At 37.4% G+C, this 57671-nt stretch carries 60 protein-coding genes and 1 other RNA gene (1 of these 61 running past the window's edge); 15 read left to right on the top strand and 46 right to left on the bottom strand.

The genetic code is table 11. The features are described 5' to 3' along the window. Nucleotides 1-526: 526 nt before the first annotated feature. Both FC32_RS02595 and FC32_RS02600 read right to left on the bottom strand, forming a co-directional pair. Nucleotides 527-919 carry a CvfD/Ygs/GSP13 family RNA-binding post-transcriptional regulator gene (locus tag FC32_RS02595; RefSeq protein WP_035460076.1) on the bottom strand — a complete coding sequence of 131 codons (393 nt, stop codon included), beginning with the start codon at nucleotides 917-919 and terminating at the stop codon, nucleotides 527-529. 12 nt (nucleotides 920-931) lie between these two features. Beyond that, the gene (locus tag FC32_RS02600; protein WP_025087650.1) at nucleotides 932-1504 is read right to left on the bottom strand and encodes a peptidylprolyl isomerase; all 573 of its coding nucleotides are present in this window, start codon (nucleotides 1502-1504) and stop codon (nucleotides 932-934) included. A 290-nt stretch (nucleotides 1505-1794) separates the two neighbouring features. Here FC32_RS02600 and FC32_RS02605 point away from each other — a divergent pair, with 290 nt between their 5' ends. Both FC32_RS02605 and FC32_RS02610 read left to right on the top strand, forming a co-directional pair. After that, on the top strand, nucleotides 1795-2799 hold the full coding sequence (locus FC32_RS02605; RefSeq protein ID WP_025087649.1) for an NAD(P)/FAD-dependent oxidoreductase: 1005 nt from the start codon (nucleotides 1795-1797) through the stop codon (nucleotides 2797-2799). A 155-nt stretch (nucleotides 2800-2954) separates the two neighbouring features. Beyond that, the gene (locus FC32_RS02610; RefSeq protein ID WP_025087648.1) at nucleotides 2955-3596 is read left to right on the top strand and encodes a VTT domain-containing protein; all 642 of its coding nucleotides are present in this window, start codon (nucleotides 2955-2957) and stop codon (nucleotides 3594-3596) included. A gap of 50 nt (nucleotides 3597-3646) precedes the next feature. On the opposite strand, the gene FC32_RS02615 is transcribed toward FC32_RS02610, so the two are convergent. The 16 genes from FC32_RS02615 to ccpA form a co-directional block, all read right to left on the bottom strand. After that, nucleotides 3647-4279 (bottom strand): TIGR01906 family membrane protein, encoded by a 633-nt coding sequence (locus FC32_RS02615; protein ID WP_025087647.1) that lies wholly within the window; start codon nucleotides 4277-4279, stop codon nucleotides 3647-3649. Further along, nucleotides 4279-5049: a TIGR01457 family HAD-type hydrolase gene (locus FC32_RS02620; protein WP_025087646.1), complete on the bottom strand. Its 771-nt coding sequence runs from the start codon at nucleotides 5047-5049 to the stop codon at nucleotides 4279-4281. Before FC32_RS02620 ends, FC32_RS02615 begins: the two co-directional genes overlap by 1 nt. A 13-nt stretch (nucleotides 5050-5062) precedes the next feature. Then, a complete protein-coding gene (locus tag FC32_RS02625; RefSeq protein ID WP_056957248.1) occupies nucleotides 5063-5644 on the bottom strand; it encodes a YutD family protein in 582 nt (193 codons plus the stop codon). Between the two features lie 238 nt (nucleotides 5645-5882). Further along, complete coding sequence (locus tag FC32_RS02630; protein WP_025087645.1) at nucleotides 5883-7256, bottom strand: amino acid permease; 1374 nt, start codon at nucleotides 7254-7256, stop codon at nucleotides 5883-5885. A 155-nt stretch (nucleotides 7257-7411) separates the two neighbouring features. Next, nucleotides 7412-8416 (bottom strand): class I SAM-dependent methyltransferase, encoded by a 1005-nt coding sequence (locus FC32_RS02635; RefSeq protein WP_025087644.1) that lies wholly within the window; start codon nucleotides 8414-8416, stop codon nucleotides 7412-7414. Between the two features lie 115 nt (nucleotides 8417-8531). Continuing rightward, nucleotides 8532-8822, bottom strand: coding sequence for a hypothetical protein (locus tag FC32_RS02640; protein ID WP_025087643.1), 291 nt, complete (start codon nucleotides 8820-8822; stop codon nucleotides 8532-8534). Nucleotides 8823-8828: 6 nt separating this feature from the next. Further along, nucleotides 8829-9254: a competence type IV pilus minor pilin ComGF gene (locus FC32_RS02645; RefSeq protein WP_025087642.1), complete on the bottom strand. Its 426-nt coding sequence runs from the start codon at nucleotides 9252-9254 to the stop codon at nucleotides 8829-8831. A 10-nt stretch (nucleotides 9255-9264) separates the two neighbouring features. Then, nucleotides 9265-9534: a hypothetical protein gene (locus tag FC32_RS02650; protein WP_025087641.1), complete on the bottom strand. Its 270-nt coding sequence runs from the start codon at nucleotides 9532-9534 to the stop codon at nucleotides 9265-9267. After that, complete coding sequence (locus FC32_RS02655; RefSeq protein WP_025087640.1) at nucleotides 9527-9955, bottom strand: hypothetical protein; 429 nt, start codon at nucleotides 9953-9955, stop codon at nucleotides 9527-9529. The genes FC32_RS02650 and FC32_RS02655 overlap by 8 nt, the downstream gene beginning before the upstream one ends. Nucleotides 9956-9959: 4 nt before the next feature. Further along, nucleotides 9960-10256: a competence type IV pilus major pilin ComGC gene (locus FC32_RS02660; protein WP_025087639.1), complete on the bottom strand. Its 297-nt coding sequence runs from the start codon at nucleotides 10254-10256 to the stop codon at nucleotides 9960-9962. Further along, nucleotides 10253-11314 (bottom strand): type II secretion system F family protein, encoded by a 1062-nt coding sequence (locus FC32_RS02665; protein ID WP_025087638.1) that lies wholly within the window; start codon nucleotides 11312-11314, stop codon nucleotides 10253-10255. The genes FC32_RS02660 and FC32_RS02665 overlap by 4 nt, the downstream gene beginning before the upstream one ends. Beyond that, complete coding sequence (comGA, locus tag FC32_RS02670; protein ID WP_025087637.1) at nucleotides 11250-12218, bottom strand: competence type IV pilus ATPase ComGA; 969 nt, start codon at nucleotides 12216-12218, stop codon at nucleotides 11250-11252. The genes FC32_RS02665 and comGA overlap by 65 nt, the downstream gene beginning before the upstream one ends. A gap of 104 nt (nucleotides 12219-12322) precedes the next feature. After that, nucleotides 12323-13249, bottom strand: coding sequence for a ribokinase (gene rbsK / locus FC32_RS02675; protein WP_056957250.1), 927 nt, complete (start codon nucleotides 13247-13249; stop codon nucleotides 12323-12325). 187 nt (nucleotides 13250-13436) lie between these two features. Continuing rightward, nucleotides 13437-14168 carry a YebC/PmpR family DNA-binding transcriptional regulator gene (locus tag FC32_RS02680; RefSeq protein WP_004051694.1) on the bottom strand — a complete coding sequence of 244 codons (732 nt, stop codon included), beginning with the start codon at nucleotides 14166-14168 and terminating at the stop codon, nucleotides 13437-13439. A 112-nt stretch (nucleotides 14169-14280) separates the two neighbouring features. Beyond that, nucleotides 14281-14799: a VanZ family protein gene (locus FC32_RS02685; RefSeq protein WP_025087636.1), complete on the bottom strand. Its 519-nt coding sequence runs from the start codon at nucleotides 14797-14799 to the stop codon at nucleotides 14281-14283. 97 nt (nucleotides 14800-14896) lie between these two features. Then, nucleotides 14897-15904 (bottom strand): catabolite control protein A, encoded by a 1008-nt coding sequence (gene ccpA / locus FC32_RS02690; RefSeq protein ID WP_025087635.1) that lies wholly within the window; start codon nucleotides 15902-15904, stop codon nucleotides 14897-14899. A gap of 213 nt (nucleotides 15905-16117) precedes the next feature. On the opposite strand from ccpA, the gene FC32_RS02695 reads away from it, so the two are divergent. Further along, nucleotides 16118-17221 carry a M24 family metallopeptidase gene (locus FC32_RS02695; protein WP_025087634.1) on the top strand — a complete coding sequence of 368 codons (1104 nt, stop codon included), beginning with the start codon at nucleotides 16118-16120 and terminating at the stop codon, nucleotides 17219-17221. An 83-nt stretch (nucleotides 17222-17304) separates the two neighbouring features. On the opposite strand, the gene FC32_RS02700 is transcribed toward FC32_RS02695, so the two are convergent. Further along, nucleotides 17305-17778, bottom strand: a complete 474-nt coding sequence (locus tag FC32_RS02700; protein WP_025087633.1) for a hypothetical protein — start codon at nucleotides 17776-17778, stop codon at nucleotides 17305-17307. Between the two features lie 27 nt (nucleotides 17779-17805). Further along, entirely contained in the window at nucleotides 17806-18219 is a 414-nt protein-coding gene (locus FC32_RS02705) for a DUF948 domain-containing protein (protein WP_025087632.1), read from the bottom strand. 152 nt (nucleotides 18220-18371) lie between these two features. On the opposite strand from FC32_RS02705, the gene FC32_RS02710 reads away from it, so the two are divergent. Further along, entirely contained in the window at nucleotides 18372-19298 is a 927-nt protein-coding gene (locus FC32_RS02710; protein WP_025087631.1) for a mechanosensitive ion channel family protein, read from the top strand. Nucleotides 19299-19347: 49 nt separating this feature from the next. Here the strand turns inward: FC32_RS02710 and cbpB are convergent, their stop codons facing one another. Then, nucleotides 19348-19815, bottom strand: a complete 468-nt coding sequence (gene cbpB, locus FC32_RS02715) for a cyclic-di-AMP-binding protein CbpB (protein WP_025087630.1) — start codon at nucleotides 19813-19815, stop codon at nucleotides 19348-19350. Nucleotides 19816-20136: 321 nt separating this feature from the next. Here cbpB and FC32_RS02720 point away from each other — a divergent pair, with 321 nt between their 5' ends. Together FC32_RS02720 and FC32_RS02725 are read left to right on the top strand one after the other, a co-directional pair. Beyond that, nucleotides 20137-20874 (top strand): MIP/aquaporin family protein, encoded by a 738-nt coding sequence (locus FC32_RS02720; RefSeq protein WP_056957251.1) that lies wholly within the window; start codon nucleotides 20137-20139, stop codon nucleotides 20872-20874. A 74-nt stretch (nucleotides 20875-20948) separates the two neighbouring features. Then, on the top strand, nucleotides 20949-21656 hold the full coding sequence (locus FC32_RS02725) for a CPBP family intramembrane glutamic endopeptidase (protein WP_025087629.1): 708 nt from the start codon (nucleotides 20949-20951) through the stop codon (nucleotides 21654-21656). A gap of 50 nt (nucleotides 21657-21706) precedes the next feature. On the opposite strand, the gene FC32_RS02730 is transcribed toward FC32_RS02725, so the two are convergent. Then, on the bottom strand, nucleotides 21707-23059 hold the full coding sequence (locus FC32_RS02730; RefSeq protein ID WP_025087628.1) for a glucose-6-phosphate isomerase: 1353 nt from the start codon (nucleotides 23057-23059) through the stop codon (nucleotides 21707-21709). Between the two features lie 169 nt (nucleotides 23060-23228). Further along, nucleotides 23229-24089 (bottom strand): GRP family sugar transporter, encoded by an 861-nt coding sequence (locus tag FC32_RS02735; protein ID WP_025087627.1) that lies wholly within the window; start codon nucleotides 24087-24089, stop codon nucleotides 23229-23231. Between the two features lie 383 nt (nucleotides 24090-24472). On the opposite strand from FC32_RS02735, the gene FC32_RS02740 reads away from it, so the two are divergent. Continuing rightward, on the top strand, nucleotides 24473-26677 hold the full coding sequence (locus FC32_RS02740) for an LTA synthase family protein (protein WP_025087626.1): 2205 nt from the start codon (nucleotides 24473-24475) through the stop codon (nucleotides 26675-26677). Nucleotides 26678-26869: 192 nt separating this feature from the next. On the opposite strand, the gene ssrA is transcribed toward FC32_RS02740, so the two are convergent. After that, nucleotides 26870-27236: a transfer-messenger RNA gene (ssrA, locus tag FC32_RS10370) on the bottom strand. Between the two features lie 384 nt (nucleotides 27237-27620). Between ssrA and trpX the strand changes: the two genes are divergently transcribed. Genes trpX through FC32_RS02755 form a run of 3 tightly spaced genes read left to right on the top strand, consistent with a single transcriptional unit; the run spans nucleotide 27621 to nucleotide 30255 of the window. After that, complete coding sequence (gene trpX / locus FC32_RS02745) at nucleotides 27621-28610, top strand: tryptophan ABC transporter substrate-binding protein (RefSeq protein WP_025087625.1); 990 nt, start codon at nucleotides 27621-27623, stop codon at nucleotides 28608-28610. Next, nucleotides 28607-29503, top strand: a complete 897-nt coding sequence (locus tag FC32_RS02750) for an ABC transporter permease (RefSeq protein ID WP_025087624.1) — start codon at nucleotides 28607-28609, stop codon at nucleotides 29501-29503. The genes trpX and FC32_RS02750 overlap by 4 nt, the downstream gene beginning before the upstream one ends. Then, nucleotides 29500-30255, top strand: coding sequence for an ABC transporter ATP-binding protein (locus FC32_RS02755; RefSeq protein WP_025087623.1), 756 nt, complete (start codon nucleotides 29500-29502; stop codon nucleotides 30253-30255). Before FC32_RS02750 ends, FC32_RS02755 begins: the two co-directional genes overlap by 4 nt. A gap of 135 nt (nucleotides 30256-30390) precedes the next feature. On the opposite strand, the gene FC32_RS02760 is transcribed toward FC32_RS02755, so the two are convergent. Both FC32_RS02760 and trhA read right to left on the bottom strand, forming a co-directional pair. Beyond that, the gene (locus tag FC32_RS02760; RefSeq protein WP_025087622.1) at nucleotides 30391-30735 is read right to left on the bottom strand and encodes an ArsR/SmtB family transcription factor; all 345 of its coding nucleotides are present in this window, start codon (nucleotides 30733-30735) and stop codon (nucleotides 30391-30393) included. Between the two features lie 125 nt (nucleotides 30736-30860). Then, on the bottom strand, nucleotides 30861-31487 hold the full coding sequence (trhA, locus tag FC32_RS02765; RefSeq protein ID WP_025087621.1) for a PAQR family membrane homeostasis protein TrhA: 627 nt from the start codon (nucleotides 31485-31487) through the stop codon (nucleotides 30861-30863). A gap of 219 nt (nucleotides 31488-31706) precedes the next feature. Between trhA and FC32_RS02770 the strand changes: the two genes are divergently transcribed. After that, nucleotides 31707-32225 carry a DUF1836 domain-containing protein gene (locus FC32_RS02770; RefSeq protein ID WP_025087620.1) on the top strand — a complete coding sequence of 173 codons (519 nt, stop codon included), beginning with the start codon at nucleotides 31707-31709 and terminating at the stop codon, nucleotides 32223-32225. Nucleotides 32226-32262: 37 nt separating this feature from the next. On the opposite strand, the gene FC32_RS02775 is transcribed toward FC32_RS02770, so the two are convergent. The 14 genes from FC32_RS02775 to FC32_RS02840 form a co-directional block, all read right to left on the bottom strand. Next, nucleotides 32263-33129, bottom strand: a complete 867-nt coding sequence (locus FC32_RS02775; protein ID WP_025087619.1) for a class II fructose-bisphosphate aldolase — start codon at nucleotides 33127-33129, stop codon at nucleotides 32263-32265. A 276-nt stretch (nucleotides 33130-33405) separates the two neighbouring features. Beyond that, nucleotides 33406-34071, bottom strand: coding sequence for a phosphate signaling complex protein PhoU (phoU, locus tag FC32_RS02780; RefSeq protein ID WP_025087618.1), 666 nt, complete (start codon nucleotides 34069-34071; stop codon nucleotides 33406-33408). A 29-nt stretch (nucleotides 34072-34100) separates the two neighbouring features. Then, nucleotides 34101-34862 (bottom strand): phosphate ABC transporter ATP-binding protein PstB, encoded by a 762-nt coding sequence (gene pstB / locus FC32_RS02785; RefSeq protein ID WP_025087617.1) that lies wholly within the window; start codon nucleotides 34860-34862, stop codon nucleotides 34101-34103. 15 nt (nucleotides 34863-34877) lie between these two features. Beyond that, nucleotides 34878-35687 (bottom strand): phosphate ABC transporter ATP-binding protein PstB, encoded by an 810-nt coding sequence (gene pstB, locus FC32_RS02790; RefSeq protein ID WP_025087616.1) that lies wholly within the window; start codon nucleotides 35685-35687, stop codon nucleotides 34878-34880. Between the two features lie 16 nt (nucleotides 35688-35703). Then, complete coding sequence (gene pstA, locus FC32_RS02795; protein ID WP_025087615.1) at nucleotides 35704-36591, bottom strand: phosphate ABC transporter permease PstA; 888 nt, start codon at nucleotides 36589-36591, stop codon at nucleotides 35704-35706. A 3-nt stretch (nucleotides 36592-36594) separates the two neighbouring features. Further along, the gene (gene pstC / locus FC32_RS02800) at nucleotides 36595-37512 is read right to left on the bottom strand and encodes a phosphate ABC transporter permease subunit PstC (RefSeq protein ID WP_025087614.1); all 918 of its coding nucleotides are present in this window, start codon (nucleotides 37510-37512) and stop codon (nucleotides 36595-36597) included. Continuing rightward, nucleotides 37499-38395: a phosphate ABC transporter substrate-binding protein PstS family protein gene (locus FC32_RS02805; RefSeq protein ID WP_025087613.1), complete on the bottom strand. Its 897-nt coding sequence runs from the start codon at nucleotides 38393-38395 to the stop codon at nucleotides 37499-37501. Before FC32_RS02805 ends, pstC begins: the two co-directional genes overlap by 14 nt. A 225-nt stretch (nucleotides 38396-38620) precedes the next feature. Beyond that, nucleotides 38621-40438, bottom strand: a complete 1818-nt coding sequence (locus tag FC32_RS02810; RefSeq protein WP_025087612.1) for a glycoside hydrolase family 13 protein — start codon at nucleotides 40436-40438, stop codon at nucleotides 38621-38623. Continuing rightward, on the bottom strand, nucleotides 40422-42854 hold the full coding sequence (locus FC32_RS02815) for a glycogen/starch/alpha-glucan phosphorylase (RefSeq protein ID WP_025087611.1): 2433 nt from the start codon (nucleotides 42852-42854) through the stop codon (nucleotides 40422-40424). Before FC32_RS02815 ends, FC32_RS02810 begins: the two co-directional genes overlap by 17 nt. A 37-nt stretch (nucleotides 42855-42891) precedes the next feature. Next, nucleotides 42892-44325, bottom strand: coding sequence for a glycogen synthase GlgA (glgA, locus tag FC32_RS02820; RefSeq protein ID WP_025087610.1), 1434 nt, complete (start codon nucleotides 44323-44325; stop codon nucleotides 42892-42894). Beyond that, entirely contained in the window at nucleotides 44325-45476 is a 1152-nt protein-coding gene (gene glgD, locus FC32_RS02825; protein ID WP_025087609.1) for a glucose-1-phosphate adenylyltransferase subunit GlgD, read from the bottom strand. The genes glgA and glgD overlap by 1 nt, the downstream gene beginning before the upstream one ends. After that, complete coding sequence (locus FC32_RS02830) at nucleotides 45466-46608, bottom strand: glucose-1-phosphate adenylyltransferase (RefSeq protein ID WP_025087608.1); 1143 nt, start codon at nucleotides 46606-46608, stop codon at nucleotides 45466-45468. Before FC32_RS02830 ends, glgD begins: the two co-directional genes overlap by 11 nt. A 16-nt stretch (nucleotides 46609-46624) precedes the next feature. Beyond that, nucleotides 46625-48610, bottom strand: coding sequence for a 1,4-alpha-glucan branching protein GlgB (gene glgB / locus FC32_RS02835; RefSeq protein ID WP_025087607.1), 1986 nt, complete (start codon nucleotides 48608-48610; stop codon nucleotides 46625-46627). 336 nt (nucleotides 48611-48946) lie between these two features. After that, a complete protein-coding gene (locus FC32_RS02840) occupies nucleotides 48947-49255 on the bottom strand; it encodes a hypothetical protein (RefSeq protein WP_025088002.1) in 309 nt (102 codons plus the stop codon). A 450-nt stretch (nucleotides 49256-49705) separates the two neighbouring features. Here FC32_RS02840 and FC32_RS10500 point away from each other — a divergent pair, with 450 nt between their 5' ends. Further along, complete coding sequence (locus tag FC32_RS10500) at nucleotides 49706-49963, top strand: hypothetical protein (RefSeq protein WP_155891511.1); 258 nt, start codon at nucleotides 49706-49708, stop codon at nucleotides 49961-49963. 56 nt (nucleotides 49964-50019) lie between these two features. Here the strand turns inward: FC32_RS10500 and glmM are convergent, their stop codons facing one another. Genes glmM through cdaA form a run of 3 tightly spaced genes read right to left on the bottom strand, consistent with a single transcriptional unit; the run spans nucleotide 50020 to nucleotide 53453 of the window. Next, nucleotides 50020-51381 (bottom strand): phosphoglucosamine mutase, encoded by a 1362-nt coding sequence (gene glmM, locus FC32_RS02845; RefSeq protein WP_025088001.1) that lies wholly within the window; start codon nucleotides 51379-51381, stop codon nucleotides 50020-50022. 57 nt (nucleotides 51382-51438) lie between these two features. Then, on the bottom strand, nucleotides 51439-52611 hold the full coding sequence (locus FC32_RS02850) for a CdaR family protein (RefSeq protein WP_025088000.1): 1173 nt from the start codon (nucleotides 52609-52611) through the stop codon (nucleotides 51439-51441). Then, nucleotides 52608-53453 carry a diadenylate cyclase CdaA gene (gene cdaA / locus FC32_RS02855; protein ID WP_025087999.1) on the bottom strand — a complete coding sequence of 282 codons (846 nt, stop codon included), beginning with the start codon at nucleotides 53451-53453 and terminating at the stop codon, nucleotides 52608-52610. Before cdaA ends, FC32_RS02850 begins: the two co-directional genes overlap by 4 nt. A gap of 215 nt (nucleotides 53454-53668) precedes the next feature. Between cdaA and FC32_RS02860 the strand changes: the two genes are divergently transcribed. Continuing rightward, nucleotides 53669-54349 (top strand): DUF1361 domain-containing protein, encoded by a 681-nt coding sequence (locus FC32_RS02860; RefSeq protein WP_025087998.1) that lies wholly within the window; start codon nucleotides 53669-53671, stop codon nucleotides 54347-54349. A 102-nt stretch (nucleotides 54350-54451) separates the two neighbouring features. Here FC32_RS02860 and murB read toward each other — a convergent pair whose 3' ends face one another. Beyond that, nucleotides 54452-55360, bottom strand: a complete 909-nt coding sequence (gene murB, locus FC32_RS02865) for a UDP-N-acetylmuramate dehydrogenase (RefSeq protein ID WP_035460284.1) — start codon at nucleotides 55358-55360, stop codon at nucleotides 54452-54454. A gap of 111 nt (nucleotides 55361-55471) precedes the next feature. On the opposite strand from murB, the gene FC32_RS02870 reads away from it, so the two are divergent. Together FC32_RS02870 and FC32_RS02875 are read left to right on the top strand one after the other, a co-directional pair. Continuing rightward, nucleotides 55472-56233: an exodeoxyribonuclease III gene (locus FC32_RS02870; protein ID WP_025087996.1), complete on the top strand. Its 762-nt coding sequence runs from the start codon at nucleotides 55472-55474 to the stop codon at nucleotides 56231-56233. Nucleotides 56234-56257: 24 nt separating this feature from the next. Beyond that, nucleotides 56258-56797, top strand: coding sequence for a 3'-5' exonuclease (locus FC32_RS02875; RefSeq protein ID WP_025087995.1), 540 nt, complete (start codon nucleotides 56258-56260; stop codon nucleotides 56795-56797). Nucleotides 56798-56839: 42 nt separating this feature from the next. On the opposite strand, the gene tsaE is transcribed toward FC32_RS02875, so the two are convergent. Together tsaE and pta are read right to left on the bottom strand one after the other, a co-directional pair. Further along, nucleotides 56840-57304 (bottom strand): tRNA (adenosine(37)-N6)-threonylcarbamoyltransferase complex ATPase subunit type 1 TsaE, encoded by a 465-nt coding sequence (tsaE, locus tag FC32_RS02880; RefSeq protein ID WP_025087994.1) that lies wholly within the window; start codon nucleotides 57302-57304, stop codon nucleotides 56840-56842. Between the two features lies 1 nt (nucleotide 57305). Continuing rightward, on the bottom strand, nucleotides 57306-57671 hold the final stretch of the coding sequence (pta, locus tag FC32_RS02885) for a phosphate acetyltransferase (protein WP_025087993.1). It continues 615 nt past the right edge of the window; 366 of the gene's 981 nt are visible here — the last part of the coding sequence; its start codon lies beyond the right edge, outside the window; the stop codon is at nucleotides 57306-57308.

Consider the following 57671-nt stretch of genomic DNA (forward strand, 5'->3'; position numbering starts at 1 on the left):
GCACATTTGCTTATCGAAACTTTGTTCAGTTTTCAAAGATCTACTTGTTAATCATTATCGCAATCAACACAATTATTATATCATATTCCATCTTTCTTTGTCAAGAACTTTTTGAAATATTTTTTATCAATCAATTAACACGACTTAATTATCTTATCAAAATCATCATTTCCTGTCAATAGGAAAATAATTTTTTTGTTATACTGTAACAAGTCAGCTTAAATATAATATCATGTATCTCAATTCAATGTCAACACATTTTTTATATTATATTTTTAAGTAACTGTCCTGCATCAGCAACTTTTATAGTATAGCAATAATCAACACCTAACGTCAACAATTTTTTCGAAATTCTTTCATTTATTATTATCTTAGCTAAATCATGTTCATAATTACATATTAATAACTTAAAATTATTTGAGATAATCGTCCATCTCAAATAACATAAAATGGCAAAACACTACTTTATATAATAAAAAACTTCATCAAGAAAGGTATCCTTCTCAATGAAGTTTTTATCAGCAGATCATTTACCTTCAGCAATATCTTCCAATGCTTCATTTACCCAATGATCTAAATTCTTTGCAATTGGCGTAAATCCCTCATAAACATGGCGATTAGTCCAATATTTTTTATGATGATAGCGTGTATGTTTTGGTTGTGAAAAATCAAAAGGCTTTTCTAAACAGCGCACAGAAAGAGAGATCTTTTTAGTATATTCATCAATATCAATGATCATCACCCTAACTTTTTGCCCTACCTTTAAATACTTTTGAATATCATCAACAAATCCATGATGGCATTCAGATATATGAATCAAACCTTGAGTATTTTCATCTAATTCAACAAAAGCACCATAAGGCTGGATTCCGGTAACCTTACCTTCTAGCACCATCCCTATCCGGTATTCAATCTCCATTTTAAATTACCTCTAAATCAATTCAACGCTCTGAATGATCACATCTTCTAGTGGTTTATCGCCCCAATCTGTTTTTGCTTTAGCGATTTTATCGACCACTTCCATCCCAGATACTACTTGACCAAAAACAGTATGACGCCCATCTAACCATGGCGTTCCACCCTTTTTATAAGCAGTCACGATTTCTTCGGGATAATCAGTAAGTTGTTTCAAAATCCGTTTAGGCATATTTTTATTTTCTACGATAAAGAATTGGCTACCATTTGTATTTGGACCTGCATTAGCCATCGAAACTGCACCACGTAAATTATATAATTCTGAAGAAAACTCATCTTCAAAAGTTTTTTCCCAAATACTTTGACCTCCCATACCTGTTCCGGTTGGATCGCCTGTTTGGATCATAAAATCTGAAATCACTCTGTGAAAAATCACGCCATCATAATATCCTTTTTTAGCTAAGGATACAAAATTTTCAACTGCTTTGGGTGCCTGTTCAGGAAATAGCGCGATCGCAATATCACCTAAACTTGTTTTTATTATTGCATTTGGTTTTAAGTTTGCTGCATCCAACTGCAAGTAATCCATAAAATTTCCTCCTCATAAAATATCTTATTCATACAATATGATACTCGAACTAAAAATTTATTACCAATTTTATTTTACACTCTTAATGTGATATTGTAAGTTTAGTTGCTAGATTTTACTCACAGTCTACAATTATGTATGCAATTAAATTCGAGTTTATATATAGTTACCATAGTACAACTGTTAAATGTGGAATATGGTCATTATATTCACTTAGCTCTTTTAATTGTTTAAATAAATTACGAAAGGAAAACTATATTTTTCCACATTGATATAGTTTCTTTAACGAGATGCACACAAAAGATTATTACGATATTACGATCATCGGTGGCGGTCCAGTTGGAATGTTTGCTGCCACCTATGCACGTATGCGCTTAGCTAAGACCCAAATCATTGAAAGCCTTGATCAACTCGGAGGACAAGTCCAAGCACTCTTCCCGAGTAAAAAAATTTATGATATCCCCGCTTTTCCAGCGGTAACAGGCTCCGAATTAGTTCAACAATTGGAAAAACAACTTGAACACTTTTCACCAGACGTCTTTTTAGGCGAGACAGTCGAGGGCTTTACTAAAGTTGAGGATGGCTTTGAGATCAAAACATCCAAACGTACAACTTATTCAAAGACCATCATTATCGCCACTGGTGCTGGTGCTTTTGAACCCCGAAAATTAAAATTAGCAAATGCGTCTGACTTTGAAGGTTCTAATCTACACTATTTAGTTACCGATATCGAAAAATTTCGCGGAAAAGATCTTGCGATTGCTGGTGGGGGCGATTCAGCGATCGACTGGGCTTTAGAATTAGCGCCAATTGCCAATTCTATCCATTTGATCCATCGCCGCGATAAATTCCGTGCGCTTGAAGCTAACATAGCTGCTCTTAAACAAACCGATGTTATTTTCCAAACTCCATACTTAATTTCAGAATTGGCTGACAACCAAGGTAAACTCAAATTAACCCTAAATAAAGTTAGATCAGACGAAACTAAAGAACTGACTGTTGACCATCTTTTAGTCAACTACGGTTTTTCTTCTAGCTCAAAAGCAATGGAAGCTTGGCAACTCACTTTAGAGAATAGAGGAATCAAAACAAACATCGCTTTGGAAACTTCCACTCCTGGAATTTACGCAATCGGCGATATCGCCCAACATGAAGGTAAGCTTGATTTAATGGCAACAGGATTTGGAGAAGCACCAACAGCGGTCAATAATGCATTACTGTATATTTACCCCGACAAGCGTCAACCGGCACACAGTACGCAACTCATCAAAAAATTCGAAGAAGCACAAAATTAATTTAAAATACATTTACCTTAATTTGTAGTATATTGTTTATTGGAAGTTGAAAGTCTGTTGCAGAAAACTTCCAAGGGTTGCTTTATAGATCCAACCAGTAAAAAGAAAGGAACACGTTCAGGTACTTTCTGATTCTGACTTGAACGATCAATAATATGTCACACTTAATTGATTTTATTTTGCATATTGATACTCATCTGATCCAAATCGTTAATAACTTTGGCGACTGGACGTATCTGATCTTATTTTCGATCATCTTTATCGAAACTGGCGCTGTTATTATGCCGTTTCTTCCCGGTGATTCACTCCTCTTCGCAGCTAGCGCTATGGCTGCAAACCCTAAATACAGCTTAGACATTTGGATTTTTGTCGTCATCTTTTGGCTAGCCGCTGTTTTAGGGGACTCACTTAACTTTTTTATTGGACATAAACTCGGAAAACGATTAACACATAATTCCTTTTTTGGACGTTTCATTAAAGAATCTGATTTAAAACGTACAGAAGAGTTTTTCACTAAACATGGTGGCGTTGCGATCTCATTAGCACGTTTCATGCCGATCATTCGTACCCTTTCCCCGTTTGTTTACGGTAGTAGTGGTGGTAATTTCAAAACATTTATCCGCTACTGCTTGATCGGAGCAACTGCCTGGGTAGCACTTTGCTGTGGTGCAGGATATTTCTTCGGTAATTTCCCAGTAGTTAAAGAACACTTCTCCTTGATCATTATTGGGATCATTGCTGTTTCCTTAATTCCGGCGATCATTGGTGCATTAAAATCTAAACTTTCTAAAAAATAATAATTTCTAACAAAAAAGGATGATCTTAGCTTACAAGATCATCCTTTTTATTAATTATTTTTTGCTTGTCTTTTTCCTAACCAAAAGATAGCCCCTAAACTTCCTGCAAATAGGCTCAAAAACAGCCCAAAACATGCTAGGAAATACGTACTAGGTAATGCGTTGATCACTGGATCTAAGTTTGGGTCAAAAATCCAGTTATTATTGTTAAATAGAATTCTATGAAAATACACAAAAAACCGCTGAAAGTCAAGCAACATGAAACACCCTAAACAAAATAAAACTACCGCTATCCCGTAAATTTTATTTTGGAGTTTCCAAAATTCTCTTCTGCGCCACAGCTTTAAAAAGTAACTTATCGCAGGAAAAGCCGTAACTAGCAATACTAGATAATTCACTAAGAAAAGACACTTTACATCTTCAAAATGTCGCATCCCGTTATATGAAACCGGAATGCTCATCTTTAGATCTGTGACCCAAGGGTAGTTTAGATACGCTAATAATTTTAAATAATCCGTCTTAAGTTGTAGCGTAGTTACCCCTACACTTTGCGCCAAATCGTAATGTTTCACAAAATACCAATAAAGTGGGTGAAAATTGATCGTTACGGTAATACATAGGGTCACAATAAAGAAAAAGAGACATAACTGCACTAAAAGTACTTTACATCGCTGAAATAACATTAGATATTCCATTCGTCTAATGAATCTAACTGGATCGTTGGTTGGATCGCTTCTTTTTTAACTTGTTCTTTTGTAGAAACTCCCGTATATACCAACATCGTATCGATTCCAGAATTGATTCCTGCCTTAATATCTGTCATGTAGTTATCGCCCACCATTACAACTTGGTCTTTGGCTACTCCTAAACGTTTCAAAGCTTTTTCCATAATAATTTTTTCTGGTTTACCAATAAATTCCGGCTTTTGTTGCGTTGCACATTCAACTAACGCGATCAAAGACCCAGCCCCTGGAACTAGCCCACGTTCATTAGGCAAGTTAGTATCAGCATTTGTGCCAATAAATTTAGAACCATTTCTGATTGCTAACGTTGCTAATTCAAACTTATGATAGGTCACATCGTAGTCTAAACCGACCACAACATAATCAGGATCTTGTTCTACAAAAGTAAAACCACGATCAAGAATTGCTTGCTTTAAGCCTAACTCGCCAATAACATAAGCAGTTTTCTTTGTTTCATCTAATTCTGAAATATAATCTGCCGTAGCCATGGCAGTAGTATAAACGTTAGCAGTTGTGACATGAATGTCAAAATTCTTTGCCAAATTTTCAACTACTTGCTCTGGTGCTTTAGTACTGTTATTAGTAACAAATAAAAATGGAATTTTTGCTGCTTGTAAACGTTCAATAAATCTTTTAGCAGCTGGGATTTTTTCTTTCCCACGGTAAATCGTACCGTCTAGATCGATCATATAACCAGCATATTTTTTCATAAAAAAACTCCTCTTACTTGTTAGTTTGGCGGATCGTAAAGTGACGTTTCCGCTTTTTAACTTGTTTTGTTGCATACTCTTTATGCTTTTGTTGTTTTTTATTTATATCATATACTCTTTGAGATGTATATGGTTTATTTGTTTTGGGACGCCTTTTATTAATATTTTTTCGATTGTTTGTTTTTTTATTTTTTTGATTATTCACGCTTTCTGGTGGTGTCTGAACGTCTAAATTTCTAAGTACAAAATAGGCACAACCAAAATTACAATATTCATATAAATAATCTTGCAACCGTTCAATATTTTGAGCTGGTGTTCCCTTCGTAGAATTTTTGGCATAAAAACCCCGTAACCTTAATTGATCATAGCCCCAGTCGCCTACGATATAATCATATTTTGTTAAAATATCACTGAACCGTTCTTTCAATTTTTCAACGTTAAAACCGTTACGATAATTTTCTTCGATAACATAAGGATGACTATCGATCAAAATCCGCGTAGGACTCTGAACAATGATCTCACTTGCAAATGCGCGAATGGTTTCAGCTTTTTTAGCTAACTGGGCTTCACGCCGTTCTTTTTTCTCACTATTCAACTAAATCACTGCTATATAATATGGAAACTATCTTAATGATTACATAATACAAAAGAGCTATAGCTTTTCCTTTCTAAAAATATTATCCATCCTATTCAAGGTAAGAATCATCCATATTCTTCTTTCGTATAAAACTTTTTTAGTACTTATCACTAATATAGTATAGCGGAATTTACTCTGAATGGTAAATCCTAATAATAAAAAGGCCCTGATAAATAATCAAAGCCTTTTTAATAAGTTAATTTTCTACTTGTTTTTTCTTACGCATTCGATTAACAAAAAATAACGCAATAAACCACACCAATGCCGCTAATAATGCAAGTAAAGTTGACTTTTCAAAGCACATGATCACACAAACAAAGACTAAGAAAATCAACACAGCATAATCTGAAGCTGGGTAAAGTGGCATTTTAAAGGTTGAGGTATTTTTTTGTTTCTTTTGTTTAAGTTCTTTACGATATTTCAAATGTGCTAACACGATTGCTCCCCAGATAAATAAGAAACAAGTCGTTGCAACACTAGAAATGAATGTAAATAAAGACGTATTTGGAATCACCAAATTAGCTACGACCGTTAAGGCAATGATCGCCGTTGAAAACTTGATCGCATTGGCAGGAACTTGATGACGTGACAAAGTACTCATTTTTTTAGCAAACTTACCTTTTTCTTTATAAGTCAGGGAAAAGACCATTCTACCAGTATTAAAGATCGAACTGTTACATGCCGAAGCTGCAGCGGTCAAAACCACAAAATTAATGATCCCGGCAGCTGCTGGAATACCAATACTTTCAAATACTTGAACAAATGGACTTTGTGAAGCATTGAAAGCTTTCCATGAATAGATACACATCAATGCAAGTAATGAGCCTACATAAAAAATAATTATCCGTAAGGGAATTTCATTGATTGCTTTAGGGATTACTGTCTTTGGATCTTCTGTTTCTGAGGCCGTTACCCCGATCATTTCGATCCCAATAAAGCCAAATGTTACCATTTGAAAAGACATCAAAAAGCCTGTCAGACCTTTAGGAAATAATCCACCATAGTTCACTAGATTTCCAACCGATGCTTGACCACTTGGAGTTTTATAGCCAACAGCTACTAAGATGATCCCCACAATGATCAGTGCAATGATCGCCACAACTTTGATCAAAGCAAACCAAAATTCAGTTTCACCAAATAAAGCAACTGTAATCAAGTTTAAACCTAACAGAATGGCTAAAATGATAAATCCTGGGATCCATTCGGGAATATGTGGAAACCAGTAATGAATATACATCCCACTAGCAGTCACATCAGCCATGGCAATTGTGATCCAACAGATCCAATACGTCCAACCAGTTACAAAGCCGACGTCTTTACCTAAATATTTAGCGATAAAGTCAATAAAAGAATGACTATTCAAATCAGAAAGAAGCAATTCACCCATTGCTCGCATCAGCAAAAAGCAGATCACTCCAGTTATTAAATAAGCTAATACAATCGAAGGGCCCGCCAATTGGATCGATTTTCCTGCCCCTAAAAATAGGCCAGTCCCAATTGTTCCACCTAGCGCAATCAGTTGCACATGTCTACTTTTTAATCCACGGGCATATTGCTCTTCTTTTTCCATCAAAAAACTCCTTTTACATTTATATAGTTTAGTTTAGCTTAATATTTAAGTTAAGTAAAATTCAACTATTTCATTTTTAGATGAATTTAATTCATTTAAAACAAAATAATAAGGTCATTGATACCTTATTTTGCACCAATGACCTTATTTTATTATCAACTAAAATTTTGTGCTTTCCATGCATCAATTTCGGCTAAAAACTTCACAAATTCAGCACGATCTTTCATTAGCGGAAATTCCCCTAATAAAATTGGTTTAGCTTGCTTAGCTGTTGCACCTTGCTTTTGGATGATCAAAATAGATTTTTGTGAGTTTTCACTAACAAATAGCTTTTGTGGTAAATTAAGCAATCCTTGCAGATAACCATATTTTTGAATTACTTCCAACAATTTTTTAGCTTCAGGTGCTTCAAACAATCCTTTTGGTACCACAAACATGCCCCAACCACCATCATTTAATTGATGTAAAGCCTGTTCGATCAAAAGATAGTGTACATATGAATGCCCTTGCTTAGCGGTAGTTTCAAAAGCACTAGCTCGTTCATCAAGAGGATAATAGCCGATTGGAAGATCCCCCACTACAACATCTACTTGTGGAACTTGTAAATCAATGATCGCATCTTGATGCACCAATTTAGTATCACTTTCCATTAATTGTGATGAAATACTTGCTAGAGAGATCAAAGTATCATCATTATCGATTCCATATAAAGCTAAATCATCCCAACCTTTGTTTTCTAAAGTTCCTAAAATAGCAGAAAGTAAATTACCCGTTCCGACTGTAAGGTCTAATAGTTTGATTCCTGGTTTATAAGTTACTAATTTTTCAATTAAGTAAGCTAATAAAAAGCCGATCGTATCTGGCGTCATTTGATGATTAGCCTGAATTTTTTCTTTTTTATACACTTGGAGCAAGGAAAGTTGCAATAATGCTCTTCTTTCTTCTTTTGAAAGTGAGGCTAAATCAATTTGTTGATATAATTTAGTTAATTTTTGGATTGTTTCTTCATCTGGCAGTCCATCTTCAACGTGAACATTTCCATTATCCAACATATTATCAAACGTTTCGATCAAAGCATCCAACGAACTACATTTTACATTTGCTTGCAGGATTTCAATCGCTTCGTTTATTAATTGAAACTTCTCTTCTATTTTTGACACTGCTACTCTTCACACCCTAAACGACTTATTTTGAAACTTTAATAAAAATAGTTCCAATTACCCGTTTCATTATCGCACATCTCATCATAATTTCAAGTCGTTAGCAAAGCTATCTTTATTTAGGAACCTGTGTAGCTGTGAAAGAAAATTGCTGTCCACTAGTCAGTTTGACTTGAAAATGACCTTGCTTTAAAGTACATATCCCTAGATTAAAATGTAGTGTCTGATTTTCAGTAATACTAAGTTTTTGTGAAATAACAACCAAACTAAGTGCTTGATAACGTGCTGTTTGTAAGCGATAAGCAGCGATATGTTGTTGATAAAACATCAATTGACCATAAAAGAAAAGCGTTGCCACGGCTAAAAATAATAATGCTGAACTCAATAAAGTCGCACGTAATTTCAAAAAAATTCACCTTTTTTCTTTCCACAATGGGAGCAAAAAATCCAGCTCATATTTTTTATGGTGCAGTGTACATGATAAATGAAGCTTATTGCCTATATTGCTGAGTTCAAAATCGTCTACACCATAAAGCAATATCATGTAACCATTATTTTCTACAGTCGTCATAATAACTTCAGACTTTTTGGCAGCATAATACAACCGGTAATGCTTTTTACTGACTAAACTATATAATTCAGGTGTCAGTTCACTTTTGGGTGATGAAACAAGTTCAAACTGCATCCGATCAGCCTGTAAAAAACTTACTAGTCGCTCTAATTCAAAGCGATCGTCAGAACTATTAGCGTGTACTTGTTGACTAATGATCTGAGTGGTCCCAACAATGATAGTCATCCCTAAACTCAAAATAACTAGTGCTACTACCGCTTCAACCAATGAAAAACTCTTATTTTTCTGAGATAAATAGTTGAACTTTTTTCCCATCATATGCAGTGACACTGATCCCTTCTTTGCGAATTTTGTCGGATGATAAAGTTTGCGCACTTTGCTCACTTTTATTTAATAAAGCTTGTGCAGCTAATAATTGATGATAAGCCGTATTTTCTAATTTGCTAAATTCATTTGTACTTATACAAACTAGCGTGACCACTAGCAATAAAACACTCATCCCTAATAAACTATCAAGCAACATAAACCCCTTAAGTTTATTATTCATTTTTTACTTCCAAACGATATTGCATACCATATCCCAGTTGAACATGCATATCGTAAACCTTTCCCAAAGTTGATGAAAATTCTTCAGTATCAGGACGCATCGAACCAGTCTTTTGAATTATATAAGTTGACACCCCACTGGCATGATGCAAAGTCTTGGGATAAGTTAAGATCGTCTTGTGGTCTGCAGAATCAGAAAAAATAATTTTATCATCTTCAACATAAATTATTGCAACGGTGTTATTTTGAATACAGCGGTAAAAAGTTGCAAACCACAACTGACGTAAATCTCTAAAAAACATTTGCTCATTTAAATTCGCCAAAGCTCGTTTACCAGGTCCAATACCTAATGAAAAAAACAGTCCACTTATGAATAAGACTATTACCATTTCACTCAACGTAAATGCTTTTGCTCTACACATAAGCTCAACCTTGATCGCCAACTTTTAAGTGATGCTTATCGATTTCTTTAACTTGTTTGTCCGTTAAATAGCCAGCTTTTTCTAAATCAGCCGGTTGGACACTATTCATTTCAACCCCTTTTTCATCGGCATAAAGTTGTGCTTGGGTATTTAACTCCGATTGCAACGCATGCGTATTCACGGTTTCCGCGTTAGTACGTTGCTTGGACACATTAGGGATCACAACTAAGATCAATAAACTGATAATAAACAAAACGACTGCCATTTCTACTAAAGTAAAACCAGATACCTTATGTTTCATGTATACATTCCCCCTAAACTCGAATAAATAGGCAAAAGTAAGGCTAAATATGTTCCAATTATGATAGCTGCTATCAACAAAAAAAGTAGTGGTTGAACCCATGACAACAAAACGTCCATTTGTTGCAATAAACGTAAATATGCTAATTTAGAATACGACAGCAAATCATCCCCAATTTCAAGTTGTGTTTTTCCTTTTTCAAAAAACAACCCTAGCTCAGTTGGGAAAAAGTGATAATTTTTAATAAGTTCAGCTAAATTTCGGCCACTTACTAAATATTTTTCTAACTCTATCCCTAATTGATGTAATAAAGTATTAGGAGAGAAACTTTGTAACAATTCACAAATTTGTTGAAATTCTAACCCACTGCGCAATAGAAGCCCTAAATTAAAGGTCAGATAATAACGCAGATATTGCCGATAAATTTTACCAAGCACCGGTAGCCCACTATACCAACTATGCCGTCCCAATAAAGATTGCTTTTTCCACCAATATCCTATCTTGAGTACGTAAAAAAACATAACTATGCTAAATATTGCCCCAATATACCAGGCATAATTTTCAATTTGGCGATACGACACCGTTGCTCGCTGAGAATTAAAACGAACTAATTCTGGCGCAAGCCAAATTTTTATGCCACTCAAAATAAAGGCTAACATTCCTAAAATAAGAAGTGGATAAATCAACAAAGCGTGTAACTTCGCTTTTTGTTGCAACCGTTTAGTCAGATACTGGCCTAGTTGCTGGACAGTTTGGAGCAAATTTCCGTGTTTTTCTGCAATATAAAGCTGACAATAAAGTGCCTCTGAAATGTTTTCTTTCAGTGAAGCACTAAAACTTCCACCTGTGTTTAGATATTCCACGACCCCTGTTAGATTTATTGCCATAAAACTTTGTAAACTCTGCAAGGCCTGCTTGAGTGAAAATCCCGCTCCTAATAAATCAGCTAATAAGCTGAAGAAAAGAGCTTCTTGTTTTAAAGTCCAACGTTTTTTAGCCTTTAAGAAAGTGTTGGAATGTTTGTGCGGTAATTTGGCGTGCATGAAGACATTTTTCAAGCTCTTCCCTCCATTTATTTGTCATCTGCTGTAAGTCACTTGTTACTACTTTTTCAAATAATTTTTCACCTGATAAAATATCAAATAAAACGCCACGTTCGCCATTTATTAACGGCAACAGGCGCTGATACGACACCAATTGTAAGACCTGTTGTAATTCTAATTTATTGACCCCTAGATTTAATAAGCGTTCAACAACCGCATAAACTCCAGGCGCATGAACTGTACTCAATACTAAATGACCACTCAAAGCCGCTGTGATTGCAGCCTTAGCCGTCGCTAGGTCACGGATTTCCCCAATAATAAAGATATCTGGATGATGCCGTAAAGCAGCTTTAAGTAAAGTTGTATAGTCCATCCCCACTTTATCATTAACCTGAATCTGTAAAAATTCTGGTTCTTGGATCTCAATGGGATCTTCAATGCACATGACTTGTTTTTTAGCCAAAGATTTAACCAATTGATACATCGCACTTGTTTTACCTGAACCCATCGGACCTGAAAATAAAATCAAGCCCTTATTTTGACAAGCTGTTTGAAAAATCGACTGTTGCTCTTTGACTAAATAGTTTATTTTATTTTCCATTAATGGATAAATCAGCCGAATAACTAATGACTCGCGCCCTAAAAAGTCCCCCACCGTGGAAAAACGCAAATAAACTTTTTGTTGGTACATCCAAGCCCCCAATTGTGGCCTCCGGTGTTCACTAAGTGCCATATCTGCCTTAAATTTAAAAAAGGTGATAATTTTTTGCGCTTCCTCCACACTAAGTTCGCCTTGTTCGACATATTGATCAATAATGAAAAATTTCACGCGATAAAGTGTTCCAAATGGTAAAAGTAAAATATCCATCGCGTGAACTTGCAACGCATTTTCCAATAATTGCTCAGCTATCTGCATCATCTTTTCCCCCTTTCACAATATAAATACGCAAAAAAGAGAATTTTTTTTGAAACAAATAAAAAAAGTTGTGAGCATCAGTCACAACTTCTAATTCTGGTATTTAATTAAAAATCAGCGCCACCTAAAGCGTTATTCACTTCATCAACTTCAGGAATCGAAGGGATCGCACCCAACTTTTGTACGGCTAATGCTGAAGCCATGCTAGCATAAACGATTGCTTCCTCAATATTTGAAAGATCATGGTGTAATTGTGAACTAAGAGCACCTAAAAATGTATCACCGGCAGCAGTTGTATCGATTGCATTGACTTTAAATGCACTAATAAACCCTTCAGCTGTCGTTGTCTTATAGTAAGCACCCTTACTCCCTAGCGTAATGATCGTATTTTTTACCCCTAATTGTGCTAATTTTTCAGCTGCAGTACTCCACGAATCTTCACCTGTGATCTTGATCTCGGTCAATAATTCCGTTTCTGTTTCGTTTAAAACGATCAGATCGACATTTTTTAATAATTCTTCTGGAACACGTTTTGCTGGTGCAGGATTCAAAATAGTCACAACATCATTTTCCTTAGCATATTTAAAAGCCGTGATCGCTGTTTCGAGCGGAGTTTCAAATTGCGTGATCAAAAAATCTGCTTCACTGATCTTATCTTTAGCTTGTTCAATATCATCATTAGTGATCGCTTGATTTGCTCCACCCAACACTAAGATACTATTTTCGCCACTTTCTTGTAGTAAAATGAAGGCTTGGCCAGTTTCTTGTGCTGCAAGTGTAACACTTGAGGTATCAATATTAGCCTCTGTAAGATATTTTTTCATCAAACGACCTTGCTCATCTTCACCAACTTTACCAATAAAAGCCGTGATCGCACCCGAGCGTGCTGCAGCGATCGCTTGATTTGCTCCTTTACCTCCACCAGCAATTTGCTTAGCCGACATAGTCATTGTTTCACCGGGCAACGGCAGACGCTTGATCTGCATGATATTATCAACATTCAAGCTGCCTAAAACTGTTACTCTATTGACCATAATTTTCCTCCATCATTATTTCTATAAAGCTCGTATTTATTACATATTTCAAAACATATCAGCATGTTTTGAAATATAGTCAAAATTCACTATTCATTATAGCATATCACACAGTAAATAAGAGCCCTTTACTAGATTTACCGCAAAAATAAAAGAGCCACCGTAGTAGCTCCTTTATTTTTAATTATTAATCTTCATCGGGAAATTCTGCTGAAGTGAAGACTTCGGAAACATCATCTTCATCTTCTAAACGATCGATCAAACGTTGTAATTGTTCGACCTTATCTTCTGGAACTGGTACCGTGTTTTGTGGAACCATCGTGATTTCAGCAGAGTCAAGATCGTACTTAGCTTGTAAAGCATCACGTACATCTTCAAAGATCTTTGGTTCAGTGTAGATTTCAAAAACTTCATCTGAAGTTTGGAGATCTTCAGCCCCAGCTTCGATCACATCTTCAAACATTTGATCTTCATCTACATCAAGATCTTCGCGTACGATCGCAATATAACCTTTACGATCAAACATAAAGCTAACCGAACCAGTTTCACCCAAATTACCACCATTACGGTTAAAATCAGTCCGTACAGCAGAAGCAGTCCGGTTACGGTTATCTGTCAAAGCATGAACTAAAATAGCCACACCAGCTGGTCCGTATCCTTCATAAGTAATTTCTTCGTAGTTTGCACCATTCGCACCAGTTGCTTTATCAAGAGCACGTTTGATGTTATCTTTTGGCATATTAGCTGCACGAGCTTTTTCCATTACAAGGCGCAATTGTGGGTTGGCGTCTGGGTCAGGACCGCCACTCTTTGCAGCCATGTATAGGTCTCGCGAGATTTTTTGGAAAATTTTTCCACGTTTTGCATCTTGAGCATTTTTACGCCCTTGGATGTTATGCCATTTAGAATGTCCTGACATTTCTAATACCTCTTTCCGAAAAGTAAAATTTAGCAATAAGCCGTGTATATTTTAACAAAAAATTTACTATCCTTGCAACCCTCAACTCACGCTTACGCCAAACAAACTTGCTTTATTTTTTGGTGCGAGTTTTTTGGAAAATATAATAACAGCTGACAGCTAACAAAATCCCGCATAACGCACCTATCGAATCCAAAATCACATCTTGGATCAAAGGTGTTCTGTCACCCGTTAACATTTGGTGAAATTCATCAAATGCAGCATAGCCACCCGCTAAGATCAAACTACTCAAAATGACGATCCACATTCTTTTTACGTAAGTGGCTAAACCTAAACTTAAAAAGGCACCTAAAAAGAAATAAGTAAAGAAGTGAGCTGCTTTTCGAATGAAAAACTCGATAAATTTATAATATCCCACACTCTCAATACTAATAACCTTACCACCATATGAAAATGAAATCGGTAATAGTTCAGTTTCATATGGTTTATTAGTTAGATATTTTTGTAAAAAAGGTACCGATGTTTGTTGTGAATATGTCATTGAAGAACTGACAAATAGTATTATGACGATCAATAAACTGATCATCAAAAAGAAATTCGCCCAAGTAAAAAGTCGCTTTGTTTTCTTCATCATTGCCCCTCATCTCATCGCCAACATAAATAATAATAGCCTCTACCCCTTCTCTAATAGAGCGGTAAAGGCTACATCATCATTTTAACGATTTTTATTATTTGGTTGAGCCACGTTTAATATAGCCGTATGGTAACTCGATCGTCTTTTGATCTGATGAAGTATCTTCACGATTCATCATCTTAGTCAAAAAGCGCATTGACACAGCGCCAATATCATATAAAGGTTGTGTGATCGAGGAAAGTTGTGGACGCACGATCTCAGTTAATTTAGAGTTATTACTTGTGATAATTTCAAATTCTTCAGGGATTTTGATACCAGCATCTTTAGCCCCATTCAAAACACCACAAGCTAATTCATCATCCCCAACAAAAGCAGCTGTTGCTTTAGCAGAAGCGAGTGCTGGCCATAATACTTCACCCGCACGATAGCTATAATCAGTTTCAAAAACTAGATCTTGATCAAATTCGATACCATTTTTAGCTAAAACATTCTTGTATCCTTTAAGACGATATTCACCGTTGATTGGATCACTTAATGGTCCAGAAATAAAGGCGATCCGCTTATTGCCATGATTGATCAAATCAGTTACTGCTTCTTCAACTGCCGCAGTGTAATCAACGTGCACACTTTCAACTTCATTTTTGGCATCAACAGAACCAGCCAATACGATCGGTGTTTTAGCACGCGCAAATTGTGCCCGAAGTTCATCTGTCATGTTATTACCCATGAAAATGATCCCGTCGACTTGTTTAGCCAACAAAGTATTTAACACTTGTGCTTCTTTTTGGGCATTGCCATCTGAATTTGCCAAGATAATGTTATATTTGTACATTGACGCAACATCATCAATACCGCGTGCTAAAGATGCAAAATATACGTTAGTAACATCAGGAATGATAACACCAACTGTGGTTGTTTTCTTGCTTGCTAAACCACGAGCGACCGCGTTAGGACGATAATCTAAGCGATCGATCACCTCTAAAACTTTTTTACGTGTTGCTGGTTTCACATTCGGATTGCCATTAACAACACGTGAAACGGTTGCCATCGAAACGGCTGCTTCACGGGCAACATCATAAATTGTAATTGTTTGTTTTTCCATGGTATTATCCTTTCAAAAATTAATTTTCACTCTCGTTTTCATTGTAACCACCTTTAATTTATCAAAGTTTCTTACTAAATGCAAGCGGTTCAAGAATTTTATCATCTTCTTTTTCACACTTTTTCATTATCCAACTTAAGTACTTAAACTGCTCAAGATCACTACTTATGGTATAATAAATTCGTTTAATCAAATTACAAAGGAAGCGATTTTATGTCACATCTTCAAAAAGTTCAAAACTGGTTGGCTGAAAACCAATTGGACGTTGCTTACATTAGTGACTGGAAGAGCATTCAATACTTTACTGGTTTTGGAAGCGATCCAATCGAACGTACACTTGCACTGTTTATTTTTAAAGATAAAGACCCATTTATTTTTGCTCCAGCATTAGAAGTTGAAGCGGTTAAAAAAGCTGGCTGGAACTACCCAGTTTATGGCTATTTAGACCATGAAGACCCTTATGCATTGATCAAGGATCACATTACGCAATTAGGCGTTGATCCACAAAAATGGGCATTAGAAAAAAATAATCTCTCAGTGGAAAGATACGAAGCATTGCGTAAATTCTTCCCAAACGCAACTTTCACAGGCAATGTCTCACCTTTGATCGAACAAGAACGTCTTTTCAAGACCGAAGAAGAACTCGCCTTACTTCGTGAAGCAGGCAAATGGGCTGATGTTGCTTTTGAAGCTGGCTTCAAGGCTTTATCAACTAAAGTGACTGAACAAGATGTTGCGGCTGAGATCGAATATGAAATGAAGAAAAATGGCATTTTGCATATGAGTTTTGATACGATCGTGCAAAGTGGCTCCAATGCCGCAGATCCTCACGGTGCACCTAAAGCTGATCTCATTCAAGCTAATAAACTCTGTCTCTTTGATTTAGGGGTCGAATATCAAGGCTATATGTCAGATGCTTCACGGACTGTAGCATTTGGTGAAGTTGATGCTAAAACAAAAGAAATCTATGATGTCTGCTTAGAGGCACAGCTTGCCACCCAAGACGCTGCTAAGCCAGGGATTCGTGCTGCTGAATTAGATAAGATCGCACGCGATATCATTACCAAAGCAGGTTATGGTAAATATTTCATCCACCGTTTAGGCCACGGGATCGGGCAAAGCGACCATGAATTTCCATCAATTATGGAAGGAAATGAGCTCATCTTACAACCTGGTATGTGCTTCTCAATTGAACCAGGAATCTACATTCCAGGAGTTGCTGGCGTGCGGATCGAAGACTGTGTTTACTTAACCGAAAACGGTAATCAGTCTTTCACCCACACACCAAAAGAATTACGCACATTACCACTTGATTAACCCAGGAAATATTTCTTAAATTAGTGCTTAAACTAAAAAGAGCCTAGTCAATTTTTTGACTAAGCTCTTTTTGTTGTTTTCAATTATTTATTGCGTGGATAGAAAGTTTCTGTTGGTTTTTCATATGTTTGTTCTTTTTGGTCTTTTGCTTCACCAAAAGCTGAGCGACCATCGATCACAATATCATCGTTCCAATCTTCAGGAGTTTCTTCGTCCACTAAGTCATCGAATTTATCTTTTGTTGTTTCAAGGCGTTCCTTTAAATCACTTGTAGCTTGCTTTAATGAATCCAAAGCATCTTGGACCGCTTGCTCATTTTTTAATTCATCGGCACGTGTCATGATTTTATCTTTCAAATCATCAATGCCATTTTCTTCTAAAAATTGTTGCAAATAATCATTGTACTTTAAAGCTTTTTCGCGCCCATTTAATACAGCTTCGTCAACTTTCATTGCTAACTTATCTTTTTGTTCTGAAGTTAATTTTTTTGAAGCTGCATAAGCCACACCTGCACCTGCTACAACAGCTCCTAAACTAAACAACAATTTCTTACCCATAGTAAATCCACTCCTCACTAGTTAAGATTACTTAGATTTTGTTTTTCGGCGATCCCATAAGCCAATCGCCATTTTGCCAAAACGAAAAGCCATACTTGCCTTAGCAGCATTTTCGGTCGAATGCACAACTTTTTCAGCCATCGAACGACTTGCTTCGTTTAAATCTGATACGCTTTCGCTGAGCTCAGCCGCCGTTCTAAATAGTGGATCTAATTCGCTTGCTTTGTGGTTGATATCGTCTAGTAAAACATTAGTCTTATTCAATAATTCATCCACATTGCCAGCAATGCTATCAGCATCTTTTGTCAAAGTTTTGATACTTGTATTCATTTCTTTGACTGTTGTTACTAAATTCTTTAAAACAGCACAAATAAATACCACTAAGATCAAAAATGCTAACGCTGCGATCAATCCGGCAATTTGCCCAAACGTTATTGTCATCTTCTTCCCCTCCATCAAGTTTTACTGCTTTTAGAATATCATTAGATCAAAAAAACTTCAATTATTACGTCATTGTTATTGTTAAAATTTCACTTCACAGATACTTTTAGAATCTGCTATGATAAATATAAACTAATTAAAGGAATGATTTTATGGCAATATATCGGTTAGCTTCAACTGCATCTTCTGATTCGTCGATTTCGACCGATGTATCCAAGCAAGTAGTCAAACAAACTGGAATCCTTGACAACTACATCAAAAATATCGATTGGGACGGCATTATCACTAAGATCATTACGACCGGAATATCACTTTTCTTGATCTCAGTTCTCTTTTTGCTGATCCATTCAGCCGGCAAAAAGCTCATTACCCGTAGTTTTGCCTCAGCCAAACGTAAAGAATCAACTTACTCGATTGGTCGCTTAGGAACGATCTACACTTTGACACAAAATATTTTCCATTACTGTGTCTTGTTCTTTTATTTTTATGCGATCCTTTCCATCTTGGGGATCCCAGTTAGCACCTTACTTGCCAGTGCTGGGATCGTCAGTGTTGCATTAGGTTTAGGTGCACAAGGGTTTGTGACCGATATTGTAACGGGCTTTTTCATTTTACTGGAACAACAATTTGTTGTGGGCGATACCGTAAAAATCAATACGATCACTGGAACGGTACATGCCGTTGGATTAAGAACAACTCAAATATTAAGCGATGATGGTACTTTGAACTTTATTCCTAATCGGAGTATCACTGTTGTTAGTAATATGTCACGCAACAATATGCAAGCAGTGGTCGACATTCGGCTTGATCCTCGAAAAGATACGAATGAAATGCGCAAAATTATCGCTGAAGTCAACAAAAAATTGGTTCCTAAATTACCTGATATCACTAACGGACCTAAAATCTTGGGAATTGTTGACCTTGGAAATGGTAATTTAGTTTTTAGAGTGAGTGCCTATACTAATCATGGCGCACAAGCTCAGACCCAACGAATCCTATTGGATCACTATCTTCAGGCTTTAAAAGCTGCTGGCTTTAACATCCCAATTTCACCACTTAATCTAGGTTCAACTGCTTGAGCTCATAAAAAAACAAGACCACCGGAAATTTTTCGGTGGTCTTTGTTTTTTATTCTCTTTCAGTTAACTGATAATCTTTTTCTAAATCATGTGCCAAGTAATTAATGGCTTTCATAATTTCGCGTCTAGTCACGATCCCGGTAAAAATACCGTGTTCATCAGTAACCGCTAGAAACGTTTGATCAACTAACTCATGCAAAACTTCTTCCATATCATATGGTGGTTGGATCGTGGCAACATCAGTCTGCATAACATCTTTAACTTGTAATTCTTTTAAATTTTTCGTTTCGATTCCAGTCAACCCCAACATCGTATCGGTGATCATTGCTAACGACAATAAGCCTTTAAAATGTTGCTCGTTATCAAGCACAGGAATCTTAGCGTATTTTACTTTAGTAAGTACTAGAAATGCATGGTCCAAAGTATTTGTTTCTTGCACATTAGCAACTATTTCCGCTGGAATCAAAAATTTATCTTTTCGTTGATTAAGCATTTGCTCAACTGCTTTTGATATCATTGTCCTCTTTGTCCAAAAATTTATTATTTTCACCTAAGTTTACTTATTCTTGTGCAACCTAAGCAAAGTTTATCTGCATCTATTATACCACTTCAGCGTCCTTAACAACATGGTTACAACTTATGCTTACTGTACTTACTTACCTAATTTTTCACGATATTTATTTTGTTGTTTTTAAGTACATTTCACAATTAAAAACTTTTAATAATTAAGGACCGAACTTACTCGGAAAATATTGTTAAACCCTATTGACACTAGCAACTTCAATGCTTATAGTTATATGAGTGTGTTATTTATTATATATATTTTTAGGAGGAAAAAATGGATTTTGCATTACACTCTCGTTTGGCAGCTGAATTCTTCGGTACAGCATTAATGATCATCCTTGGTAATGGTTCGGTTGCAAACGTTGAATTAAACGGAACAAAGGGTCATCATAGTGGTTGGATCATTATTTCTATTGGTTATGGTTTTGCCGTTATGATCCCAGCCTTGATGTTTGGTAGCATCTCTGGTAACCACATCAATCCGGCATTTACTTTAGGTCTTGCCTTGGCTGGAGATTTCCCATGGAGTGAAGTTTTACCTTACATAAGCGTTCAATTATTAGGTGCGATCGTCGGTCAATTAGTCGTAGTTGCATGTTTCAAACCTCACTACGATATGACAACTGATCCAGAAGCTGTTTTAGCTACATTTTCTACGATCGATGCTACTAAAAGTCGTTCGAATGGTTTCATCAACGAATTTTTTGGAACATTCACGTTAGTATTTAGTGCATTAGCTATTACACATTCACCTATTTTTGGTCATGGAAACCAAGGTGCCGGTTTTATCGGTATCGGTCTTTTGGTAATGGTTATTGTTACCTCATTTGGTGGTCCTACTGGTCCTGCGCTTAACCCCGCACGTGACTTTGGACCACGTCTAGTTCACGCCTTGATGCCACTTAAGCACAAAGGTTCTTCTCAATGGAACTATGCTTGGATTCCAGTTGTAGCACCATTTGCTGCTGGTGCATGCGCAACACTTTTATACAAAGCTATTTTCGGCTTATAATACTATTGTTAAGGTTTGACGTCCTGACGTCGGCCTTTTTTATTTACTTAAGTTTCTCAAAAGGGGGAAAATCCATGAAACGTAGCTTAACGCTTAGTCTTACTTACTTGTGGCGCATTCTAAAATTTCTTTTACTCCTAGTGTTGATCTTGCTGCCACAATTTTCATTATTACTACCAAAATATTTGCCCACAAACTTCTCACATCCCAATTTAGCAATGTGGGGCTTTTTTCTCACCAGTTATGCGTTAGTGCTCTTTTGTTTAATTTGGCAATATACAAAATTTGCTCCCCAAGCTAGGCACTTAAAGAAATTTACTCATCAAGATGTCATTATGATCGCAACTAGTTTTTTTGCACTATACGGCTTAAAGTACGTCTATATGTTGCTGCTTCCAACTAGCTCGGCAACGCAAAATGACGCAGCTATCAGCAAAATGTTTTCACTCTCCGTTTCCGTCGCCTTTATGATGGCCTTTATGACTGCGATCATGGCACCGATCTGTGAAGAACTGCTTTTTCGTGGGATCTTTATGAGTTACTTCTTTAAAAATTACGCTTGGTGCGCGATATTTTTTAGTGGACTTGTTTTTGGCTTGATCCATGTCCACGCAGGTGATAATTATTTAGTCCCACTTTTATATTGCTCCATTGGTTGGATCTTAGCTTATAGTTACCGTAAAACAAATAACATTTTAGTAAGTATCACGATCCATTTCTTAAACAATCTTTTACCTGCAATCGCATTACTAATTTCAAGTCTTTCACAGTTAATGAAATAGCATAAAAAAATAGGCTAGTTCTTGCAACTAGCCTATTTTTTGCACTTTTATTATTTATCTAAGCGTGCATTTAATTCTTTTGTTAATTCTTCAAAACCTGGGCGACCAAGTAAAGCAAACATGTTCTTCTTGTATGCTTCAACACCTGGTTGGTTGAATGGGTTGATGCCATTTAAGTAACCAGAAATACCTACTGCAATTTCAAAGAAATAGATCATGTAACCTAATGTATAAGCACTTTGATCTGGAATATCAACGATCATGTTAGGTACGCCACCATCAGTGTGGGCTAAAACAACACCTTCCATGGCACGATCGTTAACATAGTTCATCGTCTTACCTTCAAGATATGCTAAACCATCCAAATCTTCTTCTTCCTTAGGAATAACAGTATCATGTGTTGGTTTATTCACGTGAATAATCGTTTCCATCAAGTTACGACGACCTTCTTGGATGTATTGACCTAAGGAGTGTAAGTCAGTTGTAAAGTTAGCTGAAGATGGGTAGATACCTTTTTGATCTTTACCTTCAGATTCACCCATCAATTGCTTCCACCATTCTGAGAAGTATTGCAAAGTAGGTTCATAGTTTGCAAGAATTTCAGTTGTGTAGCCTTTACGATATAAAATATTGCGTAAAGCTGCATATTGGTAAGCTTCGTTTTTAGCTAAATCTTTGTCTGTATATTCAGCACGAGCATCAGCAGCACCTTGCATCAAAGCATCAATATCAGCCCCAGAAACAGCAATTGGTAATAAACCAACTGGTGTCAAGACTGAGAAACGACCCCCAACATCATCAGGGATAACAAATGTTTCGTAACCTTCAGCATCAGCTTCCGTCTTCAATGCACCACGTTCGCGGTCAGTTGTAGCGTAAATCCGCTTCTTAGCGCCTTCTTCACCATATTTTTCAACTAATTTTTCTTTGAAGATTCGGAAAGCAATTGATGGTTCCGTTGTTGTACCAGATTTAGAAATAACATTCACAGAGAAGTCACGATCCCCGATAAGTTCAACTAAATCATGCACATAAGAGCCAGAAATTGAATTACCAGCAAAGAAAATTTGTGGTGTTTTGCGTTCTTCTGCTGGAAGCAAGTTGTAGAAAGTATTTTGTAAGAATTCAATTGCGGCACGTGCACCTAAGTACGAACCACCAATACCGATCACAACTAAGATCTCAGAATCTTCTTGGATTTTCTTAGCTGCCTTTTTGATACGATCAAATTCTTCTTTATCATAATCAACTGGTAAATCGAGCCAACCACGGAAATCAGCTCCAGCACCTGTACCTTGACGAAGTTGATCATCTGCTGCATTTACCATCGCTTGCATTTCATTTAATTCATTTTCATGAACAAAATCTTTCAAGTTGGAACTATCAAATTTAATATGTGCCATTACTACACGCTCTCCTTTTACTTTTATCTACTGCACTAATTATACTATATAATACAGATTTTTAAAGTCAAAATGTAACATAAATTAAGATTTACCCTTAAAAACACTTAATAATCAGAGAAAAATCTTAATTTAAAAGGAGTTACCCAGCGATAACTCCCTTTAAAAATTATTTTAATAAACCTAGCATTACACCACCGACGATAACCAATAAAGAACCGATCGTGATGTAAACCATTTCGCGTTTTGTCTTGTGTTCGCCCAATAATAAGATCGAGCCAAATGTCGAAATAACGATACCAGTTTGTGAAAGTGAAAAACTGATCGCTAAACCGATCGCAGCCGTTGCTTGGAACATGCACAAGTTACCAGTACCCCAAACTAAACCAGTAATGATATTTTTAAATGTTCCCTTCTTAAAGGCATCTTTACCTAATGCAAAGACAGAAGCACCTGCTACCATCCCGATTGCTTGTGGTAAAACCATTGCTTGTGCATTCACATTTAATAAGTTAACAACTACGGTATAGCCTAAATAACCAATTGTTGACAAGGTAAGTGCGGTCGTCCCACGCTTCCAGTCTTCACTTTGTTCGCCAACAACTGCTGATTTATCACGTAAAGCTGTTAGACCTGAACCAACTACTAAAATAACTAAGGCAATTGTCCCTAATGTCAATTGACGTCCGGTCGTCCATTCGTGGAATAAGATCACCCCAGCTAAAGCGTTAGTAACCAATTGTGCCCCAGTAGAGATCGGCACAGCCTTTGAAATACCAACGGCTTTCATTGCATGGAATTGTTGGTTTTGACCCAAACTCCAAAACAAACCTGATAAAATACCAGCGATCCATAGTTTCATATTATTATGTGCTAAAAAGTTAGCTGGTGAAACTAAGGTTGTAATGATAGCAAATAATAACGCACCCCAGGTCATCCCGAGTGTTTGTTGATTGGCACTACCACCAAGCTTACCACTAATTAATCCAACACTACCCCATGCAAGCACAGGGACTAGAGCAATCCACATACTTAATTACCTCATTTCTGATCAATTCTTTTAATTTTTCTTATGCAAGTTAATATTTTATCAGTTTTGTGCAAACCATTACAAGAACAAATTTAGATTAAATATTATAATTTGGTTGTTTACAAAGGATTTTCATGAGTTTTTTCACCAATACATAATTAAAAATAGTGATTTAGCCTATTATTACGCACTCACAATTTAACTCATTTAAAATAAACCATAATTAAATTTCTAATATTTGAAAAAGTTTTCAGAGTTATTTTCTTTGCTCCGAGACCTTAATATTTACTAAAATCTCTAGGAAAAATTGACGCTTGGGATTGAACTGGTTTAGAATTAAGTGATATGTGAATTAATTTGATTTGAAAGGACGGTTTACGCCCGTGAACTGGACAAAGTTACGAGATTTTATCAACACGCGCTGGGGCTTTTTTGCCCTAGTTGCGTTTCTATTTTGGTTGAAAACTATCATCGTCTATTTGATAGATTTTAACCTTGGAGTTAGTGGGATCTATCAATATTTTGTCTTATTGATCAACCCGATCGCAACTACGCTTTTGCTTTTTAGCATTGCTCTTTACATACGTAGAACAATTCCAGCTTATTTGTGTTTATTACTACTCTATATTGCTAATACCGCGCTCTTATTTACGAGTGTGATCTATTATCGTGAATTCACTGATTTTATGACTATGAACGTTATTTTAGGTTATTCCTCGGTATCTCAAGGCTTAAGTGGAAGTTCTTTTTCGCTCTTAAAACCCCAAGATATTTTAATGGTAGCCGATATCGTTATTGTCTTATTGTTACTTTTAACACGGCAGATAAAATTAGATAAACGTGCTATTCCTAAAAAACAAGCTGTTGCTATGACATCATTTTCTTTGATGTTTTTGCTATTAAATATCACACTAGGTGAAATCGATCGTCCCCAACTATTGACGCGGACCTTTGACCGAAATTATTTAGTCAAATATCTTGGGATCGATACTTTCACCGTTTATGACGGCTTAAAAACCGCTAAAACTAGCCAAACTCGTTCCAAAGCAACGGGTTCTGATTTAAACAAGATCATTGAATTTACGCAAAAAAATTATGCTGCACCTAATAGCAAAATGTTTGGGATCGCTAAAAATAAAAATGTTATCGTGATCCACTTAGAAAGTTTCCAACAATTTTTGATTGATTTTAAATTGAACGGTCAAGAAGTTACTCCCTTTTTAAACAGCTTATATCATGGTAAAGAAACATATTCGTTTTCTAATTTCTTCAACCAAGTAGGTCAAGGGAAAACTTCTGATGCGGAAACAATGCTAGAAACTGGTACTTTTGGACTTTCTCAAGGATCTTTATTCTCAACTTTAGGGACTGATAATACTTTTGAAGCAATGCCCGCGATCCTAGGCCAAAGTTTGAATTATTCTTCCGCCGTTTTCCACGGTAACTCAGCTTCATTTTGGAACCGGGATAAAGTTTATAAAAACTTTGGTTATCAGTATTTCTTCGATGCTAGCTACTATAATCAAGATTCAAACAATTTGACCGAATATGGCTTAAAGGATAAATTACTTTTCCATGACTCGGTAAAATACTTAGAAAAATTACAACAACCGTTTTATGCTAAGTTTATTACTGTTTCAAATCACTTCCCGTTCACGCTTGATGAACAAAATAAATCTTTTGAAGCTGCTAATACAGGTGATAGTTCCGTCGATAATTACTTTGTCACGGCTCATTATCTCGATCAAGCCGTTAAAGAATTCTTTGACTACTTAAAAGCTTCGGGGCTTTATGAAAATTCTGTGATCGTTTTATATGGTGATCACTATGGTATCTCAAATTCCCGAAATCTCAAACTCGCTTCGTTATTAGGTAAATCTTCATCTACTTGGAGCGATTATGATAATGTACAAATGCAACGGGTGCCATTTATGATCCATATTCCAGGTCAAGAAAATGGTGGGATCTCAGATACTTACGGTGGTGAGATCGATGTTATGCCAACCTTACTTCACCTATTAGGAATTGATTCTAAGAAATATCTCCTTTTTGGCTCTGATCTGTTCTCTAAAGATCATAACCAGACCGTAGCATTTAGAAACGAAAACTTTATCACGCCAAATTATACCGTGGTCGGTAGTACGATCTATGAAAATAGTACGGGAAATGTCGTAACGCACCCTTCTAAGAAAGTAAAAGCCGAGATCAAAAAAGCACGTGAACATGTGACCCAATCGCTTTCGCTTTCGGATTCGCTTAATAACAAAAACCTCTTGAGGTTCTATGTTCCAAGTGATTTCACCCCGGTCGATCCGCGTGAGTTCAACTATAAAAATGAAGTTGAGCAACTAAATAAGATCCAAGCTAAATTGAAGAACCGCTCAACTAGTCTGTGGTCACAAAATGGTGGCAAAACAACGGTCGATAAATACCAATCTGATGCCCCTGAATTAACTGGAACTGATTCATCGTCAAGCAGTAGTTCTTCAACTGACGAATCGACCACCGAAGATTCAGCTGCGCAAACTTCAACCAGTGAGACCACGACCGAAGAGACAACTTCTTCTAGTGCGACAACAACTGAATAAAAATACTAAAAGCTTATGCCTAACACTAGCTAAATGTTAAGCATAAGCTTTTTTGGTGTCATTAATTTACAATTTTAGTGCAAAAATAAAAAAACTTTACTGTGATCAAACCTTGATCACAGTAAAGTTTTTCACTCTTGTGGGCTATTTGGGGGACTAAAACGGCTGAACCCCTTGATAAATAAGCCCCTAATATGGAGATGGCGGGGATCGAACCCGCGTCCAAGCATATCGTAACTCAAGTATCTACGCTCATAGTTATACTATTTGAACTTCATTATTGATTCCGCCGTATAACAGGGCTAACATCAATAACTAGCCTAAAAGTCTCTTCTTAAAATTTCAGGCTAAAACTTTAAGCGTAGTCTGCTAATATAGGACCCGTAACCGGCACACAGACGATACCGCACGGATCTACGCAATGCTGACTAGGCAGCTAAAGCGTAAGAATTGTTATTATTTTTTGCAGTTATAATTTAAACTGAGCGTTTTATAGTAGTCGCAACCTACTAAGCGCAACTCAAGCCCGACCTATACCTGTCGAATCCTAAACATCCCCAAGTTGACTACGGGTTAATTTTAGCACACCTATTTTAGAAAAGCAAAATGCAATTTTTCTAATTGACAACTCATTTTTGCTATAGTAAAATTCAACTATACTAAAACGGAAAGGAAGAGAACCATGAGTAATACATTATTGCAACTTACAATCACTCGTTGGCAAAGCTAGCACTGGGTTGCTTCTGTATCACAGATGCGACCGTACGAAACGTTCGTATCTGTGCTGGTTCTCTTTATATAACTCGCATGGATAACTTAAATTCTAAGCTTTCACCATGCGGGAACTATTTCTAAAGCACTTCCTGCAATTCGTAGGGAGTGCTTTTTTAGTGGAACCACTACTAGACACGAACAAAAAAATTATTAAAAAGGAGTTTATCTTATGAAACGCTTGATCAGCACTATTATTATTTTATTTGCTTTTCTAGTCTTTGCTTTTTTTCATTCGACGTCAAGCTCTAAAAAATCGTCGATCCCAACAGTAGGTATCCTACAACTCACTTCTCACCCTGCTTTAGATGAAATTCATCGCGGAATTATTGCTGGGTTAAAAGAAAATGGCTACGTTAATGGCAAGACAGTTAAAATTGATTTTCAAAATGCTCAAAATGATCAAAGTAATCTAAAGTCGATGAGTCAAAAATTTAAAGACGAAAATGCTGCGGTCATGATCGGGATCGCTACTGCTGCTGCCCAATCCTTAGCAAATGTGACAAGTACGACCCCGATCGTCATGGGCGCGATCAGTGACCCAGTCGGTGCCGGCTTAGTAAAAAGTCTCTCACATCCCGGCGGAAATATAACCGGGGTTATGCACAAAGAACCGATCGATCGCCAAGTCAAATTGATCAAACAGCTCATGCCAAATGTGACAACAATTGGTGTACTTCACACTTCTAGCGACGATTCTTCTGCTAGCGAAGTCAAAGAATTTACTAAACTAGCTAAAAAAGCTGGTATCACTGTCAAAGATTATACTGTTACTTCAACTAACGATATTGCACAAGTTTCAGCTACAATGGCAAGCGCCGTCCAAGCGATCTATATTCCAAACGATAATACAGTCGCCTCTGGTTTCCAAACGGTTTTAAAGAATGCTAACCAATATAATATTCCGATCTTCCCTTCAACTTCAGAAATGACACAACAAGGGGGACTTGCCACAGTTAGTGTTAGTCAATATGAATTAGGAAAAATGACTGGTCAAATGGCGGCTGAGATCTTAAATGGTAAGTCACCAGCAACAATGGCCGTTAGATATCCAAAAAACGGTACTATTTACTTGAACCAAAAACAAGCTAAAAAATTGGGCATTACGATCCCAAGCTCACTACTTAAAGAAGCTACTAAAAAAGGAGTTGTTATCAAATGAATCTAATCGTTTCTGCTATCGGTCAAGGTTTACTCTGGGGTCTTTTAGGTCTTGGCCTTTTTCTCACCTTTAGAATCCTAAAATTTCCTGATATGACGGTTGAAGGTACATTTCCTTTTGGTGCTTGTGTCTGCGTTGCCCTGATCACTAATGGTGTTTCGCCGATTTTAGCGACGGTAATGTCCTTTGTTGCTGGGCTTTTGACCGGTCTGACTACTGGTCTGCTTTATACCAAAGGAAAAATTCCGATCTTACTGGCTGGGATCTTAGTCATGACAGGGATCTATTCGATCAATTTACACGTTTTAGGTAAAGCTACGGTCGGGTTATTAAATGAAAAAACATTACTCACTTCTTCATTTATGAAATCTTTACCAACAAACTTTCCTTCCGTAGTTTTAGGTTTGATCTTAGTCAGCGTGATCATCTTTTTCTTGGCACTTTTCTTAAATACTGATCTAGGTCAAGCCTATATTGCTACGGGGGACAATCCTTTAATGGCTCGTGCATTAGGGATCAATACCGATAACATGGAAATTTTAGGCTTAATGATCTCTAACGGATTGATTGGCCTTTGTGGTGGCTTGATCGCACAAAATGACGGTTATGCTGATGTCAACATGGGGGTCGGAACGATCGTTATCGGACTAGCAGCGATCATTATTGGCGAGGTTGCGTACGGTGAATTAAGTTTAACTGCCCGTTTGGTTGCGGTTATCTTAGGTAGTATCTTCTATCGTTTTGTCTTATTGATCGTTTTGAAACTTGGCTTTAGCTCAAACGACTTTAAGCTACTTGCATCCTTGATCTTAGCTTTATGTCTCATGCTACCACTATTAGAACGGAAATTTAGTCTTGCAAAAATTTTAAAGAAAGGAGTTCAAAAGCCATGAAACCTGCCCTTGAACTGAAAAATATCACCACACTAGTTAATCCAGGGACTAGTGAAGAAAAACAAATTCTTAAAAATCTTTCGCTAACGCTCGAAGCTGGAGATTTCGTCACTTTGCTAGGTACCAATGGTGCTGGTAAGTCCACTTTACTAAATGTGATCAATGGCTCACTAAAACCAACAATGGGAAAAGTTATCTTAGGCGACAAAGACTTAACTAATCTTTCAGAAGTAAAACGCGCAACTTATATTTCCCAGGTTTTTCAAGATCCAAAAGTTGGTACCGCACCACGAATGACCGTAGCGGAAAATCTTTTATTAGCTTTAAAACGTGGCCAAAAACGCAGACTACGCTTACGCAATCTTCGGTCACATTTAGCCGAATTTGAAGAGCTGACCGCGCAATTGCCCAATAATCTTTCCGAAAGATTGCATACATTTACTGGTAATCTTTCTGGGGGCCAACGTCAAACCTTAAGCTTTTTAATGGCAACGATCACTAAACCTGATATCTTACTGTTAGATGAACATACCGCCGCCTTAGATCCCAACACCAGTAGTCAACTATTAAAATTGACCAATGATGTGGTAACTAAAGAAAACTTAACTTGTCTCATGATCACACACCGTTTACAAGATGCTTTACGATATGGCAATCGGGTCATTATCTTAAACGAAGGACAAGTAGTCCTTGATACCCGTGATAAGGAACATTTGACGGAAGAAAAGATTCTAACTTATTTTGCCAATTAAATTACTGCAAATAACAATAAACGCCAAAGAAACTAATGATTTCTTTGGCGTTTATTTGCTTTTAATATAAAAAACTTTCTTCAAACGTTTGCATTGATGGGCTGATTGTGCAAACATCTAAAAAAATTTCTATAATTAATTTTCTTCAGGATTAAGTTTTAACAACAAATTATGAATAACCACTTCTAGACGTTTTAAAGGTTCGTCCAAGGTTACACGATAAAAGCTTTGTAGTCCTTCTTTTTTAAAGGACACTAAACCAGCTTCCCGTAAAATTTTAAGGTGATGCGATACAGCAGGTTGGGTTATGGCCATCATTTGGGTAATTTCAGTGACAGTCATTCCTTCTTGTAATCGCTCACTCAATAACAAAATGATTTTCTGACGATTACGGTCAGCTAACGCATTCATCGTTTCAAATTCGTTAGTAAAATCTTCTAATGCACCTTTTTGCTCTATGGTCAATGGAACCGTCGGCATAGGTATCACTCTCCTTTCTTTTTGAAACACTCCCTCCAAAATAAGCGTACCATTTAATTGTGCCAAACGCAACCGCTTACACTTAAAAAAGTAAAAATATTTTACACTACTTACTTTTAATTATTTTATAAATAAAAATAAATTGAACAAAACATTAAGCCTGATCCTAAAATAACGACTAGATGCCAGTAAACATGCGCATAACTCATCTTCAAACTATAAATTACGGCTCCAAGGGTAAAAGCTACACCACCAGCCAGTAACAACAATAACCCGGGTAATCCTAAAGCCACAAAAAGTGGTTTAAAGCAAAAGACACACAACCATCCTGCTAAAACGCAAATTATCGTTTCGACGATTTGGTAGCGTGGTTTAGCAAAATTATGGTATAAAACACCAAAAAGCATTAACGCAGCGATCGCTAACCATAGATACCAACCATACCGTCCCTTGATTCCAATCAAACAATAGGGCATGTACGTTCCTGCGATCAACAAATAAATACTCGAATGATCAAAGGCCTGAAACAGGCGGCGCACTCTGGTAAAGTAAAAACAGTGAAATAACGTTGAAGCTAGATACAGCATAACTAACGAACTACCATAGATCGAATAAGCAACTAAATCTACCGTATTTTGACTTGCGACTCCTTTTAAGATTAGTAAAATCAATAACAAAATGCTTAAAGCGATCCCTAATCCATGAGTGATCGCACTCCAAATTTCATTAATTACTTGTTTTCTTCGCTCCATGTTTCTCACCTCTTAATTAAATATCTAGTCTAAGTTTACACTTTAAATAACACTAAGTCAATGTAATCTAGGTTTGGAGTCTAGATGATTATTATTAAGCTTCAAGCCAACAAGTATCTCAAGTGCTTTTGCATCTTTTAAGGGCAAAGAGTATAATGGGAACGCATAAGTTGATATCCCCTAAACACCAACTAATATTTTTTAACAAAGGTAAAATATATGGAAAAAATTAATATCAAAAAACAATTAGATCGTTTTGCTAGCAAATCCCTACCACTATGGGAAGAATTTCCTGATCTTGAATTATACATGGATCAACTTGTTAGCCTAGGGAATCGCTACTTAAATGGTCTACTTGAAACCAAAATAACCGCTTCTATGGTCAATAGCTATGTTAAAAAGGGCTTAATGTCACGACCACAAAAAAAGAAATATAATGCACAGCATTTAGCCGAACTGCTAGTGATCAGTCTCCTTAAATCGGTTTATTCCTTGGATACGGTAAAAAGTTATAATGCTGAATTACTTCATGAATTTTCGCCCAAAGAATCCTACAATGGTTTTGCGAACTTATTTAACGAAACACTCAAAAGTATCGCGAACTCTCAACTTCCCCCTACGCCTAATACGCGCTCACTAAATACTTTGACTAAATACCTTATTATCAATGCAGTTATCTACAAACTGCTCGGCGAAAACTTATTGGACTATTCGCTAACGCAAACAAAAAAGCTCTAGGAAAAATTCTCCTAGAGCTCTTTTACTAATCTTTAGATTATTTAGCTTCTGGTGTACCGATCCAGTCGATGATTTCTTCAACTGTATCTGTGATAGCTTGTGTACCAGGTGCAAGAAGTTTACGAGGATCGTAACCTTTACCTTGTTGATCCTTGCCTTCTTCGATGTATTTGCGTGTTGCTTCAGCAAATGCGATTTGGCATTCTGTGTTGATGTTAAGCTTGGAAACACCCATTGAGATAGCTTTAACAACTTGTTCTTGAGGGATACCAGAACCACCGTGCAATACTAATGGCATATCTGGCATAGCGTCTGCTAATTCCTTCAAACGGTCAAAGTTAAGACCCTTCCAGTTTTCTGGGTATTGACCGTGGATGTTACCGATACCGCAAGCTAAGTAGTCAACGCCAAGTGCAGCAATTTGTTTTGCTTCTTCAACGTCAGCTAATTCACCGGCACCAACAACACCGTCTTCTTCACCACCGATAGAACCAACTTCAGCTTCAACAGAAATACCTTTAGCATGTGCTAATTCAACGATTTCTTTTGTCTTAGCCAAGTTTTCTTCGAATGGTAAGTCATGGCCATCAAACATAACAGATGAGAAACCTGCTTCGATACATTCCTTAGCAGCTTCGTAGTTACCATGGTCTAAGTGCATAACAACTGGAACAGTGATGTTCATTGCTTCCATTTCGCTTGCAACTAAGTCACGAACTAATTTGTAACCACCCATGTACTTAGCAGCACCCATTGATACTTGGATCAATACAGGTACGTTCTTTTCTTGAGCGCCCTTAAGAATAGCACGTGTCCATTCCAAGTTATTTGTGTTAAAAGCACCTACTGCATAATGGCCCTTGCGAGCTGCAGAAAAAATTTCACTACCGTTTACGAATGACATAAAACAGCCTCCTAAAGATTTTACAGTAAAATTACTCACATTTGAGTACACTTACATTCTAACACATTTACTTAATAAAGCGTACTCTTTTTCTGATTTCATTTAAATATCCTTATTCTAGCTCTGCCAAATTGCCACCATGATTAAACTAAAAAAACCACTACATTAACTAATGTAGTGGCATTCCCTAAACATCCTGACCAGTTAAGTATAACAAGTTAGCTAAAAAAAGCAACAAAAATTTGATTCTGTTGCTTAAATATCCTTAACGCTATTTTAGAGATCGTTACGCCCTAATTCTGTGATCTTACCTTTTTTAGTGTAAACGATCCATTCAGCAATATTAGTGATGTAATCACCAGAACGTTCTAAATGATTAGCAATTTGGAGATAATCGATTCCTTCACTGATAAATTTAGGTTTACTCTTGATCAATGAAAGTGTACGTTCCCGAATCTTAAGATATAATTCATCATTACCAGTATCTTTAGCCGCAATTTGAACCGCTAACTTATCATCAACTTCGGTATAAGCTTTCAAAATGCTACTCAACATTTCTAAAACATTATTCCCCATTTGACCGATCATCGCATCGATCTGTTCATCACGGTATTCTTCTTTTAATAGCAAGACACTTTTGGCAATGCTCACTGCATGATCTGCCAAACGTTCTAAATCAGAACTTGCCTTTAAAATCGAGATCGTCTCCCGCAAGTCACCTGCAACTGGACTTTGAAGCGCAATGATTTGAGCCGTCTTTTTTTCTAAATGAATTTCATGACCGTTAATGATTTCATCATGTTCGATCACTTCTTTAGCCGCAACTTGGTCATCTTCTTTGACCGCTTGGATCGCTTTTTCAAGCGAAGCCTTAACTTCTAAGCCCATGGTAATAAATTCTTGGCGTAACGCTTGGATCTGTGTGTCAATGTGTCGTTGCATATAATATCCTCCTCTAATATGTGCATAATCTACCCAAAACGACCACTCAAGTAGTCATCTGTTTCTTTTTTCGTTGGATTTACAAAAATTTGTTTTGTTGGTCCAGTTTCGATCAAATTACCGTTTAGGAAAAATGAAGTTGTATCAGAGATCCGCGAAGCTTGTTGCATATTATGCGTTACAATGATACAAGTATATTCATTTTTTAACGTCAATAACATTTCCTCAACTTTATTACTTGAGACTGGATCAAGGGCGCTCGTAGGTTCATCAAGCAAAATAACTTCTGGTTTTACGGCTAAAACCCGTGCGATACAAACACGTTGTTGTTGCCCACCGGATAACGCAAGCGCACTCTTGTGAAGATCATCTTTAACGTCATCCCAAACAGCGGCTTGTTTTAAACTAGTTTCCACCCGTTCATCAAGTAAGTTTTTATCTTTGACCCCAGCGATGCGCAACCCGTAAACGACATTTTCGTAAATTGAAAAAGGAAATGGATTTGGTTGTTGAAAAACCATCCCTACTCTTTTACGCAATTCAACGGTGTCCATTTTAGGACTATAAATATCTTCATCATCTAATTTGATCGCTCCTGTAATTTTAACATTATCGATCAAATCATTCATCCGGTTTAAACAACGCAAGTAAGTCGACTTGCCACAACCAGATGGGCCGATCAACGCATGGATCCCATTTTTAGGGAAGTCAAGGTCGATTCCTTTTAAAGCTTCTTTTTCACCATAATAAAGGTGAACATTTTGACTTGTGATAATTTTTTCTTTTTCCATTTAACTTCCTCTTTATTAGCCAAAGTTTCCTGAAACATAATCTTCTGTTGCTTGGATCTTTGGATTGGTAAAAATATCTTTTGTTTTGCCGTATTCGATCACGTGTCCCATGTGGAAAAATGCAGTATAATCACTAACACGTGAAGCTTGTTGCATGTTATGTGTCACGATAATGATCGTATATTTTTTCTTCAATTCGTGCATTGTTTCTTCAACTTTTAAAGTCGAGATCGGGTCAAGGGCGCTACATGGTTCGTCCATTAATAAGATATCTGGTCCCATCGCGATCGCTCTTGCAATACATAAGCGTTGTTGTTGCCCACCTGATAAGGCCAAAGCACTTTTATTTAAATCATCTTTTACTTCATCCCAAAGTGCAGCGCCTCGCAAACTTTTCTCAACGATCTCGTCTAATTTTTGCTTATCTTTGATCCCATTTTCTTTCAAAGCAAAAGTAATATTTTCTTTAATTGATTTAGAAAACGGATTTGGGCGTTGGAAAACCATGCCGATTTGTTTTCTCATTTCATAGAGATTGATTTTTTTAGAATTGATATCTATTCCCCGGTACATGATCTCACCGGTCACTGTAGCGACGTCATCGTTCATGCGGTTTAACGAACGCAGAAAAGTTGATTTCCCTGAACCGGATGCACCGATCAAGGCTGTGATCTTATAGCGTTCAAATTGCAGATTTCCATCATAAAAAGCATGCTTATTGCCATAATACACTTGTAGATCATGCGTTGACAGCGCGATTTCTTGTTTTTGCTTGTCAAAGTTCATGATAGAAGTATCATTTAAATCGTATTTACCTGCTTTCATATTCTTACATCCTTCTTTATTTACTTGCTGTCAAACGCTTGTAGAGACGATTACCTAAATAGCGTGCGGAGAGATTAAAGATCAATACTGCAACGATCAACACAGCTGAAGCGCCAGCTGAGATCTGTTCTGCATCGGGCATGATCCCTTCTGAATTGATCTTCCAAATGTGCACCGCGAGCGTTTCTGCTGGGCGGAAAAGATTTAGCGGACTGGATTCGTCAAATGGATTCCAGTTTGAAAAATCAATGTTAGTTGCACTTTGTCCGGCAGTATAGATCAAAGCTGCAGCTTCACCAAAGACACGCCCTGCACATAAAACGATCCCTGTTAAAATTCCTGGTAATGCTTCTGGCAAAATGATCTTGGTCACAGTATGCCATTTAGAAAGGCCTAATGCCAAACCTGCTTCTCTTTGTAACTTAGGTACGTTATTTAACGAGTCTTCCACGTTACGAGTTAAGAGTGGTAGGTTGAAAAACGTTAAGGCGATCGCACCAGAAATGATCGAAAAGCCCATCTTAAATTGGACAACAAAGAGCAAGAAACCAAACAGACCAACGACAACAGAAGGTAATGAACTCAAGACTTCGATCGCCATTCTGACCCCTTCAGTCACCCGATTTTTAGGGGCATATTCTGCTAAATAGATCCCTGCACCAAGTGAAAGTGGAAAAGAGATCAATAACGTCAAGATCAATAAATAAAACGAATTAAACAGCTGGATCCCGATCCCACCACCAGCGGTAAAGGAACGTGATGGCGTCGTTAAGAAGTGCCATGAAACATGTGGGAGACCACTAAGTAAGATCTTACCCAAAAGAAAGGCTAAAATTACGACGACAACAGCTGCAATCAACTTGATCACCGCTAAGGCTAGTTTATTTACTTTTTTTGTATTCATAAATTACATCTTTCCTTTCCGGCTGATAAAGCGTACTGCAAGGTTGAAAACTAATGACATTAATAATAAGATAAGTGCCAATGACCATAAAGCGTTGTTGGAAACTGTTCCCATAACTGTATTACCGATCCCCATTGTTAAGACACTTGTTAACGTTGAAGCTGGCGATAAGAGACTTTCTGGTAGTAAAGTTGCATTACCGATAACCATTTGAACGGCTAATGCTTCACCAAACGCACGCGCCATCCCAAAAACGATCGCAGTCATGATTCCAGGCATTGCTGCGCGTAAAAGGACGCGATAGATCGTTTGCCATTCAGTAGCACCTAATGCTAAAGAAGCTGATTTATAATATTTAGGTACTGCCCGTAAACTATCAACAGTCATTGAAGTGATCGTTGGTAAGACCATTACGAACAAAACAAATGAACCTGATAAGATCCCGTAACCCGAGCCACCAAAATGATCACGGACAAACGGAACTACGACGGTCAAACCAATAAAACCATAAACAACCGATGGAATACCTACCAATAATTCGATTACGCTTTGCATGAATTTTTGGCTACGCTTCGAAGAAAGTTCTGTCATATAAAGAGCTGTCCCGATCGCAAATGGTGTTGCAAATAAAGCTGCTAAAAATGTTACGCCAAATGAACCTAAGATCATTGGTAAAGCCCCGACTAACGGTTTACCATTTGGGCCGTTAGCACCAGGGTTCCATTCGGTTCCGGTCAAAAATTCTACTAAGCTGGCCTTGTTTTCCGTAAAGGTTGCGATCCCTTTAGAAGCAACAAATAAGAAAATTGCCAATACAACTGCAACGATCAAAAAGATACTAGCATAGCTTAAAGTTTTGCCAAGGATATCTTGTCGCGTTTCTTTTGATGGTTTTAAAATTTTTTCTCTAATTGGATCCATTTGTTTGTTCCTTTCCCGTAGTCGTAATTGGTGTCACTTGATTTTTTTCATTCTTTTGAACTTTCATTTGACTGATCGGAATATAACCTAAAGCTTTAACTAAATTGTCTTGCACTACATCTGAAAACATATAGTCTAAGAAACGTTGGGTTGCTTTGTCTGGTTTTCCTTTCGTATACATATGTTCATAGGCCCAGATCTTCCAAGAATTATCCTTAACATTATCTACTGTTGGGCTAACACCATCAACTTTCAAAGCAGTCATATCTTTATTGATATAGGAAAATGAAAGATAACTGATCGCACCTGGTGTACTGATCACCATACGTTGTACTGTACCGTTTGATTCTTGTTCTTGGGCTTTCACCATTTTTTGTCCATTCATGACGTTATTTTCAAAAGCAATACGAGTACCACTACCTTGTGCCCGATTGATCACCACGATCTTTTGATTTTTTCCGCCTAATTGTTTCCAATTAGTATATTTTCCTGCAAAGATGTCACGTAATTGTTCCATTGTTAATGACTTAACCCCAACGTCTTTATTAGCTACTGGCGCTAATCCTAAAACAGCTACCGTGTGGTCAACTAATTCACTTGCTTTGATCCCAGGTAATTCACTAGCAAAAACGTCAGAGTTACCGATCGTTACTGCACCAGCTTGTACTTGACTCAAACCAGTCCCAGAACCACCACCTTGAACCGTGATACTAACACCAGAATTATCCTGTTGGTATTCTTCAGCAGCCATTTCAACCATTGGCTGCAAGGCGGTCGAACCAACGATCGTAATATTTTGTTTACTACTTGTTTTTTGTGAACATCCCGCCAAAATAAAAACTGCTAAAAATAAAGTCGCAAAACTAATAATTGCTTTTTTCATGCTACTTTCTCCTCATATCTATTAGCGTTTATTGCATCTTTAATTGTATGCTTTGTTTGTAAAGACACGTGGGTCGTTATGTAAAGAGTTTGTAAATGTTTCAATTTTTATAACTAATTTATCCTGTAATTTTAAGACCTCCTTACCGATAAATATTTCCCCTTGCTAATAAAAATAGTGTTGCAAAACTAATAGTTAGTTTCACAACACTTATTTTAGCGCTATTTAGCTGTAATTGTTAAGATATACCCCTTCCCAAGGAGCAAATTTTTTACCATTTAATTTAGTCATTTCAGCCCGAAGATTTAATTCATCATGAAATTGTGCGAGTTCATCCGCATAAAACACTTGCTCTTTAGCAGCTGCATTCAACAAATAAATCATGTATTTATCGTCTTGATAGCGCGCGATCGCAAAGAAATCTTCCCCAGCTAGTAGGGTCAATTCACCTTTGATCATAACTTTTTGTTGTTTTCGCTTAGCAACACCAGCTTTAACATAAGCCAATAATTCTTGATTTTCTCTACCCCAAGGATAAAAACGGCGATTATCCGGATCTTTTTGCCCAGCGACACCAGCTTCATCACCGTAATAGATACACGGTACTCCGGGAAACATAAAGAGTAAATCAAAGGCGCGTTTGACCTTTGTTATTTCACCGTTGACTTCACTTAAGATCCGTTTAGTATCGTGGGTACCAATATTATTAAGTGAGTTTAAATAAAACTCTAGCGGATAGTTTTCGCGCAAACTCATCAACTCAGCGGTAACTTGTTCAACTGAACACCGTTTTAATAAGAGATCTAGGACCGCTTTTCTCACGGGATAATTCATTACACCATCAAGTTCATCACCATTGACATAGTGCCGGCGCTTACTGTACGCAATTTTATTAGAAGCATCTTCCCAAACTTCACCTAGTAAGATTCGCTGTGAATAGTGTGCTAAGTTTTTACGAATACTTTTAATAAACTCATCGGTCAATTCATCAGCCACATCTAAGCGCCAACCATCAACACCGAACGTATTCCACTTGGCTAACACACTATTTTTTTGACCATAAATGAATTGTTGATAAGTCGGATTATTCTTATCAACAACGGGCAGATCGGGATTGCCCCACCAGCTGCGATACTTATCCGGATAATGTTCAAAACTAAACCACGGATAATATTTACTTTCTTTGTTGCGAGCAGCACCGACGTTTTCACCGTATGTGCCGTCTTGGTTAAAATATTTACTATTACGTCCCACATGAGAAAAGACCCCATCTAAGATCACAGCAATATTTTCCTGGTGCAACGCGTCCAGTAACTCTTTAAAATCTTCTTCTGCCCCTAACATTGGATCGATTTTTAAATAATCACTCGTATCATAGCGATGATTACTTGCCGCCTCAAAAATCGGATTTAGGTAAATAACTGAAACGCCCAATTCTTTTAAATAAGGAATCTTTTGTTTGATTCCTTGTAAATTTCCACCATAAAAATCCCAACGTGCAATACTACTATCTTTATTGCGAATATACATTGGTAGATCTTTAGTGGTGGCGTAGATAAAGGTATTTTCTTTTTTACCTTGGATCTTGCCTTCTGGATTGCCATTATAGAAACGGTCAGGAAAAATCTGATAAGCAATCCCTTCCTGATACCACTTAGGTGCAGAAACGGCTTTTTCATAACAAGTCAATTGATATGAATTTTGTGCTAATAAGTCAGGATCACTGAGCAATTGGCCTTGTCCCCCATTAGTAGCACAATAATATTTAACTAGTTCTTGTTCATTTTGACGCATAACCAACTTAAAGTAATAGAAATAAAGTCCGCTTTTTTTAGGGGTAAATTGGGCGTAATACCTTCCAAAACCTCTATTTTCCATTTTGATGATCTCTGGCACCAACTCACCATCGGCGTAAACATAGAGTTCTAAACTAGTTAGATCTACATCGTAGGCCTCAAACATAAATTGAACGGCAGTATCAACTTTTACTGCACCAAATGGTTTTTTATGTTTTTCATGCCAAGAATCAAAATGGATATACATCGTCGATAGCTCCTTTTTGCACCTCTACATTAGGTTTGATCTGCCAAATATCAGTCGCATACTTTTCAACGGTATCATCAGCGGAAAAATATCCGGCATTGGCAATATTTAACAAGCACATCTTGTTCCATTTGGCTTGATCTAGGTATGTTTGGCTAACACGTTCTTGTGTGGCCACATAACCTGCAAAATCACGTAAAACAAAATATTCATCATTTGCTCGTAATAAAGAATCATAGATCTCATGGCCTTCGACTTCAATATTTGGAATCGTCCCGTCAACAAAGGCATCTAGGATCCGGTGAAGTACTGGATCATTTTCATAATAATCAGCAGCCCGATATTGGTGGTTAGTTTCATAAGCAAGCACTTCATCTTTAGTTAACCCAAAGATAAAGATATTATCATCACCAACATAGTCTTTGATCTCAATGTTAGCACCATCTAGTGTGGCAACCGTCAAAGCACCGTTTAACATCAATTTCATGTTTGACGTCCCCGAAGCTTCTTTTGTGGCAGTTGAGATCTGTTCACTAACATCAGCAGCAGGAATGATCTTTTCAGCCAAAGATACTCCATAATTTTCAAGGAAAACAACTTTTAATTTACCTTCGATCGTTGGATCATTATTGACTAAATTAGCCACTTCATTGATACACTTGATGATTGATTTAGCATAATGGTAACTTGGCGCTGCTTTAGCCCCGAAAATAAAGACCCGTGGAACTTGTTGGCTGTTAGGATCTTCTTTTAGATCCAAATATAATTTTACAATGTGTAACAAATTCAACAATTGACGCTTATAGGCGTGCAGACGCTTGATTTGAACATCAAAAAGTGCATCGGGAGAAACTTCAATCCCAGTTTGCTCTTTAATAACTTTAGCCAACCGAACTTTATTGAAGCGTTTAGCAGCTCCAATTTTTTCAAGTAAAGCTTGATCATCATCATATTTAGCTAACTGATGTAATTCTTTTGAGTCAAAACGCCATTTAGTTCCGATCGTTTGGTCGATCGTCTTTGAAAGAGTTGGATTGGCAACTTGTAACCACCGCCGGATCGCGATCCCATTGGTCTTGTTATTAAAACGTTCTGGGTAGAGTTCATAAAAATCATGCAAAACATCATTTTCTAAGAGTTCAGTATGCAATTTAGCGACCCCATTAGTACTATGCGAACCAATGATCGCTAAGTGTGCCATCTTGACCATACCATCTTTGATGATGCGCGTTCTTTCAATGAAATCTTCATCTTTTTTGCCCGTAAGTTCTTCAACATAGCGGCGATCGATCTCTTCGATAATTTGCAAGATCCGTGGTTGAACAGTCGCCAACATGTCAACTGGCCATTTTTCCAAAGCTTCTGCCATGATCGTATGGTTCGTATAACTCATTGTTTGAACCGTTTGTTTCCACGCAACATCCCAGTCTAAATGTTCTTCATCAAGCAAGATGCGCATAAATTCTGCCACACACATGGCGGGATGAGTATCATTGATATGGATCGCAATATGATCGCTTATTTCAGTCAAAGGACGATCATATTTCTTATAATGGCGAATAATACTTTGAATCCCAGCTGAAGTAAAGAAGTATTCTTGTTTTAAGCGCAAGATCCGTCCTTCATAGTTAGAATCATCGGGATATAGTACAGATGTCAGATCTTCCACACGCCGGCGATCCTCGATCGTTGGATAATTGATCTCTTCTGAAGCTGGAATTTGTGCATCCCATAAACGCATCGTATTAACATGATCGTTATGATAGCCTACGATTCCAGTATCATATGGAACAGCCTTGATCAAGTCGGCACCTTCATACGTTACTTCATAGTATTTGCCATTATCATGCAAATGAACTTGTCCGCCCATTAACACGTCAACTGCTTTACTTGTCCGTGCAACCGACCAGTTATTACCATCGGTCAACCATTCATTTGGTAACTCGATCTGATAGCCATCAACAAATTTTTGTTTAAAAAGACCATACTTATATCTGATACCATTACCATTTCCTGGTAATCCTTCTGACGCTAAAGAATCCATGAAACAAGAGGCAAGGCGACCTAAACCACCATTTCCTAAAGCCATATCGACTTCAGTTTCTGAAATTTGGTCTAAATCTAGCCCCATATCCTTTAAGCCGGCTTCAACCACATCGTACCAACCCATGTTAAGTAAGTTACTTTTCAACAAGCGACCTGGTAAAAATTCGATTGAAAAATAATACACTTGCTTTTGATCATTTTTTACGTAGCTCTTCCAAGTTTTACGCCAAATATCAGAATAGCCTGATTTCACCACGGCAACGAGTGTTTGATAGAGTTCGATCGGCGCTGCATCTTTAACATCTAAAGCATACCTTTCCCCTAATCGTTTTTTAAACTCATGAATAAAATTTTCCTTTGTCATCTTCATAATATGATGTTCCTCCCTTTTCTGTACCCCTTATAAGCTATTGTGCGATCTGATGATAAAGGTCTAAATAATTTTGACTCGCACTGTCCCAGCTAAAATCAGATTTCATGGCTGTTTTCATCATCTTTTTCCAAACTTTTGGTTGGTTATTATAAACATCGATCGCTAATTTTAGTTGTTCCATCATCCAATATGATGAAAATTCTTCAAAACCAAAGCCGGTCCCGACCTTTTTTAGTGGGTCATAAGCCCAAACACTATCACGCAAACCACCGATTTGATGCACGACTGGTAACGTCCCATAACGCATCGAGATCAATTGTGATAATCCACATGGCTCAAAGGCAGATGGCATCAAGAACAAATCACAACCGGCGTAAATTTGTTGGGCTAAATCAACATCAAAATCGATCGCTACACTACATTTGTCTGGATAGCGTCCTGCAAAGTAGTTGAAGTCATGTTCAAAATTAGCATAACCCGTACCAAGTAACACAAATTGCACATCAAATTGCATCAAGTTTGCCATTTCTTGGACAACTAATTGGAAGCCTTTTTGATAAGTCAATCGACTTACGACTCCGATCAAAGGTACATCTTTTCTAACTGGCAAACCAAATTTTTCCTGTAAGGCTGCCTTATTTTTAGCCTTACCGCTAAGATCTTTGGCAGTAAAGTTAGCCACTAATGCTGGATCATTGTTAGGGTCAAAGTTATCGTAATCGATCCCGTTTAAGATCCCTGATAACTTGTAATCGACCATACGTAAAATTCCATCCAACCCACATCCAAATTCCGGAGTTTGAATCTCACTAGCATAGCTTGGACTGACCGTATTGACCCGATCAGCGTATAAGATTCCCGCTTTCATAAAGTTGACAGCTGTCCCCATCCGGATCGTTCCGTCATCGTAGCGCTCAGTCGACATGCCAAATAACTCCGGCATAACATCCGAGCCATATTGCCCTTGAAATTCTAAATTGTGGATCGTTAAGACTGTTTTAATGTGTTCAAAAACTTTGATCCAACTGTATTTTTCGCGTAATAAAAATGGAATAAAGGCAGTATGGTAATCATTGACATGTAAAATATCAGGAATATACTCGATTCGTTCCATCAATTCGATCACTGCTTGTTGGAAAAACGCATAACGCTCGCCATCATCATAGTAACCATAAACTTCAGGACGATCAAAATAATACTTATTATCTAAGAAATAATATTTGATCCCATCCATTTCTAGCAGCTTCACACCACAATATGCATTGCGCCAACCAACTGCAACATTGAAATTAAACAAATCAACTAATTGTGCTTGGTATTGTTCTGGCATAGTCGTGTAAAAAGGTAATACGACACGTACCTCATTACCTTTTTTGGCAATACTTTTTGGCAAAGCACCTGCCACATCACCGAGTCCCCCAGTTTTAAAAAACGGAGCGCATTCGGCTGCTGTAAATAAAACTTTCACTATTTTTCGCCTCCATAGATATCGGCTACAACATGACTGCCCTTAGTGATCACAACAGGATTTTCTGGTGTTCCTTTGATCCTTACGCCGGCTTCAACTTCAACGTTTTTATCAAAGATCGCATATTGGATCGTAGCCCCACGCTTAATATTAGCATTACTCATGATCACCGAATCACGCACTACGGCATCTTCTTCGATCACTGTCCGTCTAGAGATCAAACTATGCTCTACTTCACCTTTAATGATACAGCCTGTCGCAAATTGACTCCGTTTTACCTTTGTCTTGTCATAAAAGTGAGTTGCTACCTCATTTTTAGTCCGCGTGATCACTTTTTGACTGGAGAAAAGTAAAGCATTGAAATGTTCTGGATCAAGCATATCCATATTTGCATCGTAGTAGCTCTTGATGTCATGAATATTACTTAAGTAACCAGTATATTCATACGCACGCGTCTTAACCCGTGTCATCTCACGGTTTAAAAGATCTTGCACACTAGCTGGCGCACCTGCATTTTGACCTTTATGTAAAAGATCAAGCAACCAGTCTGTCTTAACTAAAAAGATACTCATCGACAGATTGTACAATTCTTGATTATCTTCTAATTCACTGAAAATATCTGTTTTTTGTACTCGATTATCTTCTGTTAACGTTAAGATACAATCATCAGGTGCGATTTTTTCCTTTGGAACTCGTTTGAAAACTACCGTAATTTTAGCACCATTTGCTTGATGAACATCTAAAATCGAACGTAGATCAACATTACATAGCATCTTATTACCAAAAAAGACGGTATATTCAGACTTAGCTTTTTCTAAAAAACCGATCATATCGTTAAAATACGGTTTTCCTTCAGCTTTTTTGCGTAAAATATCTTGATAGAAGCCTAAGTATTGGTAACTCCCAATACTATCTAACCCCCATTCACGTCCCCCACCGACGTGATCAAACACCGATTTTACTCGACCTTCATTTAAAATCATGTAGACCGTGCGAATATTTGCATTGACTGCACTGGATAAGGCAAAATCCATGATCCGATATTTACAGTCAAAATAAAGTGTTGAAAGTGGTCGATTTGCTGTAAGTGGCAACAAACCATTGTATTCATGTTCATTCCCTAAAATTGCACACATTTTGTTAGCCTTCATTGATCATCACCCCTAATACTTCTGAATTTCCTACAACTGCGATTTCTTCTTTCCCATCGATCACAGCTCCATCACCAATAATTGCATTTTCACCGATGATTGCCCGCTTGATCGTCACATTCTTACCGATCGAAGCGCCCGTCATCACTACACTATCTTTAACGACTGAACCTTCTTTAACTTGGACGTTAGCCGCTAAGATACTATGATCGATCTCGCCGGAAATAAAACATCCGTCCACGATCATCGAGTTTTTGACATTAGCCGCTGAAGTAATAAATTGTGGCGGTGCGATCGGATTTTTAGAATAAATCGGCCAAGACTTATCACGCACATTCAAATCGCCTTCGTTGTCGATAAATTCCATATTCGTCGTCCATAATGAATCGATCGTCCCTACATCTTTCCAGTAACCTTCAAAGTGGTACGCATGGACGTTATCACCACTCTTGATGTAAAATGGAATGACATTTTTCCCAAAGTCATACATATCAACATCTTTTTTAAAGCCATTTAACAAAACTTCCCGTAAGCGAGCCCAAGTGAAGATATAGATCCCCATCGAAGCATGATTGCTCTTAGGATTTTCTGGTTTTTCTTCAAATTCGATGATGCGATCATTTTCATCGGTATTCATGATCCCAAAACGGCTTGCTTCTTCCCAAGGAACATCAATCACCGCCACACTTAAGGCAGCGTTATTTTTCTTATGCTTAGAGAGCATATCTTCATAGTCCATCTTGTAGATATGATCGCCCGATAAAACTAACAAGTATTCTGGATCCATCGAGTCAATATAATCAATATTTTGATAAATCGCATGCGCAGTACCTTCAAACCACTTAGAACCCTCATTGTTAGAGTAAGGTTGTAAGATCGTTGCACCAGAATCCAGTCCGTCTAAGCCCCAACTCGCACCGTTTCCGATATGATCATTTAAAATGAGCGGTTGATATTGAGTAACAACCCCAATATTTTTAATGCCCGAGTTAACACAATTACTCAAAGTAAAATCAATGATCCGGTAGCGTCCGCCAAACGGTACTGCAGGCTTAGCAATATTTTGTGTCAATTTTCCTAGTCTGGTTCCTTTACCACCGGCTAAAATCATCGCTAACATTTCGTTTTTCATAATTTCGGACGTTATTTTACTCGTCCTTTCCCTCCCTTATGCTTAATTGCCTTTGTTTACGTTTGTTGACCTTCTTTATAGAAGTTTCTTCTTTTGCAAGGTGCTTCTTATTAACATAGCGTAAGTTAACTTTTTCTGGCTCTAAAATCAGTACCCCTAAAGCCGGAACAGTTAATTTGATCACTTGATCATAGTGCTTGAATTGTTGTTCTTTGGTGTGACAAACTGGGTTATGCTTGGTCCAAGTCCCCCCAAACTCCTCCATTTCAGTGTTTAACACTTCACGGTAAGTTCCTGGATAAGGCACACCGATTTCAAAATCTTTTTGTTCGATCGTTGAAAGATTCATCAAAACTACTACAAAATCTTTTTTCTTTTTACCGTGGCGAATAAAGCTCAAAATAGTCTCGCTCCGATTATCGGCATCGATCGCTTCTAAACTTTCAGGTTTATCTTCTAGTTCCCACAGAGCACGTTTTTCTTTATAAAATTCATTTAAAGTAGCTGTAAAATGAAGCATTTTTTGATTCATTTCATCATCTAAACTATCCCATGTTAACCCTTCATAGTAGCGCCACTCGATAAATTGCCCAAACTCGCCACCCATAAAGAGCAATTTCTTACCTGGATGGGTCATTTGATAGGTCAAAAGGTTGCGCAACTGTGCAAATTGGCGGTAACGATCACCACCCCACATCTTGTGTAATAAACTCTTTTTCCCGTGAACAACTTCATCATGTGATAATGGCAAAATGTAATTTTCAGCTAAACGATACATCCAGGAAAATGTCAGCTTATTTAAATGGTCGCCCCGGTAAAGGGGATCCATTGCATAAAATTCTAAAACATCATTCATCCAACCCATGTTCCATTTATAATCAAAACCTAAGGCATTTTCCTCCAACATACCGGTGATCTTTGTTCCAGCTGAACTTTCTTCTGCAATCAAAATAACTTTGGGATGTGCAAGCTTAACTTCTTTATTTAACTTCCGTAAGAAATCTTGGCCTTCCAAATTACGATTATCACCAAAAATATTTGGTTTCCATGGACCTTGATCGTAATCAAGATAGATCATATTTGAAACTGCATCAACTCTTAACCCATCCAAATGAAACTTTTCGATCCAAAAAAAGGCACTTGATAGTAGGAAAGATTGAACTTCTGGTTTACCCAGATCAAAATTTTGCGAGCCCCAACCAACATTTTTGGCTTTATCAGGATCAGCGTATTCAAAGGTTGCCGTCCCATCGTAATAAGGCAAGGTATCGCCATTGATACAAAAATGCCCTGGAACCCAATCAACAATGACCCCAATATTTTCTTGGTGACAAGCATCCACAAATGCTTGAAACTCTTCGGGTGTACCATAGGCAGAACACAACGCAAAATATCCGATCAATTGATACCCCCACGAAGCATCAAGGGGATGCTCCATTAAAGGCATAAATTCTACATGTGTGTAATTCATTTTCTTGAGATAAGGAATCAATTCAGTAGTTAATTCAGCTATTGTATACGGTGTTTTATCTGGATGTTCTTTCCATGAACCTGGATGAAGCTCATAGATATTCATCGGTCTTTCAAAATAGTTCGAGCGTTTCTTGCGCCCCCGCCACAGCCCATCACTCCACTTATACTTAGGAATATCATAAATGATCGCCGCATCATGGGGACGTTTTTCAAAACGAAGTGCAAAAGGGTCGATCTTATACACGACATTGCCATCGTGTTGTTTGATCTTAAACTTATAAAGTTGGCCTGCTTGGGCATTTTTGGCGTGAACTGACCAAATACCATGTTCACCTAATTGAAAAGGTAGATCTTCTTTCCAATCGTTAAATTCCCCAACTAGCCAGATCTGTTGTGCATTAGGAGCCCAAACTCTAAAAACATAGCCTGAATCTTCATGCCGATGTGCTCCTAGAAAATCTTGAGCATGAAAATTCTTACCCTGGGCAAACGTTTCCATTTGCTTAGGTAAATCTAAACCAAGGGTCATTCATCTTTCCTCCTTATCAAAATCATTAACACATATCCTATATACATAATAACATATTAATGTAAAAAAGATTAGTATTATTTCTTATTTCTTTAATCAAAATTATATATTTATCACAATTTAAAAAAGCTTTATTTACTTGAAAAAACAAGGTTGTAAACGATTGCTATATAAGGTTTTCAGGTGTATAATTAAATTTTAAGAATTATTAAAAAAATATAGCAGATTATTATTTTATATATAAAATAATAAAGATAAAATAAAAAATAATTATGCTGAACGATAAATTTTATTATCGAAAAGCATAATTATTTTTTTGATAATTCTATGGTGTTTTTAAGCAATATGATTTTCGCGCAAAATCGTGGCTACAAGTTCCTGTATTTCAGGGGTTTTGGTCCATTCTTCAAAGTGATCAAAATCTTCTTTTGGCATTTCAAAATTTTCATTGATGTATTTTTCGTACTTGATCACGCTACTAGAACGCGGAATATTTAGTTGTAAGATGCGAACATTTTGAATAAAGCCCCGAACTGCCGCTAATTCGGCACGTCCGTTTTGGGCAATATTAGAAATTTCATAGTATTTCGAACCATCTTTACGCGTAATTTCTTCGATCAGATCAAGCGTCTCATTACTTTTCATACCTTTCCCTCTTTTCAAAATTCTCCAAATTAGCCCCATTATACTACAAAAACCGTTGTAGCTTCTAGCAAGACTACAACGGTGGCATAAGAGAGAAAGAGAATTGATTAGAAGGTAATTAAAATTACCTTACCACTCAAAGATACACTTTTTTGAAAACGGTGTCAAATAATTTCTATTAAAGTTTTAATTTTTTCTTTGTTCCTTAAAAACCACTACTCAAGACGACTTATCCATATTATAATTAATTTATGCGATCGCCTAGTATAGGTACTTTTGCATTCACTCTTTAAGATTTTTTGCAGTCAAAAATGTGGCCGACTCTAGGGTGAAAATTTTGCTAACTCGATCGCTTATCCGCTGTTTCTCACTTCAAATTTATCGTGAGAAAAACATTAGGAAAGGAATCACAACTATCTCGGAATTCGCCACACCGAATAATATTTTATTATGATTAATCGTAAACAGTTTAAAGCTAGCTTTTATCTAGCACTTTTATTTAGCTTGATCCGCTTATTTTTAGCATTAATAACTTCTGGTACTACAGTCAAAGAGAACTTCCAAGCCTTGACACTGTTCTTTTACACTAATGTTTGGTTTGTCCCAATTATTTTGCTCTTAGGCTATATCCTAGTTGTTACTTGCAGTATCTACCTTATTTTTCGGATCTTAAATTACATCATCAATTTTCTACGTAAGATAAATTAACAGGCACGCCTAAAAAGCGTGCCTGTTAATTTTATTCAACAATTATCAAAAACTGATTATTCTTCACCGATACCCATTTGGTCTTCGACAACATCCACGATTTGCATTACGTAATCATGAACTAGTTCTTTAGTTGGGGCTTCAGCCATTACACGAAGTAAATCTTCAGTACCACTAGGACGTACAAGTACTCGTCCTTCATCCCCCATTTGTTCTTCAACTTTAGCGATAATGTCTTTGATCGCTTGATTTTCTAAGGCTAACTTCTTATCGGTCACACGTACATTGACCAATTCTTGTGGGTAAGTTGTAACTTCAGCAGCCAATTCTGAAAGTGGCTTACCGGTTTGTTTGATCACATTCAAGAGTTGTAAAGCAGTCAACATCCCATCACCAGTTGTATTGAAGTCTAAGAAGACAACGTGACCTGATTGTTCACCACCAACGTTATAACCACTCTTACGCATTTCTTCAACCACGTAGCGGTCACCAACTTTAGTTTTAACAGAAGTTAAGCTATGTTGGTCCATTGCTTTATACAAACCAATGTTACTCATTACAGTTGTGACGATCGTGTCTTTCTTCAAACGACCGCGTTCGCTCATATATTTACCACAAATATACATGATCTTATCACCATCAATGATATTACCTAATTCATCAACGGCAATACACCGGTCACCATCGCCATCAAAGGCAACCCCAACTTGAGCTTTTGTTTCTAAAACAAATTTAGCTAAAGCTTCTGGATGAGTTGAACCGACACCCTTGTTGATGTTGAGCCCATTTGGACTAGTTGCCATTGTTTCAAATTCAGCCCCTAGATCAGCAAATAAGCGTGAAACTAAAGCACTTGTTGACCCGTTCGCCCCATCAACTGCAATTTTCATCCCACTTAAATCATCTGGGATCGTTTGTTCCAAGAATTGAGTATATTTAAGTGCACCTTCACGATAGTTATTTAATGTCCCCAAACCTTCAGCGGCTGGACGTGGTAAAGTATCTTCGTCTTTTTCAAGTAAAGCTTCAATTTCTTCTTCTTGATCATCAGAAAGCTTGTAGCCATCCCCACCAAAGAATTTAATACCGTTATCTTGTACTGGATTATGTGAAGCCGAGATCATGATCCCAGCATCGGCAGCTTGTAAACGTACTAAGTAAGCAACACCTGGAGTCGTGATCACACCAAGTGAAAATACTTCTATCCCCACTGATAAAAGACCTGCGATCAATGCTTGTTCCAACATTTGGCCAGAAATGCGGGTATCACGTGCAACTAATACTCTAGGTGGTTGTTCACTATTTTTGGCATGTTGCGTTAAGACATAACCACCACAACGTCCTAGTTTAAATGCAAGTTCTGGTGTCAATGTTTTATTTGCAACGCCTCTAACACCGTCAGTCCCAAAATATTTCATCTTAAATCCTCATTTCTTTATCGTTATTAAATATATAGCAAATCCTGAGTAATCATTTTACTCAGAGCTTGTGGTCGTCGACTCACTACTTGTACTAGAGCTACTTGATGTTTCTGAGCTTGATTCACTCTTAGAAGACTCAGTTGAACTTGACGAGCTTACTGTACTTTTAGCTTCACTCGAAGTAGCTTGTGAACTGCTGCTCTTAACACTTGATTCATTTAACACAGCTTCGGTACTCGTTTCTGTCGTACTTTCATCACTTACATCGATTTGAACTTCGATCGATGCTGGTGAGACACTAGCGATCCCGCTTTGCGTTGGCGATAGTTTGATCGTGCGTGTTGTTGATTCATTGACTCCAGCCACAGAAACTGGCACTTCAAAGGAGCTGAGTTTACTTAACGCACTCTTTGTGCCCCGCACTTGGATCGTCTTAGTATCGGTCGATAACTGGTATTTCTTACCAGCAACACCATTATTTTCAGCAACTAACTTGACCTTGACATTCTTAGTCGTCGTTGCTTGACTGATCGGAACGGTCACTTTTACTGTTTCTGGTGAAAGCGAAACGTTTAAGACTCGCCCTTTTTTATCCAAGGCTTGTAAAAGAACCGTTCGGCTATAACTTGTATGTGTATTATTAGGTAAGTTAACATTGGCTACTACGCTGTCTAATTTAGCAACCTCACTTTTGGCACCAATGACCTCGACTGTTTGTTGACTGATCGTTGGTGTCCCCGCAACATAATCTTTCTGAATTTGATCAGCATCATATCTTACTTGGATCGGCATTTTGACGGTCTTTTTAGTAGCTATTTTGACCGTGATCTTTTCAGGAACAAGTGCAACACTTAATTCTTTACTAAAACCACTTGTTTTTAATTTAACGGTATGCGTCCCAGTCTTTAAGCCTGAAAGATCGGCATAAACTTCAAAGTTTCTAGTATTATCTAGTGCCGTTACTAGCGCACTTGGACCAGAAACCTCAACTTTTATTTTTTCAGGATAACCAGTTACATAGTATTTATTACTGTCAACATTCAAGGTCAAAGGAACCTTTAGCGTCAACGATTTATTAGTTGTTAAATTTGATTGGGCTACTTCTTTATCAGAAACACGTGTTGAACCCAAACGTTGATAACTTACAAAAAAGAATAACAGTAAGGCAAAAAACAGCGATAATATCCGATATAGCGCCTTAGTGCCTAAAAACTTAGAAAATTTCAATGTTTTGACCCCCCTTTGCCAAATATTTCAGCAAAAAAGCGTGCCACAGCATTATTTTTTTCTTCTTGCTTAGGTACAAGATCATTAGATAATAGCTTCAAGTAATCTTGACGTGTTAAATCACGCAATAATTCATTATTCTTCGTGATCGTCACACCACCAGTTTCTTCAGAAACAACGATCGTCAAAGCATCGGTAACTTCGCTGATTCCTACTGCAGCCCGGTGTCTTGTCCCTAATGCTTTAGGGATCAAATTACTTTCAGATAATGGTAAATATGCAGCCGCAACAGCGATGCGATTATTTTTGATGATCACTGCCCCGTCATGCAATGGGGTGTTAGGGATAAAAATATTTATCAATAATGCACCACTAACATCTGCATCTAACGGAATCCCGGTTTCAATATAGTCATCTAGACCAGTGTTCATTTGGATCGTGATCAAAGCCCCGATACGGCGCTTAGACATATACTGGATCGCCTGATCTAAAGCTTGAACTAATTGCTCTTCAGCTTCATTTTCTTTTTTATTATAAGCCGTAAATAACGAGCCTCGTCCTAAATGCTCCAAACCACGCCGGATCTCTGGTTGAAAGATAATAATGATTGCAATTATCCCCCAATTGATCACTTGATCCATGATCCAAGAAACAGTCTCTAACCCGATATACCAACTTATTAATTTGATCACTAAAATGATCACTATCCCGCGAAACAATTGTACAGCTTTTGTCCCACGAAGCAGCATCATCAACATGTAGATCACGTACCAAACAACTAAAATATCTAGCAAACTGACGAAATGTTCCCAAGAAAATAAGCTGCCCCAGTTAATTGACATGGTTTCCCCCCTCTTTTCAGTTTCAACATCTTGTATTATAGCATGAATCGGTGACTTTTTGGCATTTGGTCCTTTAATTCATTTTTTTAACTAAAACAACTATACCAATTTACGATATTTTTAGTTTTAGTTAAAAAAAGTCCTAATCTTTGACGAATATTACTCAACATTGCTAAATTTTGCTACAATAGAAGGCAACAATGGTAGGTGATTTTATGACGAAAAAATTAAATTGGACCGTACGGATAACTTTTGTGCTCTATTTGGTATATGTCTATTTAACTGTTTACCGGCTAAATTCGTTTTACAGCTTTCTTTTACTCAATACTTTCTTGGCGTATATTCCAATTGAGATCTCAATGCACCTAAAAGCTAAGCAACCAAAACTGCTTTATTGGGGATTGTTTATTCTATGGCTTTTATTTTATCCTAATGCTCCTTATGTCATTACCGATCTCTTTCATTTAGCGCGGATGAATCCCTATGATCCACTAAATGGTCTAATGAGTTTCAATTTGCATAAGTGGCTTAATTTTACCAATCTAGTTACTAGCGCCTTTGCCTGTTCAATTGTAGGGACTTGGAGTTTAGAGCATGTTGCTCAAACTTTACAAGCACGTTTTAAATTACGTGGTTGGGGGGCACGCAACTTGCTTGTCCTTATCCTAACACTAGCTTCTTCGATCGGTATCTACGTTGGTCGTTTCTTGCGACTACACACAGCGTATCTTTTCTTAGAACCCGATGCTGTCGTTAAGCAATTAATTGAAATGTGGAGCCCACGGATGCTGATCTTTGTCATTTTCATGACGATCATTCAACTTAGCATCTGGGCAGCAATGACGATTGGTCGACTTTTGATCAATCAATATGATCAACAAAATAATTTGCTATAAAAATATCCTAACTTAAAGTTTGAAATGCCTCACAATCGTTAGAATCTTGTCTAACAATTATGAGGCACTTCAGTTAACAACTTCAAGTTAGGATATTATTTTTTAGCGCTCCTCACCAATGATCCGCACTTCGGTTTCTAAGTTCACATCGAATTTTTCTGCAATCACTGTTTGGATATGTTTGATCACATTTAAGTAATCTGTCGCTGTTGCTGAACCAATATTGACAATAAATCCAGCATGTTTTTTAGAAACTTGGGCTCCACCGATCGTAAAGCCTTGTAGTCCTGCATCATGGATTAATTTTCCGGTATAATGTCCTGCTGGACGCTTAAAAACACTTCCACAAGAAGGATATTCTAATGGTTGTTTAGAGGCACGTAAGAAGTTTAACTCATCCATTTGAGCTCGGATCACTTTCTTATCACCTGGTGTTAATTTAAAGGTTGCGGCTAAGACAATATCGTCTTCTGCTTGTAAGCGACTCATCCGATAACCGAATTGTAATTCTTCATTTTGATAGGTCTTGATCTGACCATCAGGCGACAAAACCGTGACAGCTTCAACTACATCTTTTATTTCGCCACCATAGGCTCCAGCATTCATAAAGACTGCCCCACCGATCGAACCTGGGATCCCTGCCGCAAATTCTAGTCCACTTAGACCATGTTGGTACGCCACTTCTGTCGTTTCGATCAAAGAAGCTCCCGCCGTTGCGGTTACACGTTCACCCTCACTTGTGATCGTGTTTAATTCGGTCAAAATGATCACTAAACCACGAATTCCACCATCACGCACGATCAAATTGCTGGCATTGCCGATGATCGTTAATGGCAATTCATTTTGAGCGGCAAAACGCACTAATTGTTGTGTTTGTGTAACATCGGTCGGAAAAGCAACTAAATCTGCTGGACCACCTGTTTTAGTATTCGTATAGTGAGCTAAAGGCTCAGTTGTTAAAATTTTGATTTCTGGAAATTCTTGTGTTATTTTTTCAGTAATATTTATCATTCTTTTGCACCCTTATAAATAGCATTAACAAATTTATCATAACATATTTTGACTTGCGATAGTGGTTGCTTTATCCTTATAGGGAATAATGAAGAGAAAAGAGGATAAGGTATGAAATTTATTTCTTGGAATATTAACGGCTTACGCGCTGTCTTAAAAAAGAATTTTCTCACCGTCTTTAATGACTTAGCGGCAGACTTTTTTTGTCTCCAAGAGATCAAGCTCCAAGCCGGGCAAGTCGAACTTGATCTTCCTGGATACTATCAATACTGGAATTATGCCGAAAAAAAGGGCTATTCGGGCACAGCGATTTTTGCTAAGCAACCTCCGTTAACCGTCACAAAAGGGATCGGCAAAGAAGAATTTGACCACGAAGGTCGCGTCTTGACCCTTGAATATCATGATTTTTTCTTAGTCAACTGCTACACCCCTAATGCTCAAGATAAATTAAAACGCCTCGATTTTCGCTTAGCGTGGGAAAAAGAATTTAAAAATTATCTAACCACGCTCGCAACTAAAAAAGCCGTGATTTTATGTGGTGATCTAAATGTTGCTCACCAAGCGATCGATTTAAAAAATCCACAGTCTAACCAAAAAAATGCTGGTTTTAGTCCCCAGGAACGTCAGGCAATGACTGATCTTTTAGCCAGTGGTTTTACCGATACTTTCCGCTATTTTTATCCTGAAAAAGTTGGTGCTTACTCATGGTGGAGCTATCGATTTAATGCCCGAAGTCGTAACGCTGGCTGGCGAATTGATTATTTTATCGTATCTAATGACCTAGTGAAAAATTTAACCGATAGCCAGATCTTAAGCGAGATCACTGGATCAGACCATTGTCCCGTTTTGTTACAAACAACTGACTTAACATAATTATTTTGAAAGGAACATCAAAGTATGAATTTTATTGCATTTGATTTTGAAACTGCCAATGCCAAAAGGAGTAGTGCTTGCTCTTTGGCATTGACCGTGGTACGTGATGGACAGATCGTTGATGAATTATACTCTTTGATCAAACCATCAACTCCATTTTCTGCCTTTAATACTCAGATCCATGGAATTACAGCAGCACAAGTTAAAAATGCCCCAAACTTTGCTGAACTTTGGCCCCATATAAAAAACTTTTTTACCCCCTATCAACTAGTAGTTGCACATAATGCACCGTTTGATTGCAGTGTACTCAATAAAACACTCGCTGAATATGACATTGCCACACCTAGCTTTCTAGTCTTAGATACAGTCAAGACAAGTAAGCAGTTTTATCAAGACCTTCCTAACCATAAATTAAACACAGTTTGTGACAGTTTGAATATTGATTTAAAAAATCACCATAATGCGCTCGCAGATAGCCACGCTTGTGCGCAGATCTTACTGACTCAAGCTAGAGAATTTGGACCAGAAAAACTGCGTCCCTTCATCAGACAATATCAACGTTAATCAAAAAAGTCGGTAGCTCATTTTTTGCTACCGACTTTTAATTTAATTTACATTACCTAACTCAGCTACTAATTTTTCATAACGTGCACCCGTTGGTTCAAAAATGATTTGTCGCTTATCATCATTTGTCGGGTCTTTGAGCAATTTGATCAATAAATAAGTATCTGGGAGATCTTCGGCCACAAACTGCGACCATTCGACCACACTTACCCCATCTGCATTAAAATATTCTTCTAACCCAAGATCAGCTCCACCAGTTTCTTCTAACCGGTAAACATCCATATGATAAAGTGGTAAGCGCCCTTCTTGATATTCACGGATCAAAGTAAAAGTTGGACTTTTTACGTTCTTCTTGATACCAAGTCCACTAGCTAACCCTTTAGTAAAGGTCGTTTTACCTGCCCCTAGATCACCATCAAGTAATAAAACATCTTGTGGTTGTAAAAATTGCGCTAATTTTTGGGCTAATTGTTTAGTTTGTTCTGCATTTTCTACGATAAATTCCATTTTATTCCTCATCGATCGCTTGGGCTGCGGTGATCAAAGATACCTTATAGATTTCTTCTTCATCACATCCCCGTGATAAATCTGATACTGGTTGGTTCAAACCTTGTAAGATTGGCCCCACTGCTTCAAAGCCCCCAAGACGTTGCGCGATCTTATAACCAATGTTACCAGATTGTAGTTCTGGGAAGACAAAAACATTCGCATGACCAGCAACCTTGGAATCTGGAGCTTTTTTAGCTGCAACACTTGGTACAAAGGCAGCATCAAATTGTAACTCACCATCGATCTCTTCGTTTGGAGCTAATTGCTTAGCCAATTTCACAGCTTCGATCACTTTATCAACTACTGGTGAGCTAGCTGATCCCTT

Source organism: Ligilactobacillus apodemi DSM 16634 = JCM 16172 (assembly GCF_001434405.1).
GTDB classification, from domain to species: domain Bacteria; phylum Bacillota; class Bacilli; order Lactobacillales; family Lactobacillaceae; genus Ligilactobacillus; species Ligilactobacillus apodemi.

What these genes read in the sequence shown, in the direction of transcription:
- FC32_RS02595 (WP_035460076.1), bottom strand. Translation starts at nt 919, where the DNA reads ATGGAGATTGAATACCGGATAGGGATGGTGCTAGAAGGTAAGGTTACC.
- FC32_RS02600 (WP_025087650.1), bottom strand. Translation starts at nt 1,504, where the DNA reads ATGGATTACTTGCAGTTGGATGCAGCAAACTTAAAACCAAATGCAATA.
- FC32_RS02605 (WP_025087649.1), top strand. Translation starts at nt 1,795, where the DNA reads ATGCACACAAAAGATTATTACGATATTACGATCATCGGTGGCGGTCCA.
- FC32_RS02610 (WP_025087648.1), top strand. Translation starts at nt 2,955, where the DNA reads ATGTCACACTTAATTGATTTTATTTTGCATATTGATACTCATCTGATC.
- FC32_RS02615 (WP_025087647.1), bottom strand. Translation starts at nt 4,279, where the DNA reads ATGTTATTTCAGCGATGTAAAGTACTTTTAGTGCAGTTATGTCTCTTT.
- FC32_RS02620 (WP_025087646.1), bottom strand. Translation starts at nt 5,049, where the DNA reads ATGAAAAAATATGCTGGTTATATGATCGATCTAGACGGTACGATTTAC.
- FC32_RS02630 (WP_025087645.1), bottom strand. Translation starts at nt 7,256, where the DNA reads ATGGAAAAAGAAGAGCAATATGCCCGTGGATTAAAAAGTAGACATGTG.
- FC32_RS02650 (WP_025087641.1), bottom strand. Translation starts at nt 9,534, where the DNA reads ATGAATAATAAACTTAAGGGGTTTATGTTGCTTGATAGTTTATTAGGG.
- FC32_RS02655 (WP_025087640.1), bottom strand. Translation starts at nt 9,955, where the DNA reads ATGTGTAGAGCAAAAGCATTTACGTTGAGTGAAATGGTAATAGTCTTA.
- FC32_RS02660 (WP_025087639.1), bottom strand. Translation starts at nt 10,256, where the DNA reads ATGAAACATAAGGTATCTGGTTTTACTTTAGTAGAAATGGCAGTCGTT.
- comGA (WP_025087637.1), bottom strand. Translation starts at nt 12,218, where the DNA reads ATGATGCAGATAGCTGAGCAATTATTGGAAAATGCGTTGCAAGTTCAC.
- rbsK (WP_056957250.1), bottom strand. Translation starts at nt 13,249, where the DNA reads ATGGTCAATAGAGTAACAGTTTTAGGCAGCTTGAATGTTGATAATATC.
- FC32_RS02680 (WP_004051694.1), bottom strand. Translation starts at nt 14,168, where the DNA reads ATGTCAGGACATTCTAAATGGCATAACATCCAAGGGCGTAAAAATGCT.
- FC32_RS02685 (WP_025087636.1), bottom strand. Translation starts at nt 14,799, where the DNA reads ATGAAGAAAACAAAGCGACTTTTTACTTGGGCGAATTTCTTTTTGATG.
- ccpA (WP_025087635.1), bottom strand. Translation starts at nt 15,904, where the DNA reads ATGGAAAAACAAACAATTACAATTTATGATGTTGCCCGTGAAGCAGCC.
- FC32_RS02695 (WP_025087634.1), top strand. Translation starts at nt 16,118, where the DNA reads ATGTCACATCTTCAAAAAGTTCAAAACTGGTTGGCTGAAAACCAATTG.
- FC32_RS02700 (WP_025087633.1), bottom strand. Translation starts at nt 17,778, where the DNA reads ATGGGTAAGAAATTGTTGTTTAGTTTAGGAGCTGTTGTAGCAGGTGCA.
- FC32_RS02705 (WP_025087632.1), bottom strand. Translation starts at nt 18,219, where the DNA reads ATGACAATAACGTTTGGGCAAATTGCCGGATTGATCGCAGCGTTAGCA.
- FC32_RS02710 (WP_025087631.1), top strand. Translation starts at nt 18,372, where the DNA reads ATGGCAATATATCGGTTAGCTTCAACTGCATCTTCTGATTCGTCGATT.
- cbpB (WP_025087630.1), bottom strand. Translation starts at nt 19,815, where the DNA reads ATGATATCAAAAGCAGTTGAGCAAATGCTTAATCAACGAAAAGATAAA.
- FC32_RS02720 (WP_056957251.1), top strand. Translation starts at nt 20,137, where the DNA reads ATGGATTTTGCATTACACTCTCGTTTGGCAGCTGAATTCTTCGGTACA.
- FC32_RS02725 (WP_025087629.1), top strand. Translation starts at nt 20,949, where the DNA reads ATGAAACGTAGCTTAACGCTTAGTCTTACTTACTTGTGGCGCATTCTA.
- FC32_RS02730 (WP_025087628.1), bottom strand. Translation starts at nt 23,059, where the DNA reads ATGGCACATATTAAATTTGATAGTTCCAACTTGAAAGATTTTGTTCAT.
- FC32_RS02735 (WP_025087627.1), bottom strand. Translation starts at nt 24,089, where the DNA reads ATGTGGATTGCTCTAGTCCCTGTGCTTGCATGGGGTAGTGTTGGATTA.
- trpX (WP_025087625.1), top strand. Translation starts at nt 27,621, where the DNA reads ATGAAACGCTTGATCAGCACTATTATTATTTTATTTGCTTTTCTAGTC.
- FC32_RS02750 (WP_025087624.1), top strand. Translation starts at nt 28,607, where the DNA reads ATGAATCTAATCGTTTCTGCTATCGGTCAAGGTTTACTCTGGGGTCTT.
- FC32_RS02755 (WP_025087623.1), top strand. Translation starts at nt 29,500, where the DNA reads ATGAAACCTGCCCTTGAACTGAAAAATATCACCACACTAGTTAATCCA.
- FC32_RS02760 (WP_025087622.1), bottom strand. Translation starts at nt 30,735, where the DNA reads ATGCCGACGGTTCCATTGACCATAGAGCAAAAAGGTGCATTAGAAGAT.
- trhA (WP_025087621.1), bottom strand. Translation starts at nt 31,487, where the DNA reads ATGGAGCGAAGAAAACAAGTAATTAATGAAATTTGGAGTGCGATCACT.
- FC32_RS02770 (WP_025087620.1), top strand. Translation starts at nt 31,707, where the DNA reads ATGGAAAAAATTAATATCAAAAAACAATTAGATCGTTTTGCTAGCAAA.
- FC32_RS02775 (WP_025087619.1), bottom strand. Translation starts at nt 33,129, where the DNA reads ATGTCATTCGTAAACGGTAGTGAAATTTTTTCTGCAGCTCGCAAGGGC.
- phoU (WP_025087618.1), bottom strand. Translation starts at nt 34,071, where the DNA reads ATGCAACGACACATTGACACACAGATCCAAGCGTTACGCCAAGAATTT.
- pstB (WP_025087617.1), bottom strand. Translation starts at nt 34,862, where the DNA reads ATGGAAAAAGAAAAAATTATCACAAGTCAAAATGTTCACCTTTATTAT.
- pstB (WP_025087616.1), bottom strand. Translation starts at nt 35,687, where the DNA reads ATGAAAGCAGGTAAATACGATTTAAATGATACTTCTATCATGAACTTT.
- pstA (WP_025087615.1), bottom strand. Translation starts at nt 36,591, where the DNA reads ATGAATACAAAAAAAGTAAATAAACTAGCCTTAGCGGTGATCAAGTTG.
- pstC (WP_025087614.1), bottom strand. Translation starts at nt 37,512, where the DNA reads ATGGATCCAATTAGAGAAAAAATTTTAAAACCATCAAAAGAAACGCGA.
- FC32_RS02805 (WP_025087613.1), bottom strand. Translation starts at nt 38,395, where the DNA reads ATGAAAAAAGCAATTATTAGTTTTGCGACTTTATTTTTAGCAGTTTTT.
- FC32_RS02810 (WP_025087612.1), bottom strand. Translation starts at nt 40,438, where the DNA reads ATGTATATCCATTTTGATTCTTGGCATGAAAAACATAAAAAACCATTT.
- FC32_RS02815 (WP_025087611.1), bottom strand. Translation starts at nt 42,854, where the DNA reads ATGAAGATGACAAAGGAAAATTTTATTCATGAGTTTAAAAAACGATTA.
- glgD (WP_025087609.1), bottom strand. Translation starts at nt 45,476, where the DNA reads ATGAAGGCTAACAAAATGTGTGCAATTTTAGGGAATGAACATGAATAC.
- FC32_RS02830 (WP_025087608.1), bottom strand. Translation starts at nt 46,608, where the DNA reads ATGAAAAACGAAATGTTAGCGATGATTTTAGCCGGTGGTAAAGGAACC.
- glgB (WP_025087607.1), bottom strand. Translation starts at nt 48,610, where the DNA reads ATGACCCTTGGTTTAGATTTACCTAAGCAAATGGAAACGTTTGCCCAG.
- FC32_RS02840 (WP_025088002.1), bottom strand. Translation starts at nt 49,255, where the DNA reads ATGAAAAGTAATGAGACGCTTGATCTGATCGAAGAAATTACGCGTAAA.
- FC32_RS10500 (WP_155891511.1), top strand. Translation starts at nt 49,706, where the DNA reads ATGATTAATCGTAAACAGTTTAAAGCTAGCTTTTATCTAGCACTTTTA.
- glmM (WP_025088001.1), bottom strand. Translation starts at nt 51,381, where the DNA reads ATGAAATATTTTGGGACTGACGGTGTTAGAGGCGTTGCAAATAAAACA.
- cdaA (WP_025087999.1), bottom strand. Translation starts at nt 53,453, where the DNA reads ATGTCAATTAACTGGGGCAGCTTATTTTCTTGGGAACATTTCGTCAGT.
- FC32_RS02860 (WP_025087998.1), top strand. Translation starts at nt 53,669, where the DNA reads ATGACGAAAAAATTAAATTGGACCGTACGGATAACTTTTGTGCTCTAT.
- murB (WP_035460284.1), bottom strand. Translation starts at nt 55,360, where the DNA reads ATGATAAATATTACTGAAAAAATAACACAAGAATTTCCAGAAATCAAA.
- FC32_RS02870 (WP_025087996.1), top strand. Translation starts at nt 55,472, where the DNA reads ATGAAATTTATTTCTTGGAATATTAACGGCTTACGCGCTGTCTTAAAA.
- FC32_RS02875 (WP_025087995.1), top strand. Translation starts at nt 56,258, where the DNA reads ATGAATTTTATTGCATTTGATTTTGAAACTGCCAATGCCAAAAGGAGT.
- tsaE (WP_025087994.1), bottom strand. Translation starts at nt 57,304, where the DNA reads ATGGAATTTATCGTAGAAAATGCAGAACAAACTAAACAATTAGCCCAA.